Source organism: Acutalibacter muris, from assembly GCF_002201475.1.
In the GTDB taxonomy this organism is placed as follows: domain Bacteria; phylum Bacillota; class Clostridia; order Oscillospirales; family Acutalibacteraceae; genus Acutalibacter; species Acutalibacter muris.
The window spans coordinates 3,561,054-3,614,221 of sequence record NZ_CP021422.1 but is presented as its reverse complement, the minus strand read 5'-3'; the positions used below and the strand labels follow the sequence as shown (position 1 = coordinate 3,614,221).

The window sequence follows — 53,168 nt, the reverse complement described above, 5'->3', positions numbered from 1 at the left end:
TTGACGGGGAAACGCGGCTCTATGAGGCCGCCAGCGTGGAGGCGGACAACAGCATCACCGGCTATTCCGGGGTGACCTTCGGAAGGCTTGGGCCTGAGGACTGGGGTGTGGTGGTAGACGGCGCCACAGCGGACGGCAGCATGAATACCCAGGTGTTCTTTATGGAGGAGGGCCGGCTCACAAACTATCCCGACAGAGTCAATACCGAGGGCTATGCCAGCGAGTACGCCCGCCCGGCCGCGGCAGCCATCACCGCCAGGGATATAAACGGCGACGGATATATAGAGATACCTGCGGCCATACAGCTGCCCGGATATTCGGAGGGCGCGGCCCTGGACTCCACCAGCTATATGGTGGAGTGGCGCTCGCAGACCTCGGGGAGCCCCAGCCGGGTGGTCATGAGGACGCTGATGAATGTACGGGAGAACTATTGGTTTAGAATACCCTACTATCTCCAGAGCAAGGTTTGCGCCCTAAACGACGCGGAGCGCCGCACAGTGACGTATATGGAGGTAAAATCGGCCGAAGAGGGCACGCTTCTTGGAGGCACGCTCTTTTCCATACGTGTGTTCACCCGGCCGGCCTGGGAAAGCCGGGGGGAGAACAGCGGATATACCCTGCTTACGGAACAGAACGACTCGGTGTACGGCATAAACGTATACAGCCGCGACGAGCGGGTGCTCCGGTCCACGGAGGATATTATGAAAAGCTTTTCGCTCCTTGAGGAGTGAGCATATCAATGTGATAGCGGCAAAAACTATTTGGGCTTAAAGGGGGCTAATATGAAGAAGGTACTGGTGGCAGAGGACGAGCAGAATATCCGGGAGTTCGTGGTTATAAACCTGGAGCGGGCCGGCTATGAGGTGACCGAGGCCGAGAGCGGCGACCAGGCCCTGGAACTCTACGGGCGCGGCGGGGACTTCCACGTGGTGATACTGGATATCATGATGCCCGGGGAGAAGGACGGCCTGGCCGTTTGCAGAGAGCTCAGGAGCAGGAACCCCTCCCTGGGGATAATCCTTTTGACGGCCAAGACCCAGGAGATGGACAAGGTCAGCGGCCTTATGATGGGGGCGGACGACTATGTGACAAAGCCCTTCTCCCCCTCGGAGCTGACGGCCAGAGTGGACGCGGTGTACCGGCGGGTGGCCCTGGCCGCCGAGAGGTATGAGACCCAGGACCAGGTGGCCGCCGGAGAGTTTATCCTGAACCTTAGGGACCGCTCCTTTACCAAGGGGGGCGCGCCTATAGAGCTGACCCAGGTGGAGTTCCAGATAATGGAATACTTTTTGGAGAACCCGGGGATAGCCCTTGCAAGGGGGGACATCCTGCGGCATGTGTGGGGGCCCAGCTACGTGGGCGAGGAGAAGATAGTGGACGTGAATATCCGCAGGCTTCGCATGAAGGTAGAGGACGAGCCCTCCAACCCCCAGCACATAACCACGGTATGGGGGCTGGGCTACCGCTGGAAGACCTAAAATTTTAGGAGGCCTGCCATGTTTGCAAAGAGCATTTCAAGGCGCTGGTTCGTAAACACCATCGGCGTGGTGCTGGTGGTGCTGGTAATCTTTGTGGCGGCCCTGTCCTTTATGGTCCAGAGCTCCACCTATAACGGCATAGAGAGCACCCTTACGGGCCGCATGGACGAGCTGCTCAACTGGCTGTCAAGCCGCTCCAAGGACTATCAGACCTCCGAGTTCACTGCGGTTACAAGGGACTATATCGAGACCTTCCAGGACAAGGCGAAGATGGAGATAATGGCGCTGGGCAAGGACGGCCGGGTGTTCATAACCTCCACGGGCTTTGAGCCCGACCATTCCCAGCCCATGCCCGACTACCAGCTGGCCCTCCTGAGCCCGGACGGCTCGGGCAAGTGGGTGGGGGAGCTGAACACCGGGGAGAAGGTTATGGCCATAACCCGGGTAGTGAGAAGTGAAAACGGTGGGCTTGTAGGCTCCATACGGTATATGGTGTCCATGGAGCGGGCGGACCAGCAGACCATAATGGTGGTGATAGTGCTGGTGATAGCGGCGCTGTTCATCATGCTGCTTTTGACTCTCTCCGGCGTTTACTTCATCCGTTCCATCCTTGTGCCCGTGCGGCAGGTGAGCCAGAGCGCCCGTCAGATCGCCCAGGGGGATTTTGAGGTGCGCATTGAAAAGGCCCGGGGCGACGAGATAGGCCAGCTCTGCGACGCCATAAACGACATGGCCGGGGAGTTGGGCGCGGCGGAGAGGATGAAAAATGAGTTCATCTCCTCGGTGTCCCATGAGCTGCGCACGCCGCTGACGGCCATAAAGGGCTGGGCGGAGACTCTAAGAAGCGGGGCGGATCCGGCCACGGAGGAGAAGGGCATGAGCGTTATTATCCGGGAGTCTGAGCGCCTCTCGGGCCTTGTGGAGGAGCTTCTGGACTTCTCCCGGCTTCAAAACGGACGGATGCAGCTGGTGCAGGAGCGCATGGACATTCTGGCGGAGCTGGACGAGGCGGTGTACCTTTTTACCGAGCGGGCGCGGACAGAGGGCAAGGAGCTCAGGTATGAGGAGAACATCAGCCTTGCGCCGGTATATGGGGATAGGAACAGGCTCAAGCAGGTATTTGTAAACATTATAGACAACGCCCTGAAGTACACGTTGGAGGGCGGATCGGTAACGGTGTCCTCGGAGCTTTCGGAGGACCGGGTGCAGGTCATCATAGCGGACACCGGCTGCGGCATACCGGCGGAGCACCTGCCCAACGTGAAGAAGAAGTTTTATAAGGCCAACCAGCTGGTCCGGGGCTCCGGCATAGGGCTGGCGGTGGCGGACGAGATAGTGGCCATGCACAACGGCACGCTGGAGCTGGAGAGCACGGAGGGCGAGGGCACAACGGTGACCATAAGCATACCTTTGTGTAAGACATGACGCGGTCCGGCCGACATTGCCCTTTGGGCAAGTCGCGTGCAGCGCCAAAAATATACTCAAGAAGGAGCAAATAAATGCCAAAGAGGATAACGACTATCGGTGGGCAGGCCCTGATGGAGGGCATCATGATGGTAGGCCCAAAGCGCACCACCGCTGCCTTCTGCGACAGCGAGGGCAATATAACCACCGAGGACATACATATTGACCGTATCACAAAAAAGTACCCCATACTGGGCAAGCCCTTTATAAGGGGTATTTTCGCCATGGTGGACACCTTCCGGCTGGGCTATAAGGCCCTGTCCCTGTCGGCGGACAGGATAACAGATATGGGGGAGGAGGAGCTTACTGGTATTGACAAGTGGCTGGACGAGCACCTGGGGGACAAGCTCACCGGGATTATCATGGGCATCGGTTCGGTGCTGGGGGTCGGCCTGGCGGTGGTGCTGTTCTTCGTGCTTCCCACCTTCCTTTTCAACCTTTTGCAGGGGGCCGTGGGCGAGGGCATAGCAGGGTGGCGGTCCGTGTTCGAGGGGGTGCTTCGCATAGCCATCTTCCTGGGGTATGTGCTCTGCGTGTCCCTGCTGCCGGACATCAAGCGGGTGTTCCAGTACCACGGGGCGGAGCATAAGACCATCTTCTGCTATGAGGCGGATCTGCCCCTGACCGTTGAGAACGTCCGGCCCCAGAAGCGCTTTCACCCCCGCTGCGGCACAAGCTTTATGATACTTATGCTGCTTTTAGGGATAATCGTTGGCTTCTTCATCCCCTTCTCGAATCCAATACTGCGCACGGTGGTAAAGCTTCTGTGCATACCGATTATCGTGAATATCGGCTATGAGGTACAGAAGGCCTGCGCCCGGCACGACAATATGCTCTGCCGGATAATCACCGCCCCAGGGCTCTGGATGCAGCGCATCACCGTGAAGGAGCCGGACGATAAGATGATAGAGGCCGCCATCGCCGCCTTGCAGGCGGTGATACCCGAAAACGGCGAGGACCTCCTTAAGTGACCGCCAGGGAATTATACTTACGGGCCAAAGCCCAGCTTACAAAGGCGGGAGTGGACAGCCCGGGCTTTGACGCGGCCCGGCTTTCGGAGCGCTTTCTGGGTCTGGACAGGTCGGAGCTTGCGCTGCAGGGCGACAAAGCGCCAGATGAAAAAAAGCGGCAGGAATTTCTTGAAGCCGTCTCCCAGCGGGCAGAGAGGAGACCCCTGCAATATATCCTGGGGGAGTGGCCCTTTATGTCCCTCACCCTTTCGGTGGGCGAGGGCGTGCTGGTCCCCCGGGAGGACACGGCGGCGCTGGTGGAGGCCCTTGCCGCGCGGATAGGCAAAGGGGCCCGGGGCCTGGACCTCTGCGCGGGCAGCGGGGCTGTGGGGCTTGGAATATGCTCAATAGTGCCGGGGGCGCAGGTAATATGCGTGGAGCTGGACGAGAAGGCCGGGGAATTTCTGGACAGGAATATCGCCCGCTATCCCCGGTTTGAATGCCGGGCAGCTGCCGGGGATGTGCTCCGAGGGCCGGAGCAGGGAGTGTTCCCGAAGGAACTGGACTTTATCGCGTCGAACCCGCCGTATATCGCCACAGGCGAGCTCTCCGCCCTTCAGCCGGAGGTGCAAAAGGAGCCGTCCCTGGCCCTTGACGGGGGCGGGGACGGCTTGACATTTTATCGGGCCATATTGGAAAAATGGGCGCCATTACTGCGTCCTGGCGGGGCGCTGGGCGTGGAGATAGGCGATACTCAGGCCCGGGAGGTGACGGAGCTTTTTGCGCGGTCCGGGTTCGTGGATATCACCGTCCACAAGGATTTAGCGGGCCTTGACAGGGCCGTTACGGCGGCGAAGGGTTCAACTGTCTGATAGTCCGCGCATACCCTCGCGAATATGCTCATAGCTGTACCCCATGCGCTGCAGGGCCGAAAAGGCCCTGCGCTTTACCTTTTCGTCCTCCTGCCAGCCGGAGTATTTGCGCTCCAGTATCTCGCCTATGCGCTCCGTAAAGGCCTCTGGGTCGTCATACTCCTCCAAGAGCTCGCTGATAAGTTCAGGGTCTATTCCCTTCTGCCGCAGCTCCTGGCGTACCCGCAGTGGGCCATATTTCTTACGCACGAAGAGCTCCCTTGCGTACCTTCGCCCATAGCTGTCGTCGTCTATGAGCCCCAGCTCCTCCATCCTATCGACAGCAGCCTCGGCGGCCTCTCTTGACGCGGCCGTGCGGGCAATCTTCTCCGTCAGCTCTTTTTTCGTGTGGTCCCGGTACTCCAAAAGGTACAGGGCCTTCTCTTTGGCTCTATGGGCGTCGGAATCCAGTATCAGCTGGTGCAGCTCCTCATCGGTAAGCTCGTCCCCCGGCTTTATCCGGGACAGCAGGAGGACCTCGTTATCTATCTTCACGGCGGGCTCGCCGTCTATGTACAGCTGTACCAATCCCTTTCGCCTGGGCTCCGCGGCGGTCAGCTCCATCAGTCGTCCACCGTGATGTCAAGGCTGGCGTCGTCGGCCAGGGCCGCCTTGGGGGGTGTGGGCTTCTTTTCCACCTCTGCCGGCACGGCGGGGCCGTTATCCTCCGCGCCGCCGGCCTCTGCCGGGGGCTTGCCCAGCTTCTGGCTGTAGAGCTTGTTCACGTTTTCCCGCACGGCAGCTTCTATATTCCCGGCCACCTCCGGGTTTGCCGCAAGGAAGTCCTTGACCTTTTCCCGGCCCTGGCCGATGCGCTGTCCGTCGTAGGAGAACCAGGAGCCGCTTTTCTGAATGATATCCAGCTGCACGCCGATATCCACAAGCTCCCCCATGCGGGAGATGCCCTGGCCGTAGAGCACGTCAAATTCGGCGGTCCTAAAGGGTGGGGCCACCTTGTTTTTAACCACGCGCACCTTGGTGTGGGCCCCTATAATGTCTGTGCCATTTTTTAAAACCTCGCCCTTGCGCACGTCGATACGCACCGACGAGTAGAATTTCATGGCGCGGCCCCCGGGAGTGACCTCGGGGTTGCCATAGATAACGCCCACTTTTTCCCGCAGCTGGTTTATGAAGATGGCCACGCAGTTGGACTTGGAGATGGCCCCCGCCAGCTTTCTGAGGGCCTGGCTCATGAGCCGCGCCTGCAAGCCCACGTGGGAGTCGCCCATTTCGCCCTCTATCTCCTGCTTTGGCACCAGGGCCGCCACCGAGTCCACCACTATCACGTCGATGGCGTTGGAGCGGATAAGGGCCTCGGCTATCTCCAAAGCCTGCTCGCCGGTATCGGGCTGGGACACCAGCAGGTCGTCCACGTTCACCCCCAGGGCCGAGGCGTACACCGGGTCCAGAGCGTGCTCCACGTCGATAAAGGCCGCGTTGCCGCCTAACTTCTGGCCCTCCGCCACACAGTGCAGGGCAAGGGTGGTCTTACCAGAGGATTCCGGGCCGTAAATTTCCACTATCCTGCCCCGGGGCAGGCCTCCCACCCCCAGGGCCAGGTCCAAAGACAGGGACCCGGTGGGGATGGCCTCAATGTTAAGGGACGACTGCTGGCCCAGACGCATCACCGCGCCGTCGCCGAACTGCTTTTTTATCTGGGTCAGGGCCGTGTCCAGCGCCTTGCGCCGCTCGTCGGGGTTATTGCTGCTGGAGCGGGTGCTGACAGGGGCCTGCTTTTTTTCCGCCATTATTACTTCCTCCCGTATAGTTAAAACTACATATATTATATAGGAAAAAGAGAGTAAAAGCAAGCCCTTTGCGAATTATTTTCAAACATATGTTTTGATTGCTTTTTCCCCTGCTATGGGTTATGATAGTATCAAATAGAGCCCGGAAATTTTGAATAAAACGGAGGAACACATATGAACAACATCCCCATTGTAAAAGTCGGGGTGGTGGCCGTCTCCCGCGACTGCTTCCCCGAGAGTCTGTCAGTGAACCGCAGAAGGGCCCTGATGGAAGCCTTTAACGCCAAATACGGTACAGAAGCGTCCAGCGTCTACGAGTGCCCGGTCTGCATAGTGGAGTCTGAAATACACATGGTACAGGCTCTTGAAGACATTAAGAAAAACGGCTGCAACGCCCTGGTGGTGTACCTTGGCAACTTCGGCCCGGAGATATCCGAGACCCTTCTCGCCAAGCACTTCGACGGCCCCTGTATGTTCATTGCCGCCGCCGAGGAGTCCGGCGACAACCTTGTGGGCGGACGCGGCGACGCCTACTGCGGTATGCTCAACGCCAGCTACAATTTGAAGCTTAGGGAGATAAAGGCCTATATCCCCGAGGAGCCCGTGGGCGACGCGGAGGACTGTGCCGACCGCATACATGAGTTTATCCCCATCGCCAGAGCCCTGGTAGGCTTAAAGTCTCTAAAGATAATCAGCTTCGGCCCCCGCCCCCTGAACTTTCTGGCCTGCAACGCGCCTATCAAGCGCTTGTATGACCTGGGCGTTGAAATCGAGGAAAACTCCGAGCTGGACCTGTTCGAGGCCTTCCATAAGCACGCCGGCGACCCCCGCATAGCAGAGGTCAAGGCCGACATGGAGAAGGAGCTGGGTGAGGGCAACAAGAAGCCCGAGATTTTAGAGAAGCTGGCCCAGTACGAGATAACCCTTTTGGACTGGATAGAGGAGCATCGGGGCTACCGCCAGTACGTTACCCTTACCAGCAAGTGCTGGCCCGCCTTCCAGACCCAGTTCGGCTTTGTACCCTGCTACGTAAATTCACGCCTTACGGGCCGGGGCCTTCCGGTGTCCTGCGAGGTGGACATCTACGGCACCCTCTCGGAGTTCATCGGCGCCTGCGTCAGTAATGATATTGTGACCCTTTTGGACATAAACAACACTGTGCCAAAGGATATGTACAAGTCTGAGATAGAGGGCAAGTTCCCTTATCAGTTCAGCGACACCTTCATGGGCTTCCACTGCGGCAACACCTGCTCCAGCAAGATATGCAGCCCCACTATGAAGTATCAGATGATAATGGCCCGCAGCCTGCCCGAGGAGGTCACCCAAGGTACTCTTGAGGGGGATATAGTCCCCGGCGACATCACCTTTTTCCGGCTTCAGTCCACGGCCGACAGCATCCTTCGGGCATATGTGGCAGAGGGCGAGGTGCTGCCCGTGGCCACCCGCTCCTTCGGCGGCATAGGGGTCTTTGCTATCAACGAGATGGGTCGCTTCTACCGCCATGTGCTCATCGGGAAAAACTATCCCCACCACGGCGCGGTCGCCTTCGGACACCACGGCAAGGCGCTGTTTGAGGTGTTCAAGTACCTGGGCGTTGGGGATATCGGGTTCAATCAGCCCAAGGGTATGATGTACCCGGGGGAGAATCCGTTTAAGTAAGAAAAAGTGAAATGATTGAGAATCCCTCTGCTGGTGCGGAGGGATTTCTTTATTGTGATCGATTTTTACTTCTCAAATGGGTAACTATCCCATGCACTAATTGAATATCTTCCTCCGTAAGCCCGATGACATTGATGGTTCTTGAAGCATCAACCCCAAGTAAATAGTCCGTAGAGACTTTGAAGAGCCGTGCAAGCTCGATAATATATTGGGTAGATGGCACAGAAATTCCTATTTCTCGGGCGCTTTATTATTAAAATGATGTTTATACTTGACACAAGGAGAAAATATGCCATATTTTAAGCAGAAAGGGTGAGAATCATGCAGCCAAAGGTTGTACTCAATATCAAAACCCATCGCAGCATAGTTACGATGGGTGCCATCACGCCATTGCAGGAGTATGTGTGACTAAGGATCAGCGGGGTGTACACTACATAGACACGTTGATTGCGGAAAACCTTTATTTTCCGTTTGTGTTCCCACACCCGATATCAACTACCACTGAAACGTCAAAGTAGTTTTTGAGGTGCTTATTTCGGATTTTTTCACCCTCCGAAGTGAACATGAAATGCTTCGCAAAGTGCCTAAAATAAAGGATTTCTACGAGGTTTTCTTTTGTATCAACACGATAGTCTCCACATGCCCCGTCCCCGGGAACATATCCACCGGCCGCCCCTTAATCCTCCCATACCCCAGCCCGGCGAACTGCCGTAGGTCCCTTGCCAGCGTGGCCGGGTCACAGGAGACGTAGACCACTCTCTGGGGGCCCATTTCCGCCACCGTCTCCACAAGCTTTGGCCCGCAGCCTTTGCGCGGTGGATCCAGGAGGACCACCTGGGGCCGCGTTCCCCGCCGGACCAGCTCTCTTGCGGCCTCGGCCGCGTCGGCGCACAGAAACTCTGCGTTGTCTATGCCGTTGCGCCGGGCGTTCTCCCTGGCGTTTTCCACCGCTTGGGGCTGCACCTCCACTCCGATCAGCTTTCCCGCGCTCTTTGCCATGGACAGCCCGATGGTGCCCGTGCCACAGTACAGGTCCAGCAACAGGTCCCCCGGTTCCGGGGCCGCATATTCCGCCGCCAGTCTATAGAGCTTCTCCGTCTGGTCCCGGTTCACCTGGTAGAAGGACAGGGGCGATATCTCAAACTCCAGCCCGCAGAGCCGGTCCCTTATGCTGTCCCGTCCCCATACCGTCCGGCAGCGCCCGCCCAGGGCCACATTTGTCCTCTCCCTGTTGGAGTTTATCACCAAAGATTTCAGCCCCGGCACGGCCCCGCGCATAGCGTCAACCAGCTCCGGCTCATGGTGTAGGCCGTTGCCGTTTACCACCACGCAGGCCATCACCTCTCCGGTGGCCCCGGCTTTTCTCAGGAACAGCCTCCGCATACGCCCCGAGTGGGAAACCTCGTCATATACCGGGTCGCCATATTCCTTTGCCCACTGCCTGAAGGCCTCCATAGCCCGGGAGAACTCCTCGGGCTGTAGCTTACAGCTCTCGCAGGGCACTATCCTATGGGAGTTTTTGGCGTAGAAGCCCAGCTCTATGCCGCCGTCCGGGGCCTGTCCTATGGGCAGCAGGGCCTTGTTCCGATAGCCGTCCCTGTCTTTTGCGCCTATAATTGGGCCCAGCGGCGGCTCTTTAATGCCGCCTATGCGCTCAAGCGCGTCACGGACCTTCTGCTCCTTTATCTCAAGCTCCGCCTGATAGGTGATATGCCTGAAGCAGCATCCTCCGCAGAGCCTGTACACCGGGCAGTCCGGCTCAACTCGGCAGGGGGAGGGCTTCAGAAGCTTCTCCAGCCGGCCGAAGGCGTGGGTTTTTGCGGCCTTCACTATCTTCACCAGGGCCCTGTCCCCTGGGGCGCCCATGGGTACAAACACCGCCTCGCCCTCATACCGGCCCACGGCAGCCCCCTCGGCGGTCATGCCGGTGAAGTCCATCTCAATATATTCATTTTTGCTCAGGGCCACCTCGGTCCCCTCCGTTTCCAGGTTCACTAATCGTATAAGTTGTATAAAATTCTTATATAAATGCACCTATAGTTATAGAAAACATAGAACTTGTCGAAAAAACTTGATTTTGCGCTAACAACACAGTAAAATATTTCTGTAAGAGAAGATTACAAGTTTTTTCAATACAACTCCTCCCCAAAAGAAGGAAAGGGACCGGTCCCCCCGGTTCTTTTCCTTTTTATTTTACTTTAGAGTAGAAGTCCGCTACCCTCGCCTGATATGCGGCCTGTACCTCCTTGTAGAAGGCCGGCTCTGTATCAGGCGCGCCCATGGCGGCCATCACACTTTTTGTAAAGCAGGGGTTCAGCGGCAGTATCGGTCCCTGGAGATAGGTGGCGAAAAGGTTATTGACTCTCAGCCCCTCATAGGGGCACTTTTTGTTGAGTCCGACTCCCTTTTTTACCCTGAACAGACCCTTTGCCCCCTCCTCAGGCCAGGCCATGGTGAACTGGGACTTGAAGCCGGTGACCTCTTGGCCCTCCCAGTCCCCCAAAAATACGCTATTGTGCCGGTGCATAAGGTCCTGCTTGGCGTATATTGGCAGAAGCCCCAGGCCCTGGAGCTTTGAGCCGTCCTCTCGCAGGATATAGCTGCCCAGCGTCTCCAGGGCGTTGCCCGTGAGCAGGAGGGCCGTGCCGCCCTCTATCAGCTCCTTGAGCCTGTCCCTATAGGGCAGGAGCTTTTTTATGACCTTCTCCTGGGTGCGCTCGGACATGGGTCCCATGTAGACGAGCCCCCCGGGTTCAAGCCTCGGCTGGTCCCGAAGGGAGGTGTCGAGACGCTCCGCCTCCGGCAGGCATAGCTGAAGATATTTCACGTTGAAAAGGTCCCCGAACAGGCAGCAATATTCCGGGAACAGCACCTCAATCCGCATTTTTCGCCGCCTCCTTCTTTAATTTCTCTTTGACCAGCTTCTCGGTGTCCTCGGCCAGCCTTATGGTGTACACATCGTAAAGTATAAATACCGCGTCCGGCTCTGCCGCGCGAAGGGCATCTGCCGCGCCGGAGGTCTCCGGCATATGGTCTATGCGCTCCGCCGGGACCCCCGCCAGCAGCAGCCGCAGGTACACGTCCCAGTGCCGGGCCCCGGCCACGATAAGCTGCACCACGGAATCGTCCGAGAGAAACTCGAAGTCCGCGTCATACAGCCAGGAAATGTTCTCCACCGTGTGCTGGGCGTCGAAGAAGTCGTCCAGGAACAGTATCGCCGCCTTCCTCCCCGGATAGTCCCGAATATTCTGGAAGGCCCGGGAGCAGGCTACGGGGTTCTGGCCTTTGGCAAGGTGCAGTATGGCCTTGCGGCCGTTTACCTCCTCCTCCATATAGCGGGTGGCGCTTATGCCTATGGAGCCCAGCGTCTGTGCTATGGTTCCGGGCTCTATGCCGTGCTCGCACAAAAGGGCTATGGCCGCCAGGGAGTTGTACACGTTGATATAGCTGTTGTTGGCCAGGGGGAAGGTATAGCTCTCCCCACGGATATCCACCACCATGTCCGTCTCCCGGAGCTCCGTCACGGTGTAGTCCGCCTTTGGGGAGGAGAAGCCGCACTCCTTGCACACAGCCCCTCCTATATGGTGATAGCGCCGGAAGTCCCATTGAAGCTCACCGCCGCACCTTGGGCAGGCGGGCACGTCCTGGACAATATTTCTGCTGCCCTCACCGTCGCCGGGCTGCTTGGCGATGGAGAAGTACACGCGGGGGTTATCGGGCTTTAGGCCGGAGCACATCATGTCGTCGGCGTTTAAAATCATGGGCACGCCGTCGGGGATATACTTATTGAGGAAGTCACAGATAAACTCCGGGTGGGCGTTGCGCTTGTAGGAGTCCCGGAAGATGTTGGTGCAGAGCATCAGGTCCGGGCGCATATAGGGCAGTATAAGATTGGAGCTGCGCTCGTCCAGCTCGAAGACCGCAAGCTCCTTGGTGGGCCGGCCCCGCCAGTCGGAGTTGGCCAGCAGCAGGGAGGCCACGCCCGAGTAGACGTTGGAGCCGTTTCTGTTGCAGTAGAAGTCCGCGCCGGTTTTTTCCAGCACGTCCTCTATGAGGTTTGCAACGGTGGTCTTGCCGTTGGTGCCGGTGATGCAGATGACCTTTTTGGGCTTGGGCATACGTCCGATGAAGCTCTTGCACAGCCATATGGCCAGCTCACCGGGGAAGTTGGTGGCGTTGCGGCCCAGCTTCAGAAGCATAAAGCGCACAAGCTTTGAAATGAACAGGACCAGGTAAAAGTATGGGGTTCGTCTCATTCGGTTCCTTCCTATCTGACTCAGTTTTAGGTACCCACTTATTTTACCAAAAAAGGCCGGGTTTTTCAACCGATATCTTGACCTTTTAGATGTTTTAAGGTAAAATTACACTATAGTCCCCACAAAAATTTACCATCCAGGAGGTTTTTCCCATGAACAAGCTGCCCGTTGCTGTGCAGGTCTACTCCGTCCGGGAGGACGCCGAGAAGGACTTTGCCGGCACCATGAAGAAAATCAAGGAGATAGGCTATGACGGTGTAGAGCTGGCAGGGCTCTACGGCCTCTCCCCCGCCGAGATCAAGGCCGCCATCGAAGACGCGGGCCTTGAGGCCGTTTCCGCCCATGTGCCTTTCCAGGAGCTTAAAGCCGACATAGAGGGGGTCGTAAGCCAGTATGAGGAGATAGGGGTAAAGTATATCGCCCTCCCCTACCTGATGGAGGAGGACCGCCCCGGCGGGGAGAAGTTCGAGGAGAATGTAAAGGTCTTTGGGGAGATAGGCAAGGTCTGCAAGGCCCACGGCATACAGACCTTATATCATAACCACGACTTCGAGTTCCAGAAGATGCCCGACGGCCGGTACGCCCTTGACTACATCTACGACACCATCCCCGCTGACCTTCTAAAGACCGAGATAGACACCTGCTGGGTAAACGTGGCCGGGGAGGATCCCGCCGCTTATGTAAGGAAGTACAGCGGCCGCGCCCCGGTGGTGCACCTGAAGGACTTCTATAAGGAGGGCAAGCCCGGCAATATGTACCAGCTCATCGGCACGGAGGTGGAGGAGCAGGAGAATAAGGGCTTCTTTGAGTTTCGCCCGGTGGGCAGCGGTATGCAGGATTTTCCTTCTATTCTTGAGGCCTCCCTGGAGGCCGGGGCCCAGTGGGTGGTGGTGGAGCAGGACCAGTCCAATGGCCGCACACCCATGGAGGCCATCACCATGAGCCGGGAGTATCTGAAGGGTCTGGGCTGGTAAGCGCGAAGGAGGAGGCGGCTATAGCTTTCTGCCTGTGCTTTTTATAGGCTGATGAGTGCACAGCTTAAGATACAGTGCAGACGCCATAAGCCCTATGGGGTAAATCGCGTCTGCACTTTGATTTTTCAGCAGAGAGAGGAGGTGCGCCTTTGGGGAGAAGAATAGTCCTTGCCAACACCCTTTCCAGGAGCGGTTGGCGTATGTGTTTCGGAACTTTCGAAATCCAGGCTTTTGAGATGCAAAAAACCGCGTTAACCACGCGGTTTTTTGCCCAAATATCTTTTTGGCTTTCCCAAGATGGTCGGAGTGACACGACTCGAACGTGCGATCCCTTCATCCCAAATGAAGTGCGGTACCAGCTCCGCTACACCCCGACGGCTTTTCTATTATATATGATAAACACCGGGGTGTCAACCGATAGCAGGAGAAAAATTTTAAGAAAACGTAAATTTATTTTGAAAAAAGACTTGCAAAATACCAGGTCTTGTGGTAATATAAGCAAGTACGATTGCCAAATGGGTATTTATACCCTGATATGCGTTGAAGCGGGAGGTTGCGGCTCGGCACCAGACTGTAGCCGGTTTTTCCGTGGAGTATGTCCGATTTTAAACCGGGCGAAGAAATCTGAAAAGCGCGGGAACCGCCGGGCAGCCCCCGGCAGGCCATGTGTGCGCTTTATCAGAGGAAGCTGTGAGTTTCGGCTCTGTCCCCGGGGTCTGCCGCGCTTTTTGAGCGTGGTGCGGACTGCCGGTTTTTCTATACCGGCAGGAGAAACACCCGGGACAGTGTTGGAAAATGCAAAACGCCCAAGAACGATTTAGGAGGCGGTTATAGAAATGGCAGTCAAGGAAAAGATCAGGATCAGGATCAAGGGGTACGACCACCAGCTGGTGGACCAGTCCGCGGAGAAGATCGTCGCTACCGCAAAGCGCACGGGCGCCAGGGTCTCTGGGCCGGTGCCGCTGCCCACGGAAAAGCAGATCGTAACTATACTCAGGGCCGTCCATAAGTATAAGGACAGCCGCGAGCAGTTCGAGATGCGCACCCACAAGAGACTGATCGACATTCTCCGGCCCAGCAACAAGACTGTTGAAGCCATGATGGGCCTGGAGCTCCCCGCCGGCGTCGAGATCGAGATAAAGCTGTAAACTTGTAGATCCTTTTAGCAAGTTTTCGGCTCGGTCCTGACCTACCGTGACGGATCGGTCAAGTCGATGGTCTTACGCCCATCGACCAATAACCTAGCGGGACTTTCGGCAAGAAGGTCTCAGGAGTAGAAAGGAAGCAGAACATGAAAAAAGGGATCATCGGAAAGAAGGTCGGCATGACGCAGATCTTCGACGACAAGGGTAAGGTCATCCCGGTAACAGTGGTAGAGGCCGGGCCCTGCGTCGTGACCCAGAAGAAGACCGTGGAGACCGACGGCTATGACGCGGTACAGGTCGGCTTCGGGGACCAGAAGCCCCAGCGGGTCACAAAGCCCCTTACGGGCCACTTCAAGAAGGGCGGCGTCGCCCCCAAGAAGACCCTTCGGGAGTTCCGCCTGGAGGACATCAGCGCCTTGAATGTGGGCGACCTTATCAAGGCCGACACATTTGAAGCCGGCGAGCGGGTGGACGTTACAGGCACCAGCAAGGGCAAGGGCTACGCGGGCGTTATCAAGCGCTGGAATTTCCACCGCCTGAAGGAGACCCACGGTTCCGGCCCTGTGGCAAGGCACGGCGGCTCCAACGGCGCGTGCTCGACCCCCTCGCGGGTTTGGAAGGGCCTGAAGATGGCGGGCCACCTGGGCGCGGAGACCGTTACGGTGCAGAACCTGACGGTGGCCAAGGTGGACGCGGAGAACAACCTCATAGCCATCAAGGGCGCCATACCCGGCCCCAACGGCGGCGTAGTTATCGTGCGCGACAGCGTGAAAGCGTAAGGGGAGGAGGAATGAAGAATGGCTGAAGTAGCAGTTTTGAACATGCAGGGCAAGGAGGTCGGCAGGCAGCAGCTTAGCGACGCCGTGTTCGGCATAGAGCCCAACGTCCCTGTTATGAACGATATGGTGAAGAATTATCTTGCCAATCAGCGCCAGGGGACCCAGTCCGCCTTGACCCGCAGTGAGGTCTCCGGCGGCGGCAGGAAGCCCTGGAGGCAGAAGGGCACGGGCCGCGCCCGCCAGGGCAGCACCCGCGCTCCCCAGTGGACCCACGGCGGCGTGGTATTCGCCCCAAAGCCCAGGGATTACCGCTATGCCCTCAACAAGAAGGTGAGAAGGCTTGCGATGAAGTCCGCCCTCTCCTCCAAGGTGCAGGACGGCGAGATGATAGTCATCGACAAGATCGCCCTGGAGGGCTTTAAGACCAAGGACATCGCCGCCATGCTGAAGGCTGTTGGCAGCGAGAAGAAAGCGCTCATCGTGCTGGACAGCGTGGACGAGAAGGTAATAAAGAGCGCGGGGAATATTCCCGGCGTGAAGACCGCCCAGGTGAATACCCTGAACGTGTACGATATTCTGGGCGCAGACAAGTTCATCGTTGTACAGGGCGCTGTGCAGAAGATTGAGGAGGTGTATGCGTAATGGAGGCCCATGACATCATTATCCGCCCCATCATCACCGAGAAGACCATGGACGGCAACACCCAGAAGAAATACACCTTCGAGGTGGCAAAGGAGGCCACCAAGATAGATGTGAAAAGGGCCGTGGAGGCCGCCTTCGGTGTCAAGGTCAGCAAGGTCAACACCCTCCACGTGCGCGGGAGGCTCCGCCGCCAGGGGCGTTACCAGGGCTACACCAGGAGCTGGAAGAAGGCCGTGGTGACCCTCACTGAGGAGAGCAGGACCATCGAGTTCTTCGAGAGCATGGTCTAAGGCCGGGCACAGAGTATCCCAACGACTAGGAGAGTGAACAGAAGACATGGCAATAAAGAATTATAAGCCGACTACCGCGGCGCGCCGGAATATGTCCGTTACGGACTATACCGTCCTCTCTAAGGGCGGCCCGGAGAAGAGCCTGCTGGCCCCTCTGAGCAATAAGTCCGGCCGCAACAGCTACGGCAGGATTACCGTGCGCCATAGGGGCGGAGCGAACCGCAAGAAGTACCGCATCATTGATTTCAAGCGCCAGAAGCACGACGTGACTGCCGTGGTGCAGACCATTGAGTACGACCCCAACCGCTCGGCGTTTATCGCCCTTATACAGTATGAGGACGGGGAGAAGAGCTATATAATAGCTCCCAACGGCATCAAGGTGGGGGACAAGATAGTCTCCGGGGCCGAGGCCGACATCAAGCCCGGCAACGCCCTTCCCCTCAAGAACATTCCCACCGGCACCTTTATCCACAACGTGGAGCTGTACCCCGGCAAGGGGGCGCAGATAGCCAGGGCGGCGGGCATTATGGCCCAGCTGATGGCAAAGGAGAACGGCATGGCGCTCTTGAGGCTGCCCTCCGGGGAGCTTCGGAACGTTCCCGACAGCTGCATGGCCTCTATCGGCCAGGTCAGCAACATCGACCACGAGAACGTGAAGATAGGCAAGGCCGGCCGCAAGCGCCATATGGGCTGGCGGCCCACCGTGCGCGGCTCGGTCATGAACCCCAACGACCACCCCCACGGCGGCGGCGAGGGCAAGAGCCCTGTGGGCCGTCCCGGTCCCGTTACCCCCTGGGGCAAGCCGGCGCTGGGCTATAAGACCAGAAAGCACCATAAGAGCAGCGACAAGTTCATTGTCCGGCGCAGAAACGGCAAGTAAGCACGGGAAAGGAGCATAACGAGAATGAGCAGAAGTCTTAAAAAGGGACCTTTTGTACAGCCCGTGCTGCTGAAAAGGATCCAGGCTATGAACGAGGCCGGGGAGAAGAAGATTGTGAAGACCTGGAGCAGGGCTTCCATGATATTCCCGGATTTCGTGGGCCACACCATTGCGGTGCACGACGGCCGCAAGCATGTGCCGGTATACGTTACCGAGGACATGGTAGGACACAAGCTGGGCGAGTTCGCCCCGACGAGGACCTTTAAGGGCCACACCGGCTCGAAGACCGGCAAATAAGCGAAAGGAGAGAGCAAGAAATGGAAGCGAAAGCAACGCTGAACTATACCCGCATCTCTCCCCGCAAGGTGGGCCTGGTGCTGGACCTTATACGCAATAAGCCCGTGGACCTGGCCGCGGCCATTTTGGAGAACACCCCCAAGGCCGCCTGCGAGGACCTCGGCAAGCTCTTGAAGTCCGCTGTTTCCAACGCGGAGAACAATTTGCAGATGGACAAGGGCAGCCTGTACGTTTCAAAGTGCTATGTGACCCCGGGCCCGATCCTCAAGAGGATTCGCCCGAAGGACCACGGCAGGGCGCACAGGATCCTGAAGCGGACCAGCCACATCACCATCGTTGTGGCCGAGAAAGAGTAAGGAGGGACATTATGGGACAGAAAGTCAATCCCCACGGCCTTCGCGTGGGTGTGATAAAGGACTGGGATTCCCGGTGGTTCGCCAAGGACAACAACTTCGGCGACACCCTGGTAGAGGACTATAACCTGAGGAAGGTCCTGAAAAAGCAGCTGTACCAGGCGGGCATCCCGAAGATAGAGATCGAGCGCGACGCCTCCAAGGTGCGCATCCATATCCACTGCGCAAAGCCCGGCATGGTCATAGGCAAGGGCGGCACGGAGATAGAGAAGCTCCGCCAGCAGTGCGAGAAGATGCTGGGCAAGCCCGTAGTCATCAACATCGTCGAGGTCCGCCAGCCGGATCTGAACGCCCAGCTTGTGGCCGAGAACATCGCCTCCCAGCTGGAGCGCCGCATAAGCTTCCGCCGGGCCATGAAGGGCTGCATCGGCAGGAGCATGAGACTTGGGGCCAAGGGCATTAAGACAAAGGTTTCCGGCCGTCTGGGCGGCGCGGAGATAGCCCGCAGCGAGGAGTACCACGACGGCACCATTCCGCTGCAAACCCTTCGGGCCGACATCGACTACGGCTTTGCAGAGGCCGCCACGACCTATGGCCGTATCGGCGTAAAGGTGTGGCTATATAAGGGCGAGGTGCTGAACGACAACCGCGACAGCCGCAGCTCGCGCGCCCCCAGGGGCGATCGCAGCGACCGCCCCCGCAGGGACGACCGCAGGCCGCGCGGCGACAGGAACGACCGCGGACCGAGAAGAGACAACAGGGAAGGGGGGCGCAGGTAAATGCTGATGCCAAAGCGCGTGAAATACCGCAGGGTCCAGAGGGGCCGCATGAAGGGCAAGGCCATGCGCGGCAACAAGGTGACCTACGGCGATTACGGCCTGCAGGCCCTGGAGCCGGCATGGATAAAGTCCAACCAGATAGAGGCCGCCCGTGTGGCCATGACCCGTTACTGCAAGCGTTTCGGTAAGGTCTGGATCAAGATATTCCCCGACAAGCCCGTGACCCAGAAGCCCGCCGAAACCCGCATGGGTTCCGGTAAAGGCTCGCCCGAATACTGGGTGGCCGTTGTCAAGCCCGGCAGGGTGATGTTCGAGCTGGGCGGCGTACCCGAAGCCACCGCCAGGGAGGCTTTGAGGCTGGCCGCTGCCAAGCTCCCCATCAAGTGCAAATTCGTAACAAAAGAAACGGAGGCGCAGTCATGAAGGCTTCAGAGATCAGAGAATTGACAGCCGACGAGCTGAATACCAAGCTTTCCGACCTAAAGGCGGAGCTTTTCAACCTGCGTTTCCAGCTCGCTATCAATCAGCTCGATAACCCCATGCGTATCAAGGCCGTGAAGAAGGACATTGCCCGCGTGAAGACAGTTATACGCGAGAATGAGCTGCAGGCCGGGAACGCCTAACGGGAAGGGAGGATAATGAAGTGAGCGAAAGAAGCATGAGAAAGACCGCGGTAGGCCGCGTGGTAAGCAATAAAATGGATAAGACCGTGGTGGTGGCCATACAGGACAGCGTGAAGCACCCCATGTACGGCAAGATCATCAAGCGCACCGTGAAGCGCAAGGCCCACGACGAGGAGAACGCCTGCAATGTGGGCGACCGCGTGCGCATCATGGAGACCAGGCCCATTTCCAAGGATAAGAGATGGCGGCTGGTGGAGATCATCGAGAAGGCAAAATAAGTTAGGGGCCGGTAGAGCCTGTGGCTTATGAAGCCAAGTAAAAGGAGGAACAAACTGTGATTCAACAGCAGTCTTACCTCAAGGTTGCCGACAACACGGGCGCGAAGGAGCTCATGTGCATCCGCGTTTTGGGCGGCACCGGCAGGAGGTATGCCAATATCGGCGACGTGGTGGTGGCCTCTGTTAAGAAGGCGGCGCCCGGCGGCGTGGTGAAGAAGGGCGACGTCGTAAAGGCGGTTATCGTCCGGTCCGCCTCCGGCGTGCGCCGGGACGACGGCACCTATATCCGCTTCGATGAGAACGCCGCTGTCATCATCCGTGAGGACAAAAACCCCAGGGGCACCCGCATCTTCGGGCCTGTGGCCCGTGAGCTGCGCGACAAGGAGTATATGAAGATCCTGTCGCTGGCCCCCGAAGTGCTTTGATGGAGGTGTACCGAATATGAATAAAGTACACGTAAAGACCGGCGACACCGTGATGATCATCAGCGGCCGCGACCGGGGCAAGAAGGGCAAGGTCATGCAGGTGAGCCCCAAGGAGGGCAAGGTCATCATAGAGAACGCCAACTTCGTGCAGAAGCACGTGAAGCCCCGCAGGATGGGCGAGCCCGGCGGCATCATCAAGGCGGAGAGCGCCATTTACGCCTGCAAGGTGCAGGTGGTCTGCCCCCGCTGCGGCAAGCCGACCCGCGTGGGCCACAAGGTCCTTGCGGACGGCACCAAAGAGCGCATTTGCAGAAAATGCGGCGAGTCGCTGTAAGGGAGGAAGACGAAGAATATGGCAGCTAGACTGAAAGAGATGTATAAGACGGAGATCGCCCCCCAGCTGATGAAGAAGTTCGGCTATAAGTCCGTTATGCAGATACCGAAGCTGGACAAGATAGTCATCAACGTGGGCGCCGGCGAGGCCAAGGAGAACTCCAAGGCCATAGACGCCATTTCGGGCGACCTTATGAAAATTACCGGCCAGAAGCCCGTTGTGTGCAAAGCGAAGAAGAGCGTGGCGAACTTCAAGGTGCGCGAGGGGATGCCCATTGGCGTGAAGGTCACCCTTCGGGGCGAGCGGATGTACGAGTTCCTGGATAGGCTCTTCAACGTGGCCCTGCCGCGCGTCAGGGACTTTAGGGGCATAAACCCCAACTCCTTCGACGGCCGGGGCAACTACAATATGGGTATCCGCGAGCAGCTGATCTTCCCCGAGATAGACTATGATAAGATAGACAAGGTGCGGGGCATGGACATCTGCTTTGTGACCACGGCACACACCGACGAGGAAGCCCGGGAGTTCCTTTCCCTGATGGGCGCCCCGTTCACGAGATAAAGGGAGGGACATTTTGTGGCAAAGACATCTATGAAGATAAAGCAGCAAAGGCCCGCGAAGTTTTCCACCCGCCAGTATAACCGGTGCAAGATATGCGGCCGGCCCCACGCTTACCTTCGCAAGTACGGCATCTGCCGCATCTGCTTTCGAGAGCTCGCCTATAAGGGTGAGATTCCCGGCGTGAAGAAGGCAAGCTGGTAATACAGGAAGGAGGAAAAGTTCATGCAAGTTACCGATACCATCGCGGACCTGCTGACACGCATCCGCAACGCGCAGGCCGCAAAGCATGATACAGTGGAGGTGCCCGCCAGCAACATGAAGAAGGCCATCTGCCAGATACTGGTGGACGAGGGCTATGTGCGGCACTACTCCGTGAAGGAGGACGGCAAGCAGGGGGTCATTACCATCTCTCTGAAGTATGCCGAGGGGCGCCAGCCGGTTATAAAGGGCCTGAAACGGGTCTCAAAGCCCGGCCTGCGCATCTACTCCAGCGCCGAGGAGCTGCCCAAAGTCATGAAGGGCCTGGGTGTGGCCATAGTCTCCACCTCCAAGGGCGTCATGACTGATAGGGCCGCAAGGCAGCAAAACGTCGGCGGCGAAGTGCTGGCGTTCATTTGGTAAAGAAGGGGGTGCGTCGAGTATGTCGAGAATTGGAAGAAAACCCATAAATATTCCCGCCGGCGTTGAGGTAAAGATCAACGGCAGCGAAGTGAGCGTAAAAGGGCCGAAGGGCACGCTCTCCCAGAGCTTTAACCCGAAGATGGGCATTGCACAGGAGGGCAGCGAAATCCTGGTCACCCGCCCGGACGACCAGAAGGAGAACAGGTCTCTTCACGGCCTGACCCGCACGCTTATCCACAACATGGTGGTAGGCGTGACCGAGGGCTTCTCCAAGACCCTGGAGGTCCAGGGCGTGGGCTACCGTGTGCAGAAGCAGGGCAAGGACCTGGTGATGAACCTGGGCTTTTCCCATCAGGTAGTGGTGAGCGAGAATGAGGACATCAAGATAGAGGCCCCCAACGCCAACACCATCATTATCTCCGGCATTGACAAGCAGAAGGTGGGCCAGTTTGCCGCCGAGGTGCGGGAGAAGCGCCCGCCGGAGCCCTATAAAGGCAAGGGCATCCGCTATCAGGGCGAGTATGTCCGCCATAAGGAAGGCAAGGCCGGCAAGGGCGCTAAAGGCTAAAGCCTTGGCTAAGGCCGCCTAAACGTATACAAGCGTTGAATGAAAGAAGGTAAAATCTATGGTAAACAAACCGGATACCAATAAGGCGCGCCTGCGCCGGCACAGACGGGTCCGGGGCAAGATCTCCGGCACAGCCGAGAGGCCCCGCCTGAACGTGTTCCGCTCCTCTGCGAATATCTATGCCCAGGTGATAGACGACGTGGCGGGGGTAACCCTGTGCGCCGCGTCCACCGTGGAAAAGGGCTTTGAGGGCAGCGGCGGCAACAAGGAGGCAGCCCGGAGAGTGGGCAAGCTCATCGCTGAGCGCGCCCAGAAGAAGGGCATCAGCAACGTGGTCTTTGACCGCGGTGGCTATATCTTCCACGGCCGCGTGCAGGAGCTGGCCGAGGGCGCCCGCGAGGGCGGCCTGAAATTCTGAGCGAGGAGGAATAGAGTTTGGCTAGTGAGAGGAATTTTGACCCGAACGGCGTAGAGATGCAGGAGCGCGTCGTGGCCATAAACCGCGTATCAAAGACCGTTAAGGGCGGCCGCGTCATGAAATTCTCCGCCCTGGTGGTGGTGGGCGACGGCAACGGCACGGTGGGCTTTGGCATTGGCAAGGCCGCCGAGGTGCCTGACGCCATCCGCAAGGGCATTGAGGACGCCAAAAAGAACCTTTACCATGTGGCCCTTCGCGGCAGCACCATCCCCCACGAGATAGTGGGCGAGTTCGGCGCGGGCAAGGTTATCCTGAAGCCCGCCGCCCCCGGTACCGGCGTTATCGCCGGCGGCCCGGTGCGCGCCGTTGTGGAGAGCGCGGGCATTAAGGACATCCGCACAAAGGCCCTGCGTTCCAATAACCCGTGCAACGTGGTGCGGGCCACTTTGGCCGGTCTTACCCAGCTGCGTACCGCCGAAGAGGTGGCCGCCATCCGGGGCAAGCAGGTCAAGGAAATACTGTAAGGAGGGCTCGTAAAGATGAAAGTAACGCTTATAAAGAGCCTTATCGGCAGCAAGAAGGATCAGATAGCCACTGCCCATGCCCTGGGGCTTTTCAAGGTGGGAGACTGCCGGGAGCAGCCCGACAACGACCAGACCAAGGGCAAGGTAAATAAGATCAGTCATTTGGTAGAGGTTAGTGAATAAGCTTGAAGGAGGTGCGTTAAAATGAAGCTAAACCAGCTTACAGCCGTGCCCGGCGCCACAAAGGACCCGAAGCGCATTGGCCGCGGCCACGGCTCCGGCAACGGCAAGACCGCCGGCAAGGGCCATAAGGGCCAGAAGGCAAGGGCCGGCCACGGTATGCGCCCAGGCTTTGAGGGCGGCCAGATGCCCCTGCAGAGGCGTATCCCGAAGCGTGGCTTCAACAATATCTTCGCCAAAGAGGTAGTCTCTATAAACGTGGGCAGCCTCAACTGCTTTGAGGACGGCGCCGAGGTAGACGTGAAGGCTCTTATGGAGGTCGGCGTGCTCAAGAAGAGCGGCGACGCCCTGAAGGTGCTGGCAAACGGCGAGGTCACGAAGAAACTGACGGTCAAGGCAAACGCTTTTTCCGAAGCGGCAAAGGCCAAGATAGAGGCCGCAGGCGGGAAAGCCGAGGTGGTCTGAGTTGCTGAACACCATCAAAAATGCCTGGCGTATCCCGGACCTTCGGAGGAAAATGCTCTACACCCTTCTCATCATCGTGGTATTCAGGTTCGGCTCGGTTATCCCGGTGCCCTTCCTGGACGCTTCGGCGCTGTCCGCGATGATGAACACCGCCAGCGAGAGCAACTCGGCTCTGGGCTATATCAATATGCTTACCGGCGGCGCGTTCTCATATGCTTCGCTGTTTGCTATGGGCATCACTCCCTATATCAACAGCTCCATCATTATGCAGCTGCTGACCATTGCTATCCCGGCCCTGGAGCGCCTTTCAAAAGAGGGCGAGACCGGCCGCAAGAAGATAGCCACCATCACCCGCTATGTGACAGTGGGCCTTGGGCTCATACAGGGCATTGCTTACTATTTCTATCTGCGCTCCAACGCGGGCGTGGTGAAGGTGACCGACGGCTTTGCCGGGGCCTTTGTGGGAATAGTCATCGTGCTGACCTTTACGGCGGGCACGGCCCTTATCATGTGGATGGGCGAGCAGATAAACGATAAGGGCATCGGCAACGGTATCTCGATTATCCTGTTTGCCGGTATAGTTGCAAGGCTGCCCGTGACCTTTGGCGGCGTGTGGCAGTATTTCAGCCTGGGGCTGGAGAGCCCCTCTACCAGCGGCCAGTACCTGGTGCTGGCGCCCCTGTTTATCGTCCTGTTCCTGGTGGTCATCTGGGTCATCGTATTTATGAATGAGGCGGAGCGCCGCATCCCGGTGCAGTACGCCAAAAAGGTAGTGGGCCGCAAAATGTACGGCGGCCAGAGCACCTATATGCCGGTGAAGGTGGCCATGAGCGGCGTTATGCCGGTGATCTTCGCCAGCGCCATACTGAGCATACCCCAGTTCGTCAAGTTCTTCTGGAACCCCACCGAGGGCTTCGGCAAGGCCTTTATGGACGCCTTCTCCAATAACGGGTGGCTCTATACGGTGCTCTACTTCCTGCTGATCATCATGTTCGCATACTTCTATATGTCCGTCCAGTACAACCCCCTGGAGATGGCGAATAACCTCAGACAGAACAACGGTACCGTGCCGGGTCTGCGTCCGGGACGGCCCACGGCAGAGTTTATTGCCAAGATCCTCTCCAAGGTGACCCTCATTGGCGCGCTGTTCCTGGCGTTCGTGGCGCTGATACCCATTATCTTCACCAACATTACCAATATGCAGGGTCTGTCCCTGGGCGGCACGTCGGTGATAATTATCGTGGGCGTGGCGCTGGAGACCGTCAAGCAGATGGAGAGCCAGATGATGATGCGCCACTATAAGGGCTTCCTGGACTAAACAGATATTTGGGCAGAAGGGCAGAGCAGGTGCCGAAAAGATTAGGCTCCTGCCGCCGGATCTGCCACAGAGAAGAAAGGATGTATCGGTATGAAGCTGATCCTTTTAGGGGCTCCGGGGGCCGGGAAGGGCACCCAGGCCGAAGTAATTTGTGAGAATAAAAAGATACCGGCGATCTCGACGGGAAATATCCTGCGCGAGGCGCTGAAGAACGGCACGGAGATGGGACTTAAAGCAAAGAGCTATATGGAGAGCGGGGCTTTGGTGCCCGATGAGATACTAATTGGCATCATAAAGGACCGCATCAAGGAGGAGGACTGCAAGAACGGCTTCATCCTTGACGGCTTTCCCAGGACCATCCCCCAGGCCGAGGCTCTGGATGGTATGGGCGCGGATATCGACGTTGTGCTGGATATTGAGGTGGCCGACGAGGATATAGTGACCCGTATGTCCGGACGCCGCGTCTGCGAGAAGTGCGGAGCCTCCTACCATGTGCTGTATAAGCAGCCCAAGGAGGAGGGCGTATGCGACAGCTGCGCGGGCGCCCTCATTCAGCGCAAGGACGACCACCCGGATACGGTGAAGGAAAGGCTGGAGGTTTACCACAGCCAGACCGAGCCGCTGAAGGAATATTACAGCAAGCAGGGCAAGCTGCGGGTAGTGCACGGACAGGACAAGGTGGAGGACACTACGAGGATGGTTTTGGAAGCCTTGGAGGACCTTTCATGATCGTGCTGAAAACCAGCAGGGAGCTCAGCGTGATGCGCAAGGCGGGGAGGATTTCCCAGAAGGCTCTGCGGCTTGCGGGCGAGGCGGTGGAACCGGGCGTATCGGCCTGGGAGATCGACAAGCTCGTGCGGCAGTATATAGAGTCGGAGGGAGCGAAGCCCAGCTTTCTGGGCTATGACGGCTATCCCGCCAGCGCGTGTATTTCAGTGAACAACGTGGTCATCCACGGCATACCGAAGAAGAGCGTCATTCTTAAAAAGGGCGATATCGTCAGCATAGACGTAGGCGCTTACTACGAGGGTTTCCACGGCGACAACGCCTGGACCTTCCCCTGCGGGGAGATAAGTGAGGAGGCGAAAGCCCTTCTTGACGCCACCGAGCGGTCCCTATTTTTAGGTATCGAGAAGGCCCGGCCGGGCAATCGGGTGGGCGATGTGGGCCGCGCGGTACAGGAGTATGCCGAAGCCCGCAGTTACTCGGTGGTACGAGAGTTTACCGGCCACGGAGTAGGTGCGGAGATGCACGAGGACCCCAGCGTCCCCAATTACGGCACCCCGGGAAGGGGTGTAAGACTGACGGCTGGTATGGTCATCGCCATAGAGCCGATGATAAACCAGGGCCGGCGCGAGATAGAGGTGAAGCCCGACGGCTGGACGGTAGTCACAAAGGACGGCAGCCTGTCGGCGCACTTTGAGCACACCGTGGCAATAACCCCCCAGGGACCGGTCATTTTGACCCTGCCTGAGTAAGGGGGGCGCTATGGAACTCAAGCGCGGCCAGGTGGTAAGGTCAAAGGCGGGAAGGGATCAGGGCAGTCTGCTTGCGGTGCTTAGTACAGAGCCCCCCTGGGCGGTGCTGGCCGACGGCAAGGGCAGGCCCCTTGAGCGGCCAAAGCGCAAAAAGCTTATGCATCTGAGCCCGACTTTAACGGTGCTTTCCGAGGAGGCGCTTGCCACCAATCGTAAACTTCGGGCCGCCCTGCGTGAAGCGGGCGGGCAGAGAGAGAATATACCCGCGGAGGTTTGAGGTATGTCAAAGCAAGACGTAATTGAGGTGCAGGGCGTCGTAAAGGAGGCTCTGCCGAACGCACAGTTCCAGGTAGAGCTTCAGAACGGGCACACGGTGCTGGCCCATATATCCGGGAAGCTGCGGATGAATTTCATCCGCATACTGCCGGGGGATAAGGTGACGCTGGAGATGTCGCCCTACGACCTGACAAAGGGGCGGATAACGTGGCGGTCAAAGTAGATGCCCGTGGCCATAGAGAGTGAGACAATCCTGACAGAAAGGAAAGTGATGACAGAATGAAAGTACGTCCTTCTGTTAAGAAGATGTGTGAGAAGTGCAAGATTATAAAGCGCAAGGGGAAGGTCATGGTCATCTGTGAGAACCCCAAGCACAAGCAGCGCCAGGGCTAAATAGAGCGGCGCGAAGCGGGAGGGGTCCAGGGGGCTGTGCTCCCTGGCAGGGTGCGGGACAGCGTCCCGCGGCCTTAGGCGCGAGCGAAGCAAGCGCAAAAACCCTAATCCCCGACAAACCAAGTGAAAGGAATGGTCAATAACATGGCTCGTATTTCCGGTATCGACCTGCCAAGAGACAAGCGAATTGAAATCGCTCTGACCTATATCTACGGCATAGGCCGCAAGACCGCCACGAATATCTGCGCGGCCACGGGCGTCGACCCTGACATCCGCGTGAGGGACCTCTCCGAGGACGACGCCTCGAAGCTCCGCGACTATATCGACAAGAACTGCCACGTGGAGGGCGATCTGCGCCGGGACGTAGCGTTCGACATCAAGCGTCTGGTGGAGATCGGCTGCTACCGCGGCGTGCGCCACAGAAAGGGCCTGCCCGTAAGGGGCCAGCGCACCAAGACCAATGCCCGCACCCGCAAGGGCCCGCGCAAGACCATGGCTAATAAGAAGAAGTAAGGAGGGATTCACAAAATGGCACAAAAGACCACGAAGGGTACAGTGCGCCGCCGCCGCGAGCGTAAGAATATCGAACGCGGCGCGGCCCATATCCAGTCCACGTTCAACAACACCATCGTCACCATCACCGACACCCAGGGCAACGCCATTTCCTGGGCAAGCTCCGGCGAGCTGGGCTTTAGGGGCTCCAGAAAGTCCACTCCGTTCGCCGCACAGACCGCGGCCGAGACCGCCGCGAAGCTGGCGATGGAGCACGGAATGAAATCCGTCGAGGTGTTCGTCAAGGGTCCCGGCGCCGGCCGCGAGGCCGCTATCCGCGCGCTGCAGGCCGCAGGGCTGGACGTGAGCATGATAAAAGACGTGACCCCCATCCCCCATAACGGCTGCCGCCCGCCCAAAAGGCGCCGCGTGTAAAAACATTAGGAGGTTACAGAAAATATGGCAAGATATACAGAAGCCGTTTGCAAGCTCTGCCGCCGCGAGGGGCAGAAGCTGTTCCTGAAGGGCGAGCGCTGCTACACCGATAAGTGCGCCATCTCAAGGAGGGCATATGCCCCCGGGCAGCACGGCCAGGGCCGCAAGAAGGCCTCGGAGTACGGTATGCAGCTGAGAGCCAAACAGATGACCCGCCGTTTCTACGGTGTACTGGAGGGCCAGTTCCACCACTATTATGAGATGGCCACCAATATGCCCGGCAAGGCCGGCGACAACCTCCTGATCCTTCTGGAGAGCAGGCTGGACAACGTGGTGTACCGCTGCGGCTGGGCCAGCTCCAGGGCCGAGGCCCGCCAGCTGGTGGTGCACGGCCACTTCACCGTGAACGGCAAGAAGGTGGATATCCCCTCTTACCTTGTAAAGCCAGGTGAGATGGTCGCCATTAAGGACAAGAGCCGCCAGAGCAACAAGTTCAAGGCCGTCCTGGAGGCGAACTCCGCAAAGCCCGTGCCCAAGTGGCTGGACGTAGACGCGGCCAACGCACAGGCGAAGGTCGATGCGCTGCCCACCCGCGAGGAGATCGACCTTGAGGTCGACGAGACCCTCATCGTCGAGTTGTACTCCAAGTAATTAATGATTTCGGAAAGAAAGTGGCTTTGCACACTTATCCTTCAGAAACTATTAGGGAAGACAAGCGTATAGAGAAGCCGTTACTTTGCCTGTGTAGAGGAGGATCGCGGATGATTGAGATAGAAAGACCCAAAATTGATATAGCGGAAACATTCGAGGACGGCACATATGGCCGGTTCGTCATCGAACCTTTGGAGCGGGGCTTCGGCACCACTCTGGGGAACTCGCTGCGCCGGGTGCTGCTGTCAAGCCTGCCGGGCGTGGCCCCCAGGTCTATAAAGATAGACGGCGTGCTCCACGAATTTTCCACCATCCCGGGAGTAAAGGAGGACGTGACCGAGATAGTCCTGAACGTCAAGGGCATAGTCGCAAGGCTCTACTGCGACGGACCGAAGACGGTGGAGATCTCGGCGGAGGGGCCCTGTGAGGTTACCGCCGCGTCCCTCCAGGCGGACAGCGAGGTGGAGATTTTGAACCCCGAGCTGCACATCGCCACCCTGGGCGAGGGGGCCAGGTTCTATATGGAGCTGACCCTGGATAAGGGAAGGGGCTATGTCTCGAACGAGCGCAACAAGCAGAATATGCCCGAGGGTGTTATCGGCGAAATTGCGGTGGATTCCATTTACACACCTGTACTCAAGGTCAACTTCAACGTGGAGAATACCCGCGTTGGACAGAGCATCGACTTTGACAAGCTTACCCTGGAGGTCTGGACCAACGGGGTGATAAATGCCCAGGAGGCCGTGTCGCTTGCGGCAAAGGTCCTCACCGACCACCTGAACCTGTTTGTGGACCTCTCGGATAAAGGCAAGTCCACGGAGATAATGGTGGAAAAGGATGAGGGCGGCAAAGAGAAAGTGCTGGAAATGACCATAGAAGAGCTGGATCTGTCGGTCCGCTCGTTCAACTGCCTCAAGCGCGCGGGTATAAACACCGTGGAGGACCTTATCAACAAGTCCGAGGACGACATGATGAAGGTCCGCAACCTGGGGCGCAAGTCGCTGGAGGAGGTCGTGTGGAAGCTGGCTTCCCTTGGCTTCAGCCTGCGTAAAGACGACGAATAAGCACAGATAGGAGGTATCTTCATGCCGGGAACCAGAAAGCTGGGCCGCAACACCGCGCATCGTACCGCGATGCTCAGGGGGCTGGTGACTTTCTTCTTCGAGAACGGGAAGATCGAGACCACCGCCACCCGCGCAAAAGAGGTGCAGGCTCTGGCTGAGAAGATGATAACCATAGCCAAGACCAACGACCTGCACAGCAAGCGTATGGTGATGAGCTTTGTCACCAAGGAGAGCGTGACCGCAAAGCTGTTCAATACCATAGCGCCCCAGTATGCCGACCGCAACGGCGGCTATACCAGGGTCACAAAGCTTGGCCCCCGCCGGGGCGACGCCGCAGAGATGGCGGTCTTGGAGCTGGTGTAAGCTAGGAGGAAAAGAAAGCGCGTTTCCCAAAAGGAGCGCGCTTTTTTGCGTGGTCTATTGACCTGCGCCCCCAAAAGGGTGTACAATAGAAAAAACCTGTCTCCCAACTTTAGAAAGGATGTCGCCATATGAAACCTGCTATTGACCTAAACCTTGCCATCTCCCGTCTTCTGTCCTATGGCCTTGACCGGGGGCTCATCACAGCCCTGGATACGGCCTACGCCGCCAACCGCATACTTGCCCTGCTGAAGGAGTCTAATTTCACCCCGGTGAAGGTGGAGGAGAAATTCCATACCCCGGCGGAGATTTTAGAGGACCTCTGCCAGTTTGCCAAGGATAAGGGACTTTTGGAGCCCGGAAACCAGGACGCCCAGGACCAGTTTGACACGGAGCTCATGGCCTGCCTGACTCCCCGGCCCTCTGAGGTGGTGGGGGAATTTAACAGGCTGTATGAACGCTCCCCAAGGGAGGCCACCGACTATTACTATGCCTTGAGCCGCAGCACAAACTACATCCGGGTGGACCGTATAGAGAAGGACCGCAAATGGACGGCCCCCACGCCCTACGGCGACCTGACCATTACTATCAACCTCTCAAAGCCGGAGAAGGACCCAAAGGCCATAGCCGCCGCCCGCAACGCACCCAAGTCCGGCTATCCGGCCTGCGCTCTCTGCCGGGAGAACGAGGGATACCTGGGCAGCGCCAACCAGGCCGCCAGGGGCAACCACCGGCTTATACCCATTACCCTGGACGGGGAGCGGTGGTACTTGCAGTATTCGCCATATGTATACTATAACGAGCACTGCATTGTCCTCAGCGAGGAGCACCGGCCCATGAAGGTGAGCAGGGCCTCCTTTAGGCGGCTTTTGGAGTTCGGTACCCTTCTGCCTCACTACTTCATCGGCTCCAACGCGGACCTGCCCATAGTCGGCGGATCAATACTCTCTCACGACCACTTCCAGGGCGGGGCCGAGGAGCTGCCCATGGCCAGGGCAGAGGTCCGGGAGAAGGTGAGCTTTGAGGGCTTTGAGGGTATAGACGCGGGCATACTGCATTGGCCCATGTCGGTGATAAGGCTCCGGGGAAAGGACCGGGAGCAGATGGTGGAACTGGCTGACAGAATTCTGGCCGCCTGGAGGGGCTACTCCGACGAGAGCGCGGAGGTGCTCGCTGAGACTAAAGGGACCCCCCATAACACCATAACGCCCATTGCAAGACGCAGGGGAGAGGACTTCGAGCTGGACCTGGTGCTGCGCAACAATCGCACCACAGACGAGCACCCCCTGGGCCTGTTCCACCCCCACGCCGAGTACCACCATATCAAGAAGGAGAACATCGGCCTTATCGAGGTGATGGGCCTTGCCATACTGCCCCCCCGGCTGCTGACGGAGACCGGGCTTTTGCAGGAGGCCCTTTCTGACGGAAGCAGGGCGGAGGAGATTATGTCCCGGCCCGAGATGGAGAAGCATAAGGCCTGGTATGAGGAACTGAAGGCCAGGAATATCCCGGCAAAAGACCTCCAAAAAGCCATACAGGACAGCATCGGCGAGAAGTTCGGGAGGATTTTGGGCAATGCCGGTGTGTTTAAGGACGACGAAAAGGGCCGGGAGGCTTTCCGCAGGTTTTGCGGGAGCGTGCGCTGAGTACGGCGCTTAAATGAAAAATGAGTTTCCTGCAAATTGCTGGGATTGGCTGCGGGCGCTTTTCTTCCCGCCCAAGTGCCTGTGCTGTGAGGAACGAGTGCCGCCGGATAGGCTTTTCTGCCCTTTATGTGCCGGGAAGCTGCCGGAGGAGCCTAACCGCCGTATCCTCCGCTTGAATAATGGCCGGGAGGCGCCGGTACTGGCCCCCTTCACCTATGAGGGGGGTTATAGGGAGACTATGCTGCTCTATAAGTTCGGGGGCTACCGGGTCATAGCCTTGCGCCTTGGAGTCCCAATGGCCGGGCTGGTGAAGGAGCTGCCGAAGTGGGATTGGGTGGTGTCCTATGTGCCCCTGAGCCCGGAGGGGCTTAAGGACCGAGGCTATGACCAGAGCGAGCTGCTGGCCTGGCAGGTGGCAAGGCATAACGGCCTTGAAGTACTAAGGCTGCTGGAAAAAGTGAAGAAGACAAAGGTTCAGCACGACCTGGGCCTTGAGGAACGGAAGAAGAACCTGCTGGGGGCGTATCGGGCCTCGGAGCTGGCAAGGGGCAGGGACATACTCCTGGTGGACGATATCGTTACCAGCGGCTCCACACTGAAGGAGTGCGCTTCTGTGCTGTATGGAGCCGGGGCAAGGTCCGTGTGCTGCCTGTGCGCAGCCGTCAGCAAAGCAGAGCGGCCCGGCAGCGGCGTGGAACAGGCCGGCACGGGCGGGAGCGAGGAGACAGAGACCGGCGAGATCTTGCGGTGGCTTTAAAATAAACTGATATTTTGGAGGAGAGCTTTATGGACATGGACAAGCTGCGCCGGGCGGTGCGGGATATTCTCGAGGCTGTGGGAGAGGACCCGGAGAGGGAGGGCCTTCAGGAGACCCCTGACCGCGTGGCAAGGATGTATGGGGAGATATTCTCCGGGCTGGCCTCCGACCCTAAGGAGCACCTGAAGATATTTAATGAGAGCGGCAAGCACGACGAGCTGGTATTCGTGAAGGATATCCCACTGTATTCCGTGTGCGAGCACCATCTGCTGCCCTTTATAGGCCGGGCGCATATCGCCTATATTCCAAAGGACGGAGGGATAATCGGGCTGTCAAAGTTTGCGCGGATAGTGGACTGCTTTGCCCGGCGGCCCCAGGTCCAGGAGCGGCTTACGGGGCAGATAGCGGATTTTCTCTATGATAACCTGAAACCCCAGGGGGTGGCGGTGTTCATACAGGCGGAGCACCTGTGCATGACCATGAGAGGGGCCAGGGCAGCGGGGACGGTGACGGAGACCTCGGCGCTGAGAGGATGCATGAGGTCGGACGCAAGGACCAGGGCGGAGGTTACCGCGCTGTTAAAGGGGAAGCAATAAAGGGAGTCCAGGGGGACAGGTTCCCCTGGCAGGGTTTGGGACAGAGCCCCAAGGTCTATGCCGCGCGAAGCGAGCGGCAAAAATACTGAAGGAGAGTACAAAATTTTGCACAATTTTATTGCCAAAAATAAAGTTTTCCCTCTGACCAGAACCTACGTAATGGGAATCCTAAACGTAACCCCCGACTCCTTCTCGGACGGCGGCAAATACCTGGACCCGGAAAAGGCACTTGCCCGGGCACTTGAGATGGAGAAACAGGGCGCAGACATCATAGATATCGGCGGCCAATCCACCCGCCCGGGATACGAGGCCATTCCCCGGGAAAAGGAATGGGAGCGCATCGGCCGGGTGGTGGAGGCGGTGGTGAAGGGCGCCGGCATAGCCGTCTCCGTAGACACCTTCTATCCCTGGGTGGCGGAGAGGGCCCTTGCGGCGGGGGCCGACATTATTAACGACGTGTCCGGTTTTGGAGAGGATATGCTCCGGGCCGTGGCCGGGTCCGGCTGCGGGTGCGTAATAATGCACCCCTGCGGGGCAAAGCAGGGGGATATACTTTCAGAGGTAAAGGCATTTTTTGAGGAAAGGCTTGAAAGGGCCCAACAGATGGGCGTGGCCCAGGAGCGCGTCTGCTTTGACCCTGGCGTAGGCTTTGGCAAGACCTATGAGGACAACCTGCGGCTTATAGCCCATGTGGAACGGGCTAAACTCCCGGGCACAGCCTATCTTATGGCCGCCTCCAGAAAGCGGGTGACAGGTATGCCCTGCGGGAACCCGCCCTTTGAGGAGCGCCTGGCCGCTACTCTTGCGGCGCACACGGCGGCGGTGCTGGGCGGAGCGGACATGGTGCGGGCTCATGACGTGAAGGAGGCCTTACAGGCCGCGAGGATGGCTGACGCCCTGAAAGCAATAGACTGAAAGGGGTGTTAAGTAAATAAGCATGGACAGGATATATATAAAGGGCCTGGAGCTTTTCGCGTACCATGGGGTGAACCCGGAGGAAAAGCGGGACGGCCAGACCTTCCTGCTGGATATCACACTGCACGCGGACCTGTCAAGGGCCAGACAGACCGACAGCCTGGAGGACACCGTAAACTATGCCGCCGTGCGCAAGACCGTGCAGAGGGCCTTTACCGCCGAAAGCTATGACCTTATCGAGCGGGCCGCCCAGACGGTGTGCGAGGCCATACTGAGGGAGCACCCGAAGGTGGAGAAGGTGGGGCTGCTGCTGAAAAAGCCGGAGGCCCCCATGAACGCGAAATTCGGCTACGTGGCGGTGGAGACAGAGCTCAGCCGCCCCGCGGAGAGGGGGAAGCTGCCGTGCGTGCCCTGTTAGGTATAGGGACAAACCTGGGGGACCGGGAGGAGAACCTGGCGGGGGCCTTCTCCGGGCTTGAGAAGCTGCCAGGGACAAGACTGCTGGCCATCTCGAATATTTACGAGACGGAGCCCTTTGACGTGCTCTCTGAGCAGGAGGACTATCTTAACTGCTGTGTGCTCATAGAGACAGAATTAGAGCCCCTGGAGCTTCTGCACAGGTGCCTAGAGCTTGAGAGCAGGCTCGGCCGGGTGCGCAGAGAGTACCATGGGGCCCGTACTATCGATATAGATTTACTGGTGTATGAAGGAGCCGAGAGCGGCACAGAGGAGCTAAAGCTGCCGCATCCGGCCATCTTGGAGAGGGCGTTTGTTATGGTGCCCATGTCGGACATATTCCCAAGCCATAACGCCCTGGGGCTGAACTTTGACAGGGCATATCAGACGGTGGACAAAAGCGGAGTGCGGCTCTATAAATAAGCGGGGCGGATCACCTGGAGCCTGGCAGAGGACTTTCCTTGCCAGAAGGCTTCACACCGCGCTTTTGCAGCAGGGCGATACCGGCGAACACCAGACCCAATATTGCCAGAGACGCAATGATGGTGATGGCCGCGCTCCTTGTGAATCCGGCCACGATATATCCCAAGAAGCACACCCCGGCAACCAGGGTGGCATAGGGCAGCTGAGTTTCCACATGGCGCAGATGGTCGCACTGTGCCCCGGTGGAGGCCAGAATGGTGGTATCCGAGATGGGGGAGCAGTGGTCGCCGTAGACCGAGCCCGCTAAGGTAGCACCCAGAGAGGGAATCAGCACCTCCGCCCCGTTGGGGCCCGCGCATATCATGGACACAATGGGCAGGAGTATGCCGAAGGTGCCCCAGGCCGTGCCCATGGAGAAGCTTAAAAATGCCGCCACGGCAAAGACTATGGCCGGTATCAGCCTCATGGAGATATGCCCGCTGGAGACTATGCCGCTGACAAAGTTTCCGGTGCCGATCATCTCACGGCAGACACCGCCCAGAGCCCAGGCCAGAATAAGAATGGTAAGGGCCGGTATCATGGTCTTTATGCCGTCGATTATGCCGGTCATAAACTCCTTCATGGTCATCAGCCTTCTGGGCAGGTACATTATAAGGGCCACAAGGAGCCCCGCAAAGGTCCCTAGGGTCAGCCCGGCCACAGGGTTTTCACCGATAGCCTCTGAGAAGCTGGCGCCCTGAAAGAAACCGCCCACATAGGCCATGCCCAGAATGGCGGTGACGATAAGGGTCACGAGGGGCAGCACCAGATCGAGCACCGTGCCCCTGGGCTGTGCGCCGCCCTGTGGTGTTCCCTCTGTGCTCTCCTCTGGTATCTGCGGGTTGGTTTCTGCCCTTTTCATGGGCCCAAAGTCGAAGCCGGTGGCGCTGAGGAGGAACACCATGGCGATGGTCAGCAGGGCGTAGAGGTTGAAGGGGATAGTCTGCACAAAGGCCCCAAGGCCCCCGGCCTCCTCCACCTCCGAGGCCACGGCCACAGCCCAGCTGGAGATAGGGGCTATAATGCAGATGGGCGCGGCGGTAGCGTCCAGAAGGTACGAGAGCTTCTCCCGGGATATTTTATGCTTGTCGGTGATGGGCCGCATTACCGTGCCCACCGTAAGGCAGTTGAAGCCGTCGTCCAGAAAGATAAGCAGCCCTAAAAGAGAGGTGGTAAGCTTCGCAGAGCGCCGGGTCTTTATGCGCCTTATGGCCCACTGGCCGTAGGCCCCGGTACCCCCGGAGCGGGTGACTATGGTCACCAGAGACCCCAGCAGCACCAGGAAGATTATCATATAACCGTTGTCCCCTATCTTCCCGGCCATCATGTCAAAGACGTATGTAACGGCCTGCAAAAGGCTTCCGCCGGTGGAGAAGCAGTACACGCACATACCGGTGAATATCCCCAAAAACAGGGACGAGTACACCTCCTTTGTCAGCAAGGCCAGGGTGATGGCCACCACCGGCGGCAGTATTGAGAGCCAGCCGGCGTCTATCATTTCAAATCCCATTCCTATCTCCTCCTGTTTCACTTTTCTAAAGTATACCATAATAGTATAGTTTCCCCCGGGCGGTTTGTCAAGGGGAAATACCTGTTTTATGAGCTGCAATATAACTATGAAGATAAGGAGTGACATCAAATGTCCTTTTACATTGCCTACGGCAGCAATCTGAACCTTGAGCAGATGGCCCTGCGGTGCCCGGGGGCGAAGCCAGCGGGAGCGGGGGCGCTGTCGGGATATAGGCTGGCTTTCCGGGGAGCGGCAAGGGGATATTACCTGACCCTGCTGCCAAAGCCGGAGGGCTCAGTGCCCATAGGGATCTGGGAGGTAACGCCTGAGAATCTTGAGAAGCTGGAGGAGTATGAGGGTTACCCGGAGTTCTATTATAAGACGGAGCTTGACGTGAGTTTCAAGGACAGCTCCACCGGGGAGAGCCGCCGGGAGCGGGCGCTTATCTATATAATGCGGGAGAGTTACGGCCCGGGCGCGCCTACGGAGGAGTATTATCAGGGGTGCCTGGAGGGCTTTAGGTCCTTCGGCCTTGACACGGCGGGATTAGAGGAGGCCTATCGGGAGGTCACAGACTGAAGGGGGCAACAGGCGGTTGCTTGTGCTTTCCCATGAGATGTGCTATGATTGGTGCATGAAAGGTGGGATATAAAGTGGAGACTAAAAACATAATTTTGGATTTGAGGACCAAGGCGGGAATGTCCCAGGACGAGCTGGCGGAGAAGCTGTTCGTCACCCGACAGGCGGTGAGCCGCTGGGAGAACGGCGAGACTACCCCGGGCACGGACACCTTAAAGCTGCTGTCAAGGCTCTTTGACGTGTCCATAAATACCCTTCTGGGCTCGCCCAGGCAGCTTATCTGCCAGTGCTGCGGGATGCCCTTGGAGGACGGCTCCATCAGCCGGGAGCCCGACGGCAGCTTTAACGAGGAATACTGCAAGTGGTGCTATACCGAAGGAAAATTCGCGTACCCGGACATGGACTCACTACTGGATTTTCTTTCAGAGCATATGTCGAACGAAAATTTCACCCCGGAGCAGGCCCGGGAGTATTTTGAGAAGGAGCTGCCGAAGCTTCGGCACTGGCAGAAAAGCTGAGAGCATAAAAGAAAAGGGCGGACCCGGGAGGGTCCGCCCTTTCGGCTTATCCAGCTAAAGTTTCTGCAAATATACGCTTCAAAATTTCAGAGGGGATATCCTGTCTAAAGTATATCTGCAACATCCCTTTCGGTGTGAATTTATAGCCTGTCAGTTCCTCCTTATGAGAAAGGGCGGCCTGCGCCTCAATATTGATATGATCCTTGAACGGTATCAGCCGCACGAAGGATTTTCCAACATAGTAGCTCGGCAGTTTCGCCCATAGCTTTTCCTCCGGCTCACAGGGGGCGCTGTCAAAAAGCAGCTGCCTTAAATGCTCAAACATATCAACTACTTCCACAGAATAACTATTTATCTGCTCTTTTATCTGCTCCTTCATTGAAATCCACCTCTAAAGCCTTGACTTTTCGTAATTATGGGGAATCTTTCTCCCAGCCGCCCTTTTATCTGTAAAGAGCCTCCCGCCTACTCCACCACCCTGACGCTATATACATTGTTTATCTGCGCGGGGTACGACTCCGCAATGTAGCCGTCATACTCTATCTCCAGGATGTCCCCCACCTCCGGCTCTGGCGAAGGGGCCATGTTCTTCATGGGCACGGTAATTTGGTCCGCGCTTTTAAGCTCCGCGCTGCCCTCGACAGGCTCCACCAGATAATAGCCGTCGTTTATCTCCAGCACGGTGGCACGGAAGGTAACCGAGCCGCTTTTGCTGCCGGAGCAGGCTGAGAGCAATAGAGTAAGGGCCGTGAGTATGCAAAAAATCGTTTTCATTTTCGGCCTCCTGTAAGTTTTGGGTTTGGCTGTATTATAGCACACCCACCCCAAGAAAGCAATTCCTCCCGGGGCTTTTACTTTTTGGGGAGATTTTTGCCGGGAAATCATGGATTTATTGTTGCACAAACGTCAGTTTTGAGGTAAAATGAAATTATTAACTTTTTGCGAACGAAATACTACGGACGAAAGGATCGTGGATTTTATGCAGGAACAACACGCTGGAGACCTCTTCCCAAAGCGTCCCTTCAGGACCCACGGCGGAGCGCCGGTGCCGCACCATAAGAACACCTCCGCAGAGCCGTCGAAGGTCATGCCGCCGCCCGGGCGGGTGATACTGCCCATGCAGCAGCATATCGGCGCGCCCTGTAAGCCGGTGGTGAAAAAGGGCGACCATGTGTATCTCGGGCAGGTGGTGGGCGACAGCGAGGGGTATGTCAGCGCTCCTATACACGCCTCCGTGTCCGGCACCGTGGCCGAGATACGGAACGTGATGCTCACCGGGGACAGGCCGGTGGAGGCAGTGGTCATAGACTCCGACGGCCTTATGGAGCAGGCCCCCGACATAAAGCCCCCCGAGCCCATCAGGGACAAGAAGTCCTTGGCTGAAGCGGCCCGGGCCTCGGGGCTGGTGGGCCTTGGGGGCGCGGGCTTCCCGGCCCATGTGAAGCTGAACGTGCCCGACGGAAAGAGCATCGACACCCTTATCATCAACGTGGCCGAGTGTGAGCCCTATGTGACCTCCGACCACCGTGAGGCTATGGAAAACGGCAAAAACGTGCTGGACGGTATCTATAAGGTCAAGGAGATACTGGACGTGCACCGGGTGCTTATCGCCGTGGAGGACAATAAGCCCGACGTTATCGCGGAGCTGCACCGCATTGCCGACAATCCGGAGATGGACCCCAGGGACGAGGTCCGAGTGCTGACCTTAAAGAGCCGCTACCCCCAGGGGGCGGAGAAGGTGCTGGTACAGGCCTGCACCGGGCGCAAGGTCCCCGCGGGGGGCCTCCCGGCCGACGTGGGGTGTCTGGTGATGAACATCGCGTCGGTGTCGTTCCTGGCAAGCTATATGAGGACAGGGAGGCCTCTTACAAAGAAGCGTGTAACCATAGACGGCTCGGCCATAAAGGAGCCCCAGAATGTGATAGTGCCCATAGGCACGCCCATAAAGGACGTGATAGAGTTCTGCGGCGGGTATAAGTCAGAGCCGAAGAAAATGCTCATGGGCGGGCCCATGATGGGCATTGCAATAGTCAGCGACGAGCTGCCCATTTTAAAGCAGAACAACGCCATTTTAGCTTTCGATGAGAACGAGGCCAAAATGTATGAGACAACCGACTGCATACGCTGCGGCCGGTGCGTGGCGGCGTGTCCCATGAACCTTATGCCCACAAAGCTGGAGAAGGCCGCCCAGAAAAAGGACGTGGAGGCCCTTAACGCCCTAGACGTGATGACCTGCATGGAGTGCGGCTGCTGCGCCTTCTCCTGTCCGGCGGGACGGCGGCTGGTGCAGAGCATCCGCATGGGCAAGGCATATGTGAGAAAGGCAGGGAAAAAGTAAATGGACAAGCTTATAGTATCCTCCTCCCCGCATTTTAACGGGAGGAAGACCACCCAGAATATAATGCTGGACGTGATAATCGGTCTTATGCCCGCGGCTATAGCGTCCATAATCATCTTTGGGCCCAGGGCCTTTTTGGTAATTGCGGTGTGCATAGCCAGCTGTGTACTCAGCGAGTACCTTTCAAGAAAGGCGATGAAGCGGCCCCAGACCGTTATGGACCTTTCCTGCGTTGTGACCGGGCTGCTGCTGGCCTTGAACCTGCCGGTGACTATCAACCCCTTAATAGCGGCCTTCGGCGGGGTGATAGCCATAGTGGTGGTGAAGCAGATGTTCGGCGGCATTGGCCAGAACTTCGTGAACCCGGCCCTTACCGCCCGGATAGTATTGATGAACTCCTTCCCCGCCCGGATGACCCACTGGGCCGCGCCCTTTGACTACTCCGCCACGGCGGACGCGGTGACTACGGCCACGCCCCTTGCGGGGTACGCCTCAAACGGCGGGGCGGGCTGGCCCGGCTATCTTGATATGTTCCTGGGCGTCCACGGCGGGTGCCTGGGGGAGACCTGCGCTTTAGCCATACTCATCGGCGGCGTGTACCTCATCGTCAGGAAAGTCATAAGCCCGGTGATACCCGTTACATACCTTGCGACAGTTGCGGTGTTCTCCGCCATACTGGGCCGGGACCCCCTCTTTGACCTGCTGGCAGGCGGGCTTATGCTGGGCGCGTTCTTTATGGCCACGGACTACACCACCAGCCCCCTATACTTTAAGGCGCGGATAGTCTTCGCCATAGGCTGCGGGCTGCTGACCATTATCATCCGGGAGTTCGGCTCCCTGCCCGAGGGCGTGAGCTACTCTATAGTGCTCATGAACATTATCACTCCCCTTATCGAGCGGTATGTGAAGCCCACCGCCTTCGGCAAGCCCAAAGAGAAAAAGAAGAAGGAGGGAGCGGCATGAACGGCTTGAACGCTAAAACGGTACTGGCCCCGGCGGCTGTCCTTTTGGTGATATGTATTCTGGTCTCTGCGGCTTTAGCGGGGACGAATCTGCTGACAAGGGACCGCATAGCGGAGGCCGCGGCACAGAAGGCCGAGGAGAGCCGTATGGTGGTGCTGCCCGGAGCGGAGAGCTTTGAGGAAAGGGACGGCCACTATGTGGGTCTGGACGGCAGCGGCAATTCCGTGGGCTATGTCTTCGAGACCGAGGGCAAGGGCTATGGCGGGTCGGTGAACGTCATGACCGGGATAAGCACCGACGGCAGTATTACCGGCGTGGTCCTTCTGAGCCACGGCGAGACCCCGGGCCTTGGGGCCAACGCCGAGAAGGAGAGCTTCCGGGACCAGTACAAGGGCCAGCCCGCCGCCAATCTTGCGGGCGGTATCAGTGTAGTGAAGTTCCAGACCCCCAAGGAAGGGGAGATCCAGGCCATGACCGGGGCCACCATTACCAGCACCGCTGTTACAAACGCGGTGAACGCGGCCATAGAGCAGTACCAGAACGCCTACCAGTCAGAGGGAGGTAACTAAAAATGGACGGAAAAAAGAGCCTTTTACAGGAATTTACCAAGGGTATCATCAAGGAGAACCCGGTATTGAGACTGGTGTTGGGGTGCTGTGCCACGTTGGCGGTGACCACCGCCGCCAGCAACGCCATCGGCATGGGGGCGGCAACAACTTTCGTGCTGGTCTGCTCCAACGCGGTTATCTCCCTTTTGCGCAACGTGATACCAAATAAGGTGCGCATACCGGCGTTTATAACCATTATCGCCGGGTTCGTCACCATCGTGCAGATGTTCATCAAGGCCTTTTCCCCGGCGCTTGACACGGCCCTGGGGGTGTTCCTGCCCCTTATCGTTGTGAACTGCATAATCCTGGGCCGGGCGGAGATGTTCGCCAGCAAGAATAAGGTCCTGCCCTCTATTATAGACGGCCTTGGCATGGGCGTGGGCTTCACCGCCGCCATGCTGGCCATGGGCATCATAAGGGAGCTTTTGGGCGCGGGGACGGTCTTCGGCCTGCCGGTGCTCTCTGGGTTCATGGAGCCCATCATAATCTTCCTGCTGCCTCCCGGGGGCTTCTTCGTGTTCGGTATGCTCATAGCCCTGTCGGGAAAGCTCTCAAAGGAGGGCAAGGCTCCCGAGTCCACCGGCTGCGCGCACTGCCCGCTGGCGGCCTCGTGCTCCAAGATAGCTGAAAAGGAGGGTAAATAATGGACGCTCAGATGATACGCTCCCTGGTGGCCATATTTTTAGCCGCCATACTTACGGAGAACTATGTCCTTAACAAATTCCTGGGAATATGCCCCTTTTTAGGGGTCTCAAAGAAGCTGGACACCGCCTTCGGCATGAGCTGCGCGGTTACCGTCGTAATGGTCATAGCCACGGCGGTGACCTGGCCGCTGTACACCTATATCCTGGTGCCCCAGGGCCTTGAGTATTTGCAGACCCTGGTGTTCATCCTGGTGATAGCGGCCCTGGTGCAGCTTCTGGAGACGGCCCTGCACAAGTACATGCCCCCCCTCTACAACTCCCTTGGCATATACCTGCCCCTTATCACCACCAACTGCGCCGTGCTGGGCGTGACCATGCTGGTGCTGGAAAAGGGCGCGGCGGACCCCAGCTTCGGCTTTGTACAGTCGCTGGTGAACGCCTTCGGCTCCGGCGTTGGGTTCCTGGTGGCTATGCTGCTGTTCGCCGGGGTGCGCGAGCGCCTTGAGGACTGCGATATCCCCGAGACCTTTAGGGGCCTGCCTATTACCCTGGTGGCGGCTTCTCTGGTGGCCGTGTCGTTTTTAGGGTTCAACGGGGTGGTGGACAGGCTGGCGGGATAAAATTTTTGAAAAATTTTGATTTTCGTGCAACTAAATCGCAATTTTATGTCTTCTTATAGGCAGGAGGGTATATCGCCCACCCCAAAAATCTATAAGGAGAGATTGTTATGAAACGAAATCACATATTTAAGAAAGCTTTGGCGCTGATGATGGCGGTGGTTATGCTGGCCCTTGCAGGGTGCAGGGGCGGCGGGGAGAGCTCAGAGAGCAGCGGCGGGGCCCAGAAGCCCGGGGAATCCCAGCAGGCCGAAAAGGCCGAAAAGCCCGTGGTGACGGTCTGTATGGACCTGGACGTGGGCAGCGAGGGCCAGAGCTCACAGCTGCTTCGGGACCTTGTGCGAGAGTACGACCCGGAATTTAAGGACAGCTATAAGCTGGAGATAGAGGCCGTCCCCGGCATTGGCGGGGAGAGGGAGTCCACGCTGGACCGTATAAGGGTGGAGGTGATGGCGGGGAAGGGCCCGGACCTGTTTTTGTGCAGGAGTCCCCGGGCTGCAAACCCCCACCTTATGCCGCCCCGGGAGCGGGAGGTGGGGCTGTTTCAGTACCCGAAGGCCCTGATGAAAAGACATATGTTTCTGCCCCTGGACGGTTACATCGAAAACGCAAAGTACATGGAGTGGGACAAGCTGTACCCACAGATAATGGCGGCAGGAAAGAACGACGAGGGCCAGCTGATACTGCCCATAGGCTGGAGCATGAACTTTGTCCGCTTTGACGCACAGAGCTATACCCCCGCCGGGGAGCTGCCCATGACCTTTGATGAAATGCTCAAAAGCCAGGACCCGGGGATTATAACGGCGGTATGCTTTTCCGGCCTTGCTGAAAGCCTGGGCCCGGTGGCCGACTATGAGAACGACGTGCCTGCCTTTACCAAAGAGGAACTGACGGCCCATCTGGACGCGCTTATTGAAAGCGACAGCCGCCGCACCCCGGAGCTTGAAGAAAGTCTGGGGGATTATGCGCCGGTAACCTTCAACCGCATGAATGCCTCTAACTTCACCCAGTACGACCCGGACAGCGTGCTCCTACCCCACTGCAACCGGGACGGCGGCGCAACGGCCTATATAACCACCTTCGGCGCGGTGAACATCAACTCGGAGGCGCCCGAAGGGGCCTTCGAGATACTGGAGCTGCTTCTCAGCAAGGAGGCACAGCAGGATTCCGAGCTGCTCTCCTGGAACGCGGGCACGCCGGTGCACATGGAGCTGCTCAAATCAAAGGAGAAGATAAACGCGCCCTTTAACCGAGGAAATATGTACGTTAAATCCTGGGGGCTTACGGACTATAACTATGACCAGCTGCAAAGCCTGATAAAGCAGATAAACGCCGTGGACTTCGTCACCCCGGTGCACCACGAGCTCTCTGAGCTCTACTCGCCCTATGACTCCTCCCCCTACACTCAGGCCGAGACAAAGGAGGAGCGGGAGAAGTTGGTGGAGGAGACGTACAGGAATATAGAGATGATGCTTGCCGAAGCCTGAGAAAGGGGAGAGCCTATATGAAAAAGCTTATTGCCATTATCTTGTCCGCGCTTGTGCTCATGTCCGCCCTTTCCGCCTGCAAGCCCGGCGGCGGGGAGAGCTCCGAAGCCACCAGCAGCACGGCCCGGCCGGAGGCTGTGGAGCAGGAGCCTTTGCGGGTATTTATAGACGTGGAATTCGGAAGCAATGTGTTTATATCTGTCCAGGAGTTTCTAAGGGACTATGAAGCCGAAACCGCAAAGGGCGGCAAGACCAAATACAAGAGCTTCCAGACCGTGATAGAGGACCTGGGCGGGCCGGAGGACATGGAGATAGAGATACCCCCGAAGCACGGCGACGAGCGGGACACGTACCTTACGGCCCTGCGCACGGAGATGATGGCGGGCAAGGGTCCGGACGTGTTCGTGTGTCTAAGCGGTTTCGGGGCGCACTACTTTGAAAATGACACCGGCTTCTGCTTTGAAGAATCACTTTTTAGGTTCCCACAGCAGGCCATGGAACGCAATATGTTCCTGCCCTTGGATGATTATATAGAGAAAGCGCAGTTCATGGAATGGGACAAGCTGACGCCTATTGTCATGGAGGCTGGAAAGAACGAGCACGGACAGCTCCTGCTGCCAATGACATATACCATGCCCCTGGGCTATTATAGGAGCGCCGATGTTGAGTACCGGCTTGAGGACACGTCTCTCACCTGGGATGATATGCTCTCGGGCGGGCCCGAAACGCTTTTGCAAGCCGCAAATATCAGCGAGTCGCACCAAAGCGCGGCTCTCGCGCCCATAGCCGACTATGAGAAGGACCAGCTTGCCCTGACCGAGGAGGAGCTTCTGGAGTACGTGACCTCCAGGATGGACGCCAGAGGCCGTCTTGGGGAGATGGACCTGCCGGAGTGCTCCAACGGTTTACTGCATCCCAATAACTGGTTCGACGAGGAAAACGGCGCATCCGATGAGCTCACCCTTGTACCCGTATTCTCCCGTAGCGGCGGTTACTATGCCGTGATAACCAGCTTCGCCGGAATAAACGTCAACACCAAGCGTCCTGACGACGCGTTCTTTGTGGTAGATTACATTATGAGCAAGGATTGCCAGCAGTCCAAGCTATATACCCATATGCTCACCGGCAACGCAGTCCCCGTCATGGAAGGCCTTATGTCCGGCCGGGGCAATGGGGTCAGCGATGGCGACGGCAGCAACGTCTATATGTCAAAGAACCTCTACCCCGAGTTCGTGAAGCTCCGGGAGGGCATCTCCGGCGCGGACTTCTACACGCCCCTGGACCGGGCGCTATATGACATGACCCTTGAGATATACAATAACCCGGACAAACCTCTGAAAGACCTGGTGCACAAAGCATACATGAACATGAGCATGGAGCTTGCCGAAAGCTAAAAAATTTTTATTGGGCCAAAGGCCCGGAAAGGACTGTTGTACAAATGGAAATGCTAACACCCATAATGATCGTCGGAATCATCGGACTTCTGGCCGGAATAGTGCTGGCGGTGGCCTCGGTGGTTATGGCCGTGCCCAAGGACGAGCGGGCCGAGGCCCTGGAGGCCATTCTGCCCGGGGCAAACTGCGGGGCCTGCGGGTACTCGGGCTGTCCGGGCTATGCCGCCGCTATGGCCAAGGGCGAGGCCGTGCCGGGGCTTTGTTCTCCCGGCGGCGCGGACGTGGCCAAGAAGTGCGGGGAGATACTGGGCTCCGGCGATGTGGAGATGGAGCGCAGGGCCGCCTTTGTGCGCTGCATGGGCAGCGCCGACAACACCACCGAGAAGATGGAGTACGACGGCCTTGAGAGCTGCACGGCAGCCTCCCTCTTAAACGGCGGCGGCTCCAGCTGCCGGTTCGGCTGTTTAGGGCTGGGGGACTGCAGGGCTGTGTGCGATTATGGGGCCCTTGAGCTTTGCAACGGCGTGGCGGTCATCGACCCGGAGAAGTGCGTGGCCTGCGGCAAGTGCGAGAAGGCCTGTCCCAAGGGGCTCATAAGGCTGGCTCCGGTGAAGGCTATGGCCGTGGTGCGCTGCTCCAGCTGCGACAAGGGCAAGGACACCATGCAGAGCTGCAAGGTGGGCTGCATAGGCTGTATGAAGTGCCAGAAGACCTGCGAATATGGGGCCATAACCGTGCGGAACGGCCTGGCCCTTGTGGACCCGGAGAAGTGCACCGGCTGCGGCAAATGCGCCGAGGCCTGCCCCCGACATATCATCACCATGAGCGAAGGTTAAGACTATGCCCACTATCACCGAGCAGGACCTTAACAAGCACATCGCCGCCCGGGGCTTCGGGCCCCTGTACCTCCTTTCCGGCGACGAGAAGCTGACCTTAAAACGTGCCGCCCGCAAACTTATAGAGAAGTCCTCGGGCGAGGGCTTCCCTGAGTTTAACCGCAGCATTTTTACAAATGACTCCGACATGGAGGGCGTCGCCGCCGCCGTGGAGGCCCTTCCCTTTATGGCGGAGCACAAATGCGCCGCCGTATCCGATTTTGACCCGGACTCAAAGTCCTCCGAGGATCTTGAGCGGCTCTTATCCCTTATGGAGGACCTTCCCGACACCACCACCCTGGTGTTCTGGTATCCCACCCTGGATATCCCCGCAAAGAGGTCACCAAAGTGGAGAAAATTTCTTGAAGCGGCGGGCAAGGCCGGGTATACGGTGGATTTCCCGCGCCTTAATGGGGCGGACCTGCGGCGGCTGATAAAAAAGGAGGCCGAGCGCCAGGGCTGCGAGCTTGCCCCCAAAAGCTGGGAGAAGCTTCTAAGCTATGCCGGCAGCGACCTGCATACACTGCGCTCCGAGACAGAAAAGCTCTGCGCCTACGCCCTGGGCCTTGGACAGAAGGAGATAACTCCCGCCATGGTGGAGGAGCTTACCCCAAAGAGCACCGAAACTACTGTGTTCATCATGGTCAGGGCCCTGACCTCCGGGCGCTATGAGGAGGCCTATAACCAGCTGGACCTGCTGTTTTACCGCGGAGAAGAGCCTATAGCCATACTTGGGGCCATGGCCGCGTCATATATTGATATGTACCGGGTAAAGGCCGCCCTTGAGAGCGGGCTCACCGGCTCCGCCCCCGCCGAGTACGCCTCCGAGTATAAGGGCCGGGGCGGCTTTCGGCTGCAAAATGCCGAACGTTCCTCGAAAAAGCTGACCCTATCGGGCCTTAGGAGGTGCCTTGATCTGCTGCTGGAGGCCGACCTATCCCTAAAGGGCTCCAAGATGGAGCCAAGGCTTGTGCTGGAGGGACTTATCTCCCGGCTGCTGCTGGCGGTGCAGGGATGATGCGGGTAAAGGAGGCCGTCGTGGTGGAGGGGCGCTGCGACAGGGCCAAGCTCAGCGCTCTTATTGACGGCACGATAGTTGAGACCGGAGGCTTTGCCATATTTAACGACCGGGATAAAATGGAGCTTATCCGGCGGCTGGCGGCGGCGCGGGGGGTGATAATCCTCACGGACAGCGACGGCGCGGGCTTTCTGATACGCAGTAAGCTTTGCTCCTGCCTGCCCCCGGAGCAGGTGAAGCACGCCTATATCCCGGATATATACGGCAAGGAGCGCAGGAAGGCGAAGCCCTCCAAGGAGGGCAAGCTGGGGGTGGAGGGGATGCCCCTTGAGACCCTTCGGGACTGCCTTATAAGGGCCGGGGCTACTATAGAGGATATCCCAGGCGAAACCAGGCTCCCGGAGCTTACCAAGGCGGACCTTTTCGAGCTGGGGCTCTCCGGGGGAGACGGCTCGGCGGAAAGGCGCCGGGCCCTGCAAAGGCGGCTAAAGCTGCCGGAGCGGTTGTCGGCCAACGGGTTTTTGCAGGCTTTAAACGCCCTTTATACCCGGCGGGAGCTTTTTGATTTATTGAAAAACCTGGAAGGAGAAGATACCCCATGAAAAAATATTTCCTCTTTGACCTGGACGGCACCCTCTGCGACACCGGGCCGGGCATTACAGAGAGTGTGCAGTATGCCCTCGCTGAAATGGGCTGGAGGCCTCAGAAGGAGGATTTCCTGCGGCAGTTCGTGGGCCCGCCCCTTATGAACTCCTTCCGGGACTTCTGCGGTATGGACGAAAGTACGGCGGCCAAGGCCATAAAGCTGTACCGGGAGCGCTATAACGCGGCGGGGCTCTATAAAAGCCCCCTATACCCCAACATAGACAGGCTCCTCTCAAGACTCAGCTCCTGCGCCACCCTATGCGTGGCCACCTCAAAGCGGGAGGAGGGGGCAAGGAAAATACTGGGGCTTAGGGGCATAGAAAAGTATTTTACCGTCGTGGTGGGCGACGACGGCACCCGGCCCACGAAAGCCCACGTCATAGACAAGGCCCTCAGGGACCTGGGGGACCCGCCCATCTCAGAGGTGGTGATGATCGGGGACAGGAGCTATGACATAGAAGGGGCCAAATACTGCGGCATAGAGAGCATAGGGGCGGCCTATGGCTATGCCCGGCCCGGGGAGCTGGAAAGCGCCGGGGCCGAGTATATCGCCGAGGACGTGGCCTCCCTTGAGCGGCTCTGTGTGGCCCTGTCCGGCGCGAAGGAGCGGGACCGGGAGGGTCAGGACAGGTCCCAGCTGTTTCTGGACCTCTATAAGCAGGTGGAGGACGAGCTGGAGGATAAATTCAGAAACTCCCGACGCCACTACTCCAGCGCGGTGTACGAGTTCATAAAGGACTATGAGAGCGCTCCGGTGCGGGATAAGCTGGATATCTGCCGCCATATCCGCAACCTTATGGCCCACAGCGCAAATATGGACGGCGAGCCGGTGGTGGTGCCCTCCCAGCCGGTGGTGGACGCACTAAGGGAGGTGCTGGACTTTGTGAAGAAGCCGCCCCTTGCCATCGACTACGCCACCCGGGGGGACCGGGTCTTAAAGGTGGGGCCCAATCAGAAGGTCCTGCGGGTGATGGAGCTCATGGAGAAGAACGGCTACTCCCATGTGCCGGTGATGAAGGACGACAGGTTCTACGGTGTGTTCAGCTCGGGCTCCGTTATGCGTTACCTCTTAAAGAACCGGGGCCGGGGGCTGAACCCGGATACCACCATAAAGGAGCTGAGAGGGTATCTCGCGGTAGAGGAACACGTGGAGAACTATGAGTTCGTCCCCGCGGACGCCGCCTACATATACGTGCGCAGCCGCTTTGAGCAGGTGCGCGCCAGGAACAAGCGGGTCTCGGTGATCTTCATAACCCGGGACGGCAAGCCCGACCAGCCCCTTCTGGGAATGCTGACTCCCTGGGACGTGCTGGGGGAGAACTAAATTTATAACAAAGCGTCCGGCCCCCTGCAAAAACCGGGCCGGACGCTTTCTCTATTTCTTTATGGTCTTCATCAATAGGGTGATAAGGGTCTCCTTCTCGCTCTCCGTAAGCCCGGAGGTCACCTCGTCACCCCACTGGCCCAGATACTCCCGGATAGCGGGCGCCAGCTCCCGGCCCTTTTCTGTCAGGAACAGCTTATTCTGCCGCCGGTCGTTCTGGTCCGTCTCCCGGTACAAACAGCCCAGCTCCTCCAGTTTCTTCACCTTCCTGGCCACGCTGCACTTATCCAGGTAGAGGTGCCCGGCCACCGCGTCTTGGCTGAGTCCGGGGTTGCGGTCCACGTGGAGGACTATCATATACATCCCCCCGGAGAAGCCGTACTCTTTTAGCTTTTCCCCCATAAAGCGCTTGCGGCTGCGCAAAAGGTACGTAAGGGTGCGGCCCAGGTCGCGGCTGAAACTGCCGGTCTCCCTGGGGGCGGCGAGCCGGACCCGGCAGACCTCCTCAAACTTATGCTTCTTGGCAACGGTAATATGGTACAGGGCCTCCAATTCCCCGGCAAGCTGCTCGTCGCTTATCGGTGAACCCTCTCCTTCCTCCTCCAGCACCATTATACGGTATTCCACCCCGAACAGGGTAGAGCGCACCTCTGTGGCCCGGGCCCCGCCACGCAGGTAGAAATCTATCCGCCGCCGTGCGGCCTCCCGGTCCGGGGCAGTTTCAGGGTCCTCCACCTCAAATATTATCCGGCAGTCTGTATCCTTCAGAGCCTCGCGCATAAGCCCAAGACACAGGCTGCCCGTCCCCTGCCCCCTGCGTTCTGGCTGTACGGCAAAATAATTCAAGAGGGCCGTTTTTGGTCTATTGTCCCTGGCAATAAACAAGGCGTAGGCCGCAAGGCCGTTATCGTCATAAAAACCCACGGAGCGCTGGCAGCCCTGTTCTATAAGCGGTTTCATCCACTTCCAGGGCATAAGCTCCTCCGGCGGGAAGTCCCTCTTCAGGCAGGGGTCGTAAAGCCGGTGCATTTCTTCTGTGCCAAGGGTCCTAAGATACATAAAGCTTTTATCCTTTCAAAAGGTTGATATCCTCTTTATTGTAGCAGAAAATTTGCTTTTGGGCAAGGCGCTCCCATGGAAATTTTAGAGAAAGCAAGCTGGAGCTTGCCTTTTCGACAATTTTCCTGTATAATAAAAATGTATACCGCTTCGCAGCTATAGTTGACGCGGGTTATTACTATCCGGAAGGAAGGACTGCCATGAACGCTAAACGACCTCTATTTGTAACTGTTACCGTGCTTCTGGTGGCAGTAATAGTGGCTATATCCGCCCTGACCCTGGCCCAGGAACCCCGCACAAGCTCCGTGAAGCTTATCGCCAGGAACGGTTCTACCGCCGAGGTGGACGATCTGTGGGAGGGCAAGATGTCCATACCCTACTATGAGAATGTGGGCCTTAGTAACTATGGTCCCGACGACTTCTCGTCGGAGAACGACGCGGTCACCTATGTGGGCAGCGGGAAGTCCTATGTGGGTATCTCCGTAAACGAGAAAAAGGGGGATATCGACTGGCAGCAGGTGGCGGACAGCGGAAACATCGACTTTGTGATGATACGCGTGGGTCTTCGGGAGAAGATAAAGGGACGGATCCGCATAGACCAGAAGTTTGAGGACAATATCAAGGGAGCTACTGACGCGGGTCTCCCTGTAGGGGTGTATTTCTATTCTAAGGCCGTGGAGGACGCCGAGGCCAAGGAGGAGGCCACCTTTGTGCTTGAGAAGATAAGGGACTATACTGTCACCTATCCCATCGGCATCTTCTGGGAGTACGACCTAAAGGAGGACGGCAGCCAGGACGAGACCTCCCGCACGGTGCAGCGCAACGGGGATCAGGTCACCGGGTACATTGACACCTTCTGCAATATAATTAGCGTGGCCGGCTTTACCCCCTGCTACTTTGCCGAGAAGGGCATGGCCTATAACCGGCTGGACCTCTCCCGGCTCTCCGGCTATGACCTGTGGTACGGCGAATACCGCCCCTCTCCCAGCTTTTTCTACGACTTCAAAATATGGCAGTATACAAAGGAGGGCAGGGTGCCAGGCATCCCAGAGCCCGTGACTGTCAGTATATCACTTAAAAGCTATGGAAATTAGCATATAGCGGAGGTATCTCTTGAATAAAGAACAGATAAGGAAGCTTTCTCTCATATGCGCCGCTGTGGCGCTGTTTGTTGTGATAATTACGGTTATCATTGTGCTTGTCACCCGGGAACCCTCGGAGGAGGGACCGGGGAGCGGCACCGAGCCCTCCCTGATTATCCCGGAGGGTATGCGGCTTGTGGACGATATATATTCCGGGGAAATTATAATCCCCGACTTTGACATACCTGAGCTTAAATACGACCGGGAGGGCTTTTCCACCGGCGAAGACGGCATTACCCGGTATAAGGACGCCGTAATGGGCGTCGACGTGTCCGAGTTCCAGGGAGAGGTGGACTGGTACGCAGTTAAGGCCGCGGGGGCTGAGTTTGCCATTATCCGTGTTGGCTATAGGGGCATGACCCAAGGCCTTTTGACCGAGGACAGCCGCTTTGCGGAGAACTTTCGGAACTCCGGCAGCGCCGGGCTGAAGCGCGGCGTCTACTTCTTCTCCCAGGCTGTGACCGAGCAGGAGGCCGTTGCCGAGGCTGAATTTGTCCTTGAAAAGCTGGAGGGCGCAAAGCTTGAATATCCCATCGTATTCGACTGGGAGCCCCCGGCCCCCAGCGAGGACCTGCCCGAGGACAGCCTAAGGGCCCATGGGTGCACGGGAGAGGATGTGACGAAATGCGCGGCGGCCTTCTGTGAGCGCGTTAAAGAGGGCGGGTACATACCCTGCGTATACTTCAATAAGCACCAGGCCTATAATTTCTATGATTTAGAGAAGCTGAAGGAATACGATTTCTGGTACGCCGAGTATAATCCGCTGCCCTCGACGGTCTATAACTTCCGCACCTGGCAGTATACCGACGCAGGGAATATACCGGGCATCGAGACCACGGTGGACCTGGACATCTGCATGGAGCCGTACTTATGAAGGAGACTATGAAGGAAAAGCTTACCAGATACCGTACCCTGTTCCTGTCTACATTAAAGCTCAGCGCCTTCACCTTTGGCGGGGGCTTCGTCATTATACCCCTTATGCGCAAGCGTTTTGTGGAGGAGCTTCACTGGATAGAGGAGCAGGAGATGCTGGACCTTACCGCCCTTGCCCAGTCCTCGCCCGGGGCCATCGCAGTGAACGCCTCCATATTGGTGGGTTATCACGTGGCCGGGGTGATGGGGGCCCTTTTGAGCATCATAGGGACGGTGCTGCCGCCGCTGGTGATAATCTCCGCGATCTCCATGTTCTACACGGCCTTTCGGGACAACGCCATAGTCGGCATGGCCATGACGGGTATGCTGGCCGGGGTGGCGGCGGTGATATGTGATGTGGTGATAACTATGGGTAAAGCCGTGTTTCAGAAGAAGCGCGTGCTGCCGGTACTGGTACTGCTGGGGTCGTTCATAGCGGTACGATTTTTCAGCGTGAACATAATCCTGGTGATATTTGCCTGCGGCGTGATAGGGGCTATGGACACGCTGTACCAGGAGCGGGCGGGGAGGAGGGCATGATCTACCTGGAGCTGCTCTGGAGCTTTGTCCAGATAGGACTATTCAGCATTGGGGGCGGCTACGCCGCCATGCCCCTTATCCAGCACCAGGTGGT

71 protein-coding genes and 1 tRNA gene (2 of these 72 cut by a window edge) are annotated in these 53,168 nt (G+C 58.0%); 62 read left to right on the top strand and 10 right to left on the bottom strand.

Going from position 1 to position 53,168, the window contains the following annotated elements; genetic code table 11:
- From ADH66_RS18585 to prmC, 5 genes are all read left to right on the top strand, one after another.
- Positions 1 to 731, top strand: partial view of a hypothetical protein gene (locus ADH66_RS18585; RefSeq protein WP_066537721.1) — the 3' portion only. 634 nt of this gene lie to the left of the window's left edge; only the last 731 of its 1,365 coding nucleotides appear in the window; the start codon falls outside the window, past its left edge; it ends in the stop codon at positions 729 to 731.
- Between the two features lie 51 nt (positions 732 to 782).
- On the top strand, positions 783 to 1,478 hold the full coding sequence (locus tag ADH66_RS18580; protein ID WP_066537724.1) for a response regulator transcription factor: 696 nt from the start codon (positions 783 to 785) through the stop codon (positions 1,476 to 1,478).
- 18 nt (positions 1,479 to 1,496) lie between these two features.
- Entirely contained in the window at positions 1,497 to 2,903 is a 1,407-nt protein-coding gene (locus ADH66_RS18575) for a sensor histidine kinase (protein ID WP_066537725.1), read from the top strand.
- A gap of 74 nt (positions 2,904 to 2,977) precedes the next feature.
- Positions 2,978 to 3,913, top strand: coding sequence for a DUF1385 domain-containing protein (locus tag ADH66_RS18570; protein ID WP_066537726.1), 936 nt, complete (start codon positions 2,978 to 2,980; stop codon positions 3,911 to 3,913).
- Complete coding sequence (prmC, locus tag ADH66_RS18565) at positions 3,910 to 4,764, top strand: peptide chain release factor N(5)-glutamine methyltransferase (RefSeq protein ID WP_066537727.1); 855 nt, start codon at positions 3,910 to 3,912, stop codon at positions 4,762 to 4,764. The genes ADH66_RS18570 and prmC overlap by 4 nt, the downstream gene beginning before the upstream one ends.
- Here prmC and ADH66_RS18560 read toward each other — a convergent pair.
- Together ADH66_RS18560 and recA are read right to left on the bottom strand one after the other, a co-directional pair.
- Entirely contained in the window at positions 4,753 to 5,367 is a 615-nt protein-coding gene (locus ADH66_RS18560) for a regulatory protein RecX (RefSeq protein WP_066537728.1), read from the bottom strand. The two genes, prmC and ADH66_RS18560, sit on opposite strands and share 12 nt — an antisense overlap.
- Positions 5,367 to 6,551, bottom strand: a complete 1,185-nt coding sequence (gene recA / locus ADH66_RS18555; protein WP_084384362.1) for a recombinase RecA — start codon at positions 6,549 to 6,551, stop codon at positions 5,367 to 5,369. Before recA ends, ADH66_RS18560 begins: the two co-directional genes overlap by 1 nt.
- 174 nt (positions 6,552 to 6,725) lie before the next feature.
- Here recA and ADH66_RS18550 point away from each other — a divergent pair, with 174 nt between their 5' ends.
- Complete coding sequence (locus tag ADH66_RS18550; RefSeq protein ID WP_066537730.1) at positions 6,726 to 8,210, top strand: L-fucose/L-arabinose isomerase family protein; 1,485 nt, start codon at positions 6,726 to 6,728, stop codon at positions 8,208 to 8,210.
- A gap of 600 nt (positions 8,211 to 8,810) precedes the next feature.
- Here the strand turns inward: ADH66_RS18550 and rlmD are convergent.
- The 3 genes from rlmD to ADH66_RS18535 all read right to left on the bottom strand — a co-directional run bounded on the left by rlmD (position 8,811) and on the right by ADH66_RS18535 (position 12,466).
- Positions 8,811 to 10,205 (bottom strand): 23S rRNA (uracil(1939)-C(5))-methyltransferase RlmD, encoded by a 1,395-nt coding sequence (rlmD, locus tag ADH66_RS18545; protein ID WP_236757136.1) that lies wholly within the window; start codon positions 10,203 to 10,205, stop codon positions 8,811 to 8,813.
- A 193-nt stretch (positions 10,206 to 10,398) separates the two neighbouring features.
- Positions 10,399 to 11,094: a hypothetical protein gene (locus ADH66_RS18540; protein ID WP_066537737.1), complete on the bottom strand. Its 696-nt coding sequence runs from the start codon at positions 11,092 to 11,094 to the stop codon at positions 10,399 to 10,401.
- On the bottom strand, positions 11,084 to 12,466 hold the full coding sequence (locus tag ADH66_RS18535) for a Mur ligase family protein (protein ID WP_066537739.1): 1,383 nt from the start codon (positions 12,464 to 12,466) through the stop codon (positions 11,084 to 11,086). The genes ADH66_RS18540 and ADH66_RS18535 overlap by 11 nt, the downstream gene beginning before the upstream one ends.
- A 152-nt stretch (positions 12,467 to 12,618) precedes the next feature.
- On the opposite strand from ADH66_RS18535, the gene ADH66_RS18530 reads away from it, so the two are divergent.
- Entirely contained in the window at positions 12,619 to 13,440 is an 822-nt protein-coding gene (locus tag ADH66_RS18530; RefSeq protein ID WP_066537741.1) for a sugar phosphate isomerase/epimerase family protein, read from the top strand.
- Between the two features lie 298 nt (positions 13,441 to 13,738).
- Here the strand turns inward: ADH66_RS18530 and ADH66_RS18525 are convergent.
- A tRNA-Pro gene (locus ADH66_RS18525) sits at positions 13,739 to 13,814 on the bottom strand.
- A 462-nt stretch (positions 13,815 to 14,276) separates the two neighbouring features.
- Between ADH66_RS18525 and rpsJ the strand changes: the two genes are divergently transcribed.
- The 38 genes from rpsJ to folK all read left to right on the top strand — a co-directional run bounded on the left by rpsJ (position 14,277) and on the right by folK (position 34,862).
- Positions 14,277 to 14,588, top strand: a complete 312-nt coding sequence (rpsJ, locus tag ADH66_RS18520; RefSeq protein WP_066537743.1) for a 30S ribosomal protein S10 — start codon at positions 14,277 to 14,279, stop codon at positions 14,586 to 14,588.
- A 143-nt stretch (positions 14,589 to 14,731) separates the two neighbouring features.
- On the top strand, positions 14,732 to 15,364 hold the full coding sequence (gene rplC / locus ADH66_RS18515) for a 50S ribosomal protein L3 (protein ID WP_066537745.1): 633 nt from the start codon (positions 14,732 to 14,734) through the stop codon (positions 15,362 to 15,364).
- Positions 15,365 to 15,382: 18 nt separating this feature from the next.
- A complete protein-coding gene (gene rplD, locus ADH66_RS18510; RefSeq protein ID WP_066537746.1) occupies positions 15,383 to 16,006 on the top strand; it encodes a 50S ribosomal protein L4 in 624 nt (207 codons plus the stop codon).
- Entirely contained in the window at positions 16,006 to 16,296 is a 291-nt protein-coding gene (rplW, locus tag ADH66_RS18505; protein ID WP_066537749.1) for a 50S ribosomal protein L23, read from the top strand. The genes rplD and rplW overlap by 1 nt, the downstream gene beginning before the upstream one ends.
- A gap of 46 nt (positions 16,297 to 16,342) precedes the next feature.
- Positions 16,343 to 17,176 carry a 50S ribosomal protein L2 gene (rplB, locus tag ADH66_RS18500; protein ID WP_066537754.1) on the top strand — a complete coding sequence of 278 codons (834 nt, stop codon included), beginning with the start codon at positions 16,343 to 16,345 and terminating at the stop codon, positions 17,174 to 17,176.
- 24 nt (positions 17,177 to 17,200) lie between these two features.
- Positions 17,201 to 17,473 (top strand): 30S ribosomal protein S19, encoded by a 273-nt coding sequence (rpsS, locus tag ADH66_RS18495; RefSeq protein WP_066537756.1) that lies wholly within the window; start codon positions 17,201 to 17,203, stop codon positions 17,471 to 17,473.
- Between the two features lie 20 nt (positions 17,474 to 17,493).
- On the top strand, positions 17,494 to 17,829 hold the full coding sequence (gene rplV / locus ADH66_RS18490) for a 50S ribosomal protein L22 (protein ID WP_066537758.1): 336 nt from the start codon (positions 17,494 to 17,496) through the stop codon (positions 17,827 to 17,829).
- 11 nt (positions 17,830 to 17,840) lie between these two features.
- Positions 17,841 to 18,605, top strand: coding sequence for a 30S ribosomal protein S3 (gene rpsC, locus ADH66_RS18485; RefSeq protein WP_066537760.1), 765 nt, complete (start codon positions 17,841 to 17,843; stop codon positions 18,603 to 18,605).
- Positions 18,606 to 19,028 carry a 50S ribosomal protein L16 gene (gene rplP / locus ADH66_RS18480; RefSeq protein ID WP_066537763.1) on the top strand — a complete coding sequence of 141 codons (423 nt, stop codon included), beginning with the start codon at positions 18,606 to 18,608 and terminating at the stop codon, positions 19,026 to 19,028.
- A complete protein-coding gene (rpmC, locus tag ADH66_RS18475; RefSeq protein ID WP_066537765.1) occupies positions 19,025 to 19,228 on the top strand; it encodes a 50S ribosomal protein L29 in 204 nt (67 codons plus the stop codon). Before rplP ends, rpmC begins: the two co-directional genes overlap by 4 nt.
- A 20-nt stretch (positions 19,229 to 19,248) precedes the next feature.
- Complete coding sequence (rpsQ, locus tag ADH66_RS18470) at positions 19,249 to 19,506, top strand: 30S ribosomal protein S17 (protein WP_084384363.1); 258 nt, start codon at positions 19,249 to 19,251, stop codon at positions 19,504 to 19,506.
- Positions 19,507 to 19,562: 56 nt separating this feature from the next.
- Positions 19,563 to 19,931, top strand: a complete 369-nt coding sequence (gene rplN, locus ADH66_RS18465; protein WP_066537774.1) for a 50S ribosomal protein L14 — start codon at positions 19,563 to 19,565, stop codon at positions 19,929 to 19,931.
- Between the two features lie 16 nt (positions 19,932 to 19,947).
- The gene (gene rplX / locus ADH66_RS18460; protein WP_066537777.1) at positions 19,948 to 20,265 is read left to right on the top strand and encodes a 50S ribosomal protein L24; all 318 of its coding nucleotides are present in this window, start codon (positions 19,948 to 19,950) and stop codon (positions 20,263 to 20,265) included.
- Between the two features lie 18 nt (positions 20,266 to 20,283).
- Complete coding sequence (rplE, locus tag ADH66_RS18455) at positions 20,284 to 20,826, top strand: 50S ribosomal protein L5 (RefSeq protein ID WP_066537779.1); 543 nt, start codon at positions 20,284 to 20,286, stop codon at positions 20,824 to 20,826.
- Positions 20,827 to 20,841: 15 nt separating this feature from the next.
- A complete protein-coding gene (locus ADH66_RS18450; protein WP_066537781.1) occupies positions 20,842 to 21,027 on the top strand; it encodes a type Z 30S ribosomal protein S14 in 186 nt (61 codons plus the stop codon).
- 21 nt (positions 21,028 to 21,048) lie between these two features.
- A complete protein-coding gene (gene rpsH / locus ADH66_RS18445; RefSeq protein ID WP_066537784.1) occupies positions 21,049 to 21,447 on the top strand; it encodes a 30S ribosomal protein S8 in 399 nt (132 codons plus the stop codon).
- A 19-nt stretch (positions 21,448 to 21,466) separates the two neighbouring features.
- The gene (gene rplF, locus ADH66_RS18440) at positions 21,467 to 22,015 is read left to right on the top strand and encodes a 50S ribosomal protein L6 (protein ID WP_066537787.1); all 549 of its coding nucleotides are present in this window, start codon (positions 21,467 to 21,469) and stop codon (positions 22,013 to 22,015) included.
- A gap of 58 nt (positions 22,016 to 22,073) precedes the next feature.
- Positions 22,074 to 22,433: a 50S ribosomal protein L18 gene (rplR, locus tag ADH66_RS18435; protein WP_066537790.1), complete on the top strand. Its 360-nt coding sequence runs from the start codon at positions 22,074 to 22,076 to the stop codon at positions 22,431 to 22,433.
- 56 nt (positions 22,434 to 22,489) lie between these two features.
- Positions 22,490 to 22,957 carry a 30S ribosomal protein S5 gene (gene rpsE / locus ADH66_RS18430; RefSeq protein ID WP_066541808.1) on the top strand — a complete coding sequence of 156 codons (468 nt, stop codon included), beginning with the start codon at positions 22,490 to 22,492 and terminating at the stop codon, positions 22,955 to 22,957.
- Positions 22,958 to 22,972: 15 nt separating this feature from the next.
- Positions 22,973 to 23,140, top strand: a complete 168-nt coding sequence (gene rpmD / locus ADH66_RS18425) for a 50S ribosomal protein L30 (RefSeq protein WP_066537795.1) — start codon at positions 22,973 to 22,975, stop codon at positions 23,138 to 23,140.
- A gap of 21 nt (positions 23,141 to 23,161) precedes the next feature.
- Complete coding sequence (gene rplO, locus ADH66_RS18420) at positions 23,162 to 23,602, top strand: 50S ribosomal protein L15 (RefSeq protein ID WP_066537797.1); 441 nt, start codon at positions 23,162 to 23,164, stop codon at positions 23,600 to 23,602.
- Between the two features lies 1 nt (position 23,603).
- The gene (gene secY / locus ADH66_RS18415; protein ID WP_088364480.1) at positions 23,604 to 24,920 is read left to right on the top strand and encodes a preprotein translocase subunit SecY; all 1,317 of its coding nucleotides are present in this window, start codon (positions 23,604 to 23,606) and stop codon (positions 24,918 to 24,920) included.
- 90 nt (positions 24,921 to 25,010) lie between these two features.
- Positions 25,011 to 25,649, top strand: a complete 639-nt coding sequence (locus ADH66_RS18410) for an adenylate kinase (protein ID WP_066537799.1) — start codon at positions 25,011 to 25,013, stop codon at positions 25,647 to 25,649.
- Positions 25,646 to 26,398 carry a type I methionyl aminopeptidase gene (gene map, locus ADH66_RS18405; RefSeq protein WP_066537800.1) on the top strand — a complete coding sequence of 251 codons (753 nt, stop codon included), beginning with the start codon at positions 25,646 to 25,648 and terminating at the stop codon, positions 26,396 to 26,398. The genes ADH66_RS18410 and map overlap by 4 nt, the downstream gene beginning before the upstream one ends.
- Before the next feature lie 10 nt (positions 26,399 to 26,408).
- Positions 26,409 to 26,675, top strand: a complete 267-nt coding sequence (locus ADH66_RS18400; protein WP_066537803.1) for a KOW domain-containing RNA-binding protein — start codon at positions 26,409 to 26,411, stop codon at positions 26,673 to 26,675.
- A gap of 3 nt (positions 26,676 to 26,678) precedes the next feature.
- A complete protein-coding gene (gene infA / locus ADH66_RS18395) occupies positions 26,679 to 26,897 on the top strand; it encodes a translation initiation factor IF-1 (RefSeq protein WP_066537804.1) in 219 nt (72 codons plus the stop codon).
- A gap of 56 nt (positions 26,898 to 26,953) precedes the next feature.
- Complete coding sequence (gene rpmJ, locus ADH66_RS18390; RefSeq protein ID WP_004824776.1) at positions 26,954 to 27,067, top strand: 50S ribosomal protein L36; 114 nt, start codon at positions 26,954 to 26,956, stop codon at positions 27,065 to 27,067.
- A gap of 144 nt (positions 27,068 to 27,211) precedes the next feature.
- Entirely contained in the window at positions 27,212 to 27,580 is a 369-nt protein-coding gene (gene rpsM, locus ADH66_RS18385) for a 30S ribosomal protein S13 (RefSeq protein WP_066537806.1), read from the top strand.
- A 15-nt stretch (positions 27,581 to 27,595) separates the two neighbouring features.
- Positions 27,596 to 27,994 (top strand): 30S ribosomal protein S11, encoded by a 399-nt coding sequence (gene rpsK, locus ADH66_RS18380; protein ID WP_066537809.1) that lies wholly within the window; start codon positions 27,596 to 27,598, stop codon positions 27,992 to 27,994.
- A 24-nt stretch (positions 27,995 to 28,018) separates the two neighbouring features.
- Complete coding sequence (gene rpsD / locus ADH66_RS18375) at positions 28,019 to 28,645, top strand: 30S ribosomal protein S4 (protein WP_066537811.1); 627 nt, start codon at positions 28,019 to 28,021, stop codon at positions 28,643 to 28,645.
- 110 nt (positions 28,646 to 28,755) lie between these two features.
- Positions 28,756 to 29,709, top strand: a complete 954-nt coding sequence (locus tag ADH66_RS18370) for a DNA-directed RNA polymerase subunit alpha (RefSeq protein ID WP_066537816.1) — start codon at positions 28,756 to 28,758, stop codon at positions 29,707 to 29,709.
- A 21-nt stretch (positions 29,710 to 29,730) separates the two neighbouring features.
- Positions 29,731 to 30,072: a 50S ribosomal protein L17 gene (gene rplQ / locus ADH66_RS18365; protein ID WP_066537818.1), complete on the top strand. Its 342-nt coding sequence runs from the start codon at positions 29,731 to 29,733 to the stop codon at positions 30,070 to 30,072.
- Positions 30,073 to 30,200: 128 nt separating this feature from the next.
- Positions 30,201 to 31,715 (top strand): UDP-glucose--hexose-1-phosphate uridylyltransferase, encoded by a 1,515-nt coding sequence (locus tag ADH66_RS18360; protein ID WP_201448086.1) that lies wholly within the window; start codon positions 30,201 to 30,203, stop codon positions 31,713 to 31,715.
- 13 nt (positions 31,716 to 31,728) lie between these two features.
- Positions 31,729 to 32,472: a ComF family protein gene (locus ADH66_RS18355; RefSeq protein WP_066537819.1), complete on the top strand. Its 744-nt coding sequence runs from the start codon at positions 31,729 to 31,731 to the stop codon at positions 32,470 to 32,472.
- A 29-nt stretch (positions 32,473 to 32,501) separates the two neighbouring features.
- Positions 32,502 to 33,068, top strand: coding sequence for a GTP cyclohydrolase I FolE (gene folE / locus ADH66_RS18350; RefSeq protein WP_066537822.1), 567 nt, complete (start codon positions 32,502 to 32,504; stop codon positions 33,066 to 33,068).
- A 159-nt stretch (positions 33,069 to 33,227) separates the two neighbouring features.
- Positions 33,228 to 33,983 carry a dihydropteroate synthase gene (gene folP / locus ADH66_RS18345; protein WP_066541814.1) on the top strand — a complete coding sequence of 252 codons (756 nt, stop codon included), beginning with the start codon at positions 33,228 to 33,230 and terminating at the stop codon, positions 33,981 to 33,983.
- 22 nt (positions 33,984 to 34,005) lie between these two features.
- Positions 34,006 to 34,401: a dihydroneopterin aldolase gene (gene folB, locus ADH66_RS18340; RefSeq protein WP_084384365.1), complete on the top strand. Its 396-nt coding sequence runs from the start codon at positions 34,006 to 34,008 to the stop codon at positions 34,399 to 34,401.
- Positions 34,386 to 34,862 carry a 2-amino-4-hydroxy-6-hydroxymethyldihydropteridine diphosphokinase gene (folK, locus tag ADH66_RS18335; protein ID WP_084384366.1) on the top strand — a complete coding sequence of 159 codons (477 nt, stop codon included), beginning with the start codon at positions 34,386 to 34,388 and terminating at the stop codon, positions 34,860 to 34,862. Before folB ends, folK begins: the two co-directional genes overlap by 16 nt.
- Positions 34,863 to 34,872: 10 nt before the next feature.
- Here the strand turns inward: folK and ADH66_RS18330 are convergent, their stop codons facing one another.
- Positions 34,873 to 36,411 (bottom strand): Na+/H+ antiporter NhaC family protein, encoded by a 1,539-nt coding sequence (locus ADH66_RS18330; protein WP_066541817.1) that lies wholly within the window; start codon positions 36,409 to 36,411, stop codon positions 34,873 to 34,875.
- Between the two features lie 129 nt (positions 36,412 to 36,540).
- Here ADH66_RS18330 and ADH66_RS18325 point away from each other — a divergent pair, with 129 nt between their 5' ends.
- Positions 36,541 to 36,990 carry a gamma-glutamylcyclotransferase family protein gene (locus ADH66_RS18325; RefSeq protein WP_066537832.1) on the top strand — a complete coding sequence of 150 codons (450 nt, stop codon included), beginning with the start codon at positions 36,541 to 36,543 and terminating at the stop codon, positions 36,988 to 36,990.
- Positions 36,991 to 37,064: 74 nt separating this feature from the next.
- Positions 37,065 to 37,508 (top strand): zinc ribbon domain-containing protein, encoded by a 444-nt coding sequence (locus tag ADH66_RS18320; protein WP_066537840.1) that lies wholly within the window; start codon positions 37,065 to 37,067, stop codon positions 37,506 to 37,508.
- Between the two features lie 46 nt (positions 37,509 to 37,554).
- Here ADH66_RS18320 and ADH66_RS18315 read toward each other — a convergent pair whose 3' ends face one another.
- The gene (locus ADH66_RS18315; protein WP_066537842.1) at positions 37,555 to 37,887 is read right to left on the bottom strand and encodes a DUF1801 domain-containing protein; all 333 of its coding nucleotides are present in this window, start codon (positions 37,885 to 37,887) and stop codon (positions 37,555 to 37,557) included.
- Positions 37,888 to 37,973: 86 nt separating this feature from the next.
- Positions 37,974 to 38,282 carry a hypothetical protein gene (locus ADH66_RS18310; protein WP_084384367.1) on the bottom strand — a complete coding sequence of 103 codons (309 nt, stop codon included), beginning with the start codon at positions 38,280 to 38,282 and terminating at the stop codon, positions 37,974 to 37,976.
- Positions 38,283 to 38,487: 205 nt separating this feature from the next.
- Here ADH66_RS18310 and rsxC point away from each other — a divergent pair, with 205 nt between their 5' ends.
- The 11 genes from rsxC to ADH66_RS18255 all read left to right on the top strand — a co-directional run bounded on the left by rsxC (position 38,488) and on the right by ADH66_RS18255 (position 49,421).
- The gene (gene rsxC / locus ADH66_RS18305; RefSeq protein ID WP_066537843.1) at positions 38,488 to 39,846 is read left to right on the top strand and encodes an electron transport complex subunit RsxC; all 1,359 of its coding nucleotides are present in this window, start codon (positions 38,488 to 38,490) and stop codon (positions 39,844 to 39,846) included.
- Entirely contained in the window at positions 39,847 to 40,809 is a 963-nt protein-coding gene (locus ADH66_RS18300) for an RnfABCDGE type electron transport complex subunit D (RefSeq protein WP_066537846.1), read from the top strand. It begins immediately after the preceding gene.
- On the top strand, positions 40,806 to 41,378 hold the full coding sequence (locus tag ADH66_RS18295) for an RnfABCDGE type electron transport complex subunit G (protein WP_066537849.1): 573 nt from the start codon (positions 40,806 to 40,808) through the stop codon (positions 41,376 to 41,378). The genes ADH66_RS18300 and ADH66_RS18295 overlap by 4 nt, the downstream gene beginning before the upstream one ends.
- A 2-nt stretch (positions 41,379 to 41,380) precedes the next feature.
- Positions 41,381 to 42,061, top strand: a complete 681-nt coding sequence (gene rsxE / locus ADH66_RS18290; RefSeq protein ID WP_066537852.1) for an electron transport complex subunit RsxE — start codon at positions 41,381 to 41,383, stop codon at positions 42,059 to 42,061.
- Positions 42,062 to 42,072: 11 nt separating this feature from the next.
- Complete coding sequence (locus ADH66_RS18285; protein ID WP_084384613.1) at positions 42,073 to 42,681, top strand: electron transport complex protein RnfA; 609 nt, start codon at positions 42,073 to 42,075, stop codon at positions 42,679 to 42,681.
- A 107-nt stretch (positions 42,682 to 42,788) separates the two neighbouring features.
- Positions 42,789 to 44,165, top strand: coding sequence for an ABC transporter substrate-binding protein (locus ADH66_RS18280; RefSeq protein WP_066537855.1), 1,377 nt, complete (start codon positions 42,789 to 42,791; stop codon positions 44,163 to 44,165).
- Positions 44,166 to 44,182: 17 nt separating this feature from the next.
- Entirely contained in the window at positions 44,183 to 45,559 is a 1,377-nt protein-coding gene (locus tag ADH66_RS18275) for a hypothetical protein (protein WP_066537858.1), read from the top strand.
- Between the two features lie 44 nt (positions 45,560 to 45,603).
- On the top strand, positions 45,604 to 46,395 hold the full coding sequence (locus ADH66_RS18270; RefSeq protein WP_330397626.1) for an RnfABCDGE type electron transport complex subunit B: 792 nt from the start codon (positions 45,604 to 45,606) through the stop codon (positions 46,393 to 46,395).
- Between the two features lie 4 nt (positions 46,396 to 46,399).
- Entirely contained in the window at positions 46,400 to 47,452 is a 1,053-nt protein-coding gene (gene holA, locus ADH66_RS18265; protein ID WP_066537861.1) for a DNA polymerase III subunit delta, read from the top strand.
- On the top strand, positions 47,449 to 48,054 hold the full coding sequence (locus ADH66_RS18260) for a toprim domain-containing protein (RefSeq protein WP_066537864.1): 606 nt from the start codon (positions 47,449 to 47,451) through the stop codon (positions 48,052 to 48,054). The genes holA and ADH66_RS18260 overlap by 4 nt, the downstream gene beginning before the upstream one ends.
- Entirely contained in the window at positions 48,051 to 49,421 is a 1,371-nt protein-coding gene (locus ADH66_RS18255) for an HAD hydrolase-like protein (protein ID WP_066537872.1), read from the top strand. Before ADH66_RS18260 ends, ADH66_RS18255 begins: the two co-directional genes overlap by 4 nt.
- 51 nt (positions 49,422 to 49,472) lie before the next feature.
- Here ADH66_RS18255 and ADH66_RS18250 read toward each other — a convergent pair whose 3' ends face one another.
- A complete protein-coding gene (locus ADH66_RS18250; RefSeq protein ID WP_066537874.1) occupies positions 49,473 to 50,480 on the bottom strand; it encodes a GNAT family N-acetyltransferase in 1,008 nt (335 codons plus the stop codon).
- A gap of 200 nt (positions 50,481 to 50,680) precedes the next feature.
- Here ADH66_RS18250 and ADH66_RS18245 point away from each other — a divergent pair, with 200 nt between their 5' ends.
- The 4 genes in view from ADH66_RS18245 to ADH66_RS18230 are tightly spaced (at most 19 nt apart) and all read left to right on the top strand, a layout consistent with a single transcriptional unit that may run on beyond the window.
- Positions 50,681 to 51,574, top strand: a complete 894-nt coding sequence (locus tag ADH66_RS18245; protein ID WP_066537877.1) for a GH25 family lysozyme — start codon at positions 50,681 to 50,683, stop codon at positions 51,572 to 51,574.
- Positions 51,575 to 51,593: 19 nt separating this feature from the next.
- Positions 51,594 to 52,496, top strand: coding sequence for a glycoside hydrolase family 25 protein (locus tag ADH66_RS18240; protein WP_066537880.1), 903 nt, complete (start codon positions 51,594 to 51,596; stop codon positions 52,494 to 52,496).
- Positions 52,493 to 53,074: a chromate transporter gene (locus ADH66_RS18235; protein WP_236757128.1), complete on the top strand. Its 582-nt coding sequence runs from the start codon at positions 52,493 to 52,495 to the stop codon at positions 53,072 to 53,074. Before ADH66_RS18240 ends, ADH66_RS18235 begins: the two co-directional genes overlap by 4 nt.
- Positions 53,071 to 53,168, top strand: partial view of a chromate transporter gene (locus ADH66_RS18230; RefSeq protein ID WP_066537883.1) — the 5' portion only. 472 nt of this gene lie beyond the right edge of the window; the window shows 98 of its 570 coding nt (coding positions 1-98); its start codon is at positions 53,071 to 53,073; its stop codon lies off the right edge, out of view. Before ADH66_RS18235 ends, ADH66_RS18230 begins: the two co-directional genes overlap by 4 nt.

Coding starts and splice junctions, on each gene's coding strand:
- folE (WP_066537822.1), top strand. CDS start 32,502: ATGGACATGGACAAGCTGCGCCGGGCGGTGCGGGATATTCTCGAGGCT.
- rpsH (WP_066537784.1), top strand. CDS start 21,049: ATGCAAGTTACCGATACCATCGCGGACCTGCTGACACGCATCCGCAAC.
- ADH66_RS18400 (WP_066537803.1), top strand. CDS start 26,409: ATGGAACTCAAGCGCGGCCAGGTGGTAAGGTCAAAGGCGGGAAGGGAT.
- ADH66_RS18580 (WP_066537724.1), top strand. CDS start 783: ATGAAGAAGGTACTGGTGGCAGAGGACGAGCAGAATATCCGGGAGTTC.
- rplP (WP_066537763.1), top strand. CDS start 18,606: ATGCTGATGCCAAAGCGCGTGAAATACCGCAGGGTCCAGAGGGGCCGC.
- rplB (WP_066537754.1), top strand. CDS start 16,343: ATGGCAATAAAGAATTATAAGCCGACTACCGCGGCGCGCCGGAATATG.
- ADH66_RS18315 (WP_066537842.1), bottom strand. CDS start 37,887: ATGAAGGAGCAGATAAAAGAGCAGATAAATAGTTATTCTGTGGAAGTA.
- rpsD (WP_066537811.1), top strand. CDS start 28,019: ATGGCAAGATATACAGAAGCCGTTTGCAAGCTCTGCCGCCGCGAGGGG.
- recA (WP_084384362.1), bottom strand. CDS start 6,551: ATGGCGGAAAAAAAGCAGGCCCCTGTCAGCACCCGCTCCAGCAGCAAT.
- folB (WP_084384365.1), top strand. CDS start 34,006: ATGGACAGGATATATATAAAGGGCCTGGAGCTTTTCGCGTACCATGGG.
- rpsS (WP_066537756.1), top strand. CDS start 17,201: ATGAGCAGAAGTCTTAAAAAGGGACCTTTTGTACAGCCCGTGCTGCTG.
- rplV (WP_066537758.1), top strand. CDS start 17,494: ATGGAAGCGAAAGCAACGCTGAACTATACCCGCATCTCTCCCCGCAAG.
- ADH66_RS18295 (WP_066537849.1), top strand. CDS start 40,806: ATGAACGGCTTGAACGCTAAAACGGTACTGGCCCCGGCGGCTGTCCTT.
- ADH66_RS18560 (WP_066537728.1), bottom strand. CDS start 5,367: ATGGAGCTGACCGCCGCGGAGCCCAGGCGAAAGGGATTGGTACAGCTG.
- ADH66_RS18410 (WP_066537799.1), top strand. CDS start 25,011: ATGAAGCTGATCCTTTTAGGGGCTCCGGGGGCCGGGAAGGGCACCCAG.
- rplF (WP_066537787.1), top strand. CDS start 21,467: ATGTCGAGAATTGGAAGAAAACCCATAAATATTCCCGCCGGCGTTGAG.
- map (WP_066537800.1), top strand. CDS start 25,646: ATGATCGTGCTGAAAACCAGCAGGGAGCTCAGCGTGATGCGCAAGGCG.
- ADH66_RS18235 (WP_236757128.1), top strand. CDS start 52,493: ATGAAGGAGACTATGAAGGAAAAGCTTACCAGATACCGTACCCTGTTC.
- ADH66_RS18275 (WP_066537858.1), top strand. CDS start 44,183: ATGAAAAAGCTTATTGCCATTATCTTGTCCGCGCTTGTGCTCATGTCC.
- ADH66_RS18535 (WP_066537739.1), bottom strand. CDS start 12,466: ATGAGACGAACCCCATACTTTTACCTGGTCCTGTTCATTTCAAAGCTT.
- ADH66_RS18325 (WP_066537832.1), top strand. CDS start 36,541: ATGTCCTTTTACATTGCCTACGGCAGCAATCTGAACCTTGAGCAGATG.
- ADH66_RS18530 (WP_066537741.1), top strand. CDS start 12,619: ATGAACAAGCTGCCCGTTGCTGTGCAGGTCTACTCCGTCCGGGAGGAC.
- ADH66_RS18260 (WP_066537864.1), top strand. CDS start 47,449: ATGATGCGGGTAAAGGAGGCCGTCGTGGTGGAGGGGCGCTGCGACAGG.
- ADH66_RS18360 (WP_201448086.1), top strand. CDS start 30,201: ATGAAACCTGCTATTGACCTAAACCTTGCCATCTCCCGTCTTCTGTCC.
- rpmD (WP_066537795.1), top strand. CDS start 22,973: ATGAAAGTAACGCTTATAAAGAGCCTTATCGGCAGCAAGAAGGATCAG.
- ADH66_RS18250 (WP_066537874.1), bottom strand. CDS start 50,480: ATGTATCTTAGGACCCTTGGCACAGAAGAAATGCACCGGCTTTACGAC.
- ADH66_RS18550 (WP_066537730.1), top strand. CDS start 6,726: ATGAACAACATCCCCATTGTAAAAGTCGGGGTGGTGGCCGTCTCCCGC.
- rpsE (WP_066541808.1), top strand. CDS start 22,490: ATGCAGGAGCGCGTCGTGGCCATAAACCGCGTATCAAAGACCGTTAAG.
- rplC (WP_066537745.1), top strand. CDS start 14,732: ATGAAAAAAGGGATCATCGGAAAGAAGGTCGGCATGACGCAGATCTTC.
- rpsJ (WP_066537743.1), top strand. CDS start 14,277: ATGGCAGTCAAGGAAAAGATCAGGATCAGGATCAAGGGGTACGACCAC.
- rplW (WP_066537749.1), top strand. CDS start 16,006: ATGGAGGCCCATGACATCATTATCCGCCCCATCATCACCGAGAAGACC.
- ADH66_RS18300 (WP_066537846.1), top strand. CDS start 39,847: ATGGACAAGCTTATAGTATCCTCCTCCCCGCATTTTAACGGGAGGAAG.
- rplX (WP_066537777.1), top strand. CDS start 19,948: ATGAATAAAGTACACGTAAAGACCGGCGACACCGTGATGATCATCAGC.
- infA (WP_066537804.1), top strand. CDS start 26,679: ATGTCAAAGCAAGACGTAATTGAGGTGCAGGGCGTCGTAAAGGAGGCT.
- rpsK (WP_066537809.1), top strand. CDS start 27,596: ATGGCACAAAAGACCACGAAGGGTACAGTGCGCCGCCGCCGCGAGCGT.
- folP (WP_066541814.1), top strand. CDS start 33,228: ATGGGAATCCTAAACGTAACCCCCGACTCCTTCTCGGACGGCGGCAAA.
- rplD (WP_066537746.1), top strand. CDS start 15,383: ATGGCTGAAGTAGCAGTTTTGAACATGCAGGGCAAGGAGGTCGGCAGG.
- ADH66_RS18310 (WP_084384367.1), bottom strand. CDS start 38,282: ATGAAAACGATTTTTTGCATACTCACGGCCCTTACTCTATTGCTCTCA.
- rplO (WP_066537797.1), top strand. CDS start 23,162: ATGAAGCTAAACCAGCTTACAGCCGTGCCCGGCGCCACAAAGGACCCG.
- ADH66_RS18280 (WP_066537855.1), top strand. CDS start 42,789: ATGAAACGAAATCACATATTTAAGAAAGCTTTGGCGCTGATGATGGCG.
- holA (WP_066537861.1), top strand. CDS start 46,400: ATGCCCACTATCACCGAGCAGGACCTTAACAAGCACATCGCCGCCCGG.
- ADH66_RS18355 (WP_066537819.1), top strand. CDS start 31,729: ATGAAAAATGAGTTTCCTGCAAATTGCTGGGATTGGCTGCGGGCGCTT.
- ADH66_RS18540 (WP_066537737.1), bottom strand. CDS start 11,094: ATGCGGATTGAGGTGCTGTTCCCGGAATATTGCTGCCTGTTCGGGGAC.
- ADH66_RS18330 (WP_066541817.1), bottom strand. CDS start 36,411: ATGGGATTTGAAATGATAGACGCCGGCTGGCTCTCAATACTGCCGCCG.
- rpsC (WP_066537760.1), top strand. CDS start 17,841: ATGGGACAGAAAGTCAATCCCCACGGCCTTCGCGTGGGTGTGATAAAG.
- rsxC (WP_066537843.1), top strand. CDS start 38,488: ATGCAGGAACAACACGCTGGAGACCTCTTCCCAAAGCGTCCCTTCAGG.
- ADH66_RS18255 (WP_066537872.1), top strand. CDS start 48,051: ATGAAAAAATATTTCCTCTTTGACCTGGACGGCACCCTCTGCGACACC.
- rpsM (WP_066537806.1), top strand. CDS start 27,212: ATGGCTCGTATTTCCGGTATCGACCTGCCAAGAGACAAGCGAATTGAA.
- rpmJ (WP_004824776.1), top strand. CDS start 26,954: ATGAAAGTACGTCCTTCTGTTAAGAAGATGTGTGAGAAGTGCAAGATT.
- ADH66_RS18285 (WP_084384613.1), top strand. CDS start 42,073: ATGATACGCTCCCTGGTGGCCATATTTTTAGCCGCCATACTTACGGAG.
- ADH66_RS18245 (WP_066537877.1), top strand. CDS start 50,681: ATGAACGCTAAACGACCTCTATTTGTAACTGTTACCGTGCTTCTGGTG.
- rplQ (WP_066537818.1), top strand. CDS start 29,731: ATGCCGGGAACCAGAAAGCTGGGCCGCAACACCGCGCATCGTACCGCG.
- rpmC (WP_066537765.1), top strand. CDS start 19,025: ATGAAGGCTTCAGAGATCAGAGAATTGACAGCCGACGAGCTGAATACC.
- rplE (WP_066537779.1), top strand. CDS start 20,284: ATGGCAGCTAGACTGAAAGAGATGTATAAGACGGAGATCGCCCCCCAG.
- ADH66_RS18570 (WP_066537726.1), top strand. CDS start 2,978: ATGCCAAAGAGGATAACGACTATCGGTGGGCAGGCCCTGATGGAGGGC.
- rplR (WP_066537790.1), top strand. CDS start 22,074: ATGGTAAACAAACCGGATACCAATAAGGCGCGCCTGCGCCGGCACAGA.
- ADH66_RS18270 (WP_330397626.1), top strand. CDS start 45,604: ATGGAAATGCTAACACCCATAATGATCGTCGGAATCATCGGACTTCTG.
- rsxE (WP_066537852.1), top strand. CDS start 41,381: ATGGACGGAAAAAAGAGCCTTTTACAGGAATTTACCAAGGGTATCATC.
- ADH66_RS18575 (WP_066537725.1), top strand. CDS start 1,497: ATGTTTGCAAAGAGCATTTCAAGGCGCTGGTTCGTAAACACCATCGGC.
- ADH66_RS18370 (WP_066537816.1), top strand. CDS start 28,756: ATGATTGAGATAGAAAGACCCAAAATTGATATAGCGGAAACATTCGAG.